Source organism: Streptomyces sp. NPDC088400 (assembly GCF_044753355.1).
GTDB lineage: Bacteria > Actinomycetota > Actinomycetes > Streptomycetales > Streptomycetaceae > Streptomyces.
Genome location: NZ_JBIVMZ010000013.1, coordinates 57,672 through 115,342, shown reverse-complemented (window position 1 = coordinate 115,342; position 57,671 = coordinate 57,672). Strand labels below are relative to the sequence as shown.

Here is a 57,671-nt window from a genome sequence, read left to right as displayed (position 1 = left end):
CCACACCCAGGGCCGGTCGACGTCGGGCGGGCTCGACGGTGTCTCGACCACGCCCACCACCGGCAGTTCGGCGGGGACGGCCCGGAGCGCCTCCACCCCCGCCGGGTCGTATGCGATCACGACGAGCCCGCCGCCGGCGTCGGCCGCGCGCCGGACCTCCGCCCGCACGGCGGCCTCGTCGGCCGATTCCAGTACGCCGATGCCCAGGGCGTACGAGGCGCCTCGGGCCGCCTCCTCGATGCCCTGGAGGATCGCCGCGTAGCCGTAGTGCGTGGTGTTCGCGGTGAGCACGGTGACCGACCGGGCACGGCCGCTGGCCAGCGCGTGCGCGGTGGCGCTGCGCCGGAATCCCAGCTCCTCGATGGCGACGAGGACCCGCGCGCGGGTCGATGCCTTCACGCTCGGATGGCCGTTGATCACGCGGGAGACGGTCTGGTACGAGACGTCCGCCGCGGCGGCGACGTCCCTGATACTCGCGGTCTTCCTTGTGTGACCGGTCACATTCATGCCAGGATTGTGACCGGTCACAATGTGCACGTCAATAGACCGTAACGAAGGTTTCACGCGTCGGACGTATACCGCCGCTGGCGGCGGAGTCGGGAGGGGACACGTTGACCGGTCAGGCAGCGAACAGCACCCAGGGGAACTTCACTTGGGGCCACAGGGCGCTCGAAGCGGAGTTCGCCGCCGCCCCCGACGGAACGCTGCGGATGACCCGCCTGGCAGGACCGGACGGCGTCGCGGCCGTCGCATCCGAAGGCTCCGGAGCGGCCACGCCCCCGGAGACATCACTCCCTCTCGTCGAGATCACGGCCCTCGGTCATGGCACCGGCTGGTCGGGGCAACGGTTCACCGACAGCGCGCTCGGCTCACGGCTGCGGCACCGCTCCCACCATGCCGTACGCCAGGGCGACTGGCACCGCCTCCACATCGAACTGCACGACCCGGACAGCGGGTTGACGGCCGAGGTGCGCCTCTCCTCCCCCGACGGCGTGGCCGTACTGCGTGGTGAGGTACGCATACGGCACGAGGGGGAACACCCGCTGGTCGTCCAGTCCGTCAGCAGTCTCCTTCTCGGCGGCCTCCCCTCCCCCGATGTCCTGGACGTCCACCGGGCGCGCAACGACTGGCTCGCCGAATGCCGTTGGTACCGGGCTCCGGTACGGGACACCCTCGCCGGGCTGAACCGCGAGGCGCACGAGCACGACAGCCGTGCCGCCCTCGCCCTCGCCGGGCGCGGCAGCTGGCCGTCGGACGGCCACCTGCCGATGGGCGCGCTGACCGACCGTACGACCGGAGCGAGCTGGCTGTGGCAGATCGAGTCGGCGGCCGGCTGGCGCTGGGACACGGGTGAGCGCGCCGGTTCCTCGTATCTCTCCCTGAGCGGCCCCACCGATGCCGAGCACCAGTGGCGCGAACGCCTGCTGCCCGGCGCGGAGTTCACCACGGTCCCGGCCGCGCTCGCTCTCGGCACCGATTTCGAGGACGCGCTCGCGCATCTCACCGGCTACCGGCGTGCGGTCCGCCGTCCGCACCCGGATCACACCGGCCTGCCCGTGGTCTTCAACGACTACATGAACACCCTGATGGGCGACCCCACCACCGAGCGGCTGCTCCCGCTCATCGACGCGGCCGCCGAGGCGGGCGCGGAGTACTTCTGCATCGACTCGGGGTGGTACGACGACGCGCCGGGCTGGTGGGACGGCGTCGGCGAGTGGCAGCCCTCGGAGCGCCGCTTCCCGGGCGGGATCGAAGCGGTCCTCGGCCACATCCGCGCCCGCGGCATGGTCCCCGGGCTGTGGCTGGAGCCCGAGGTCGTCGGCGTACGCAGCCCGGTCGCCGCGGCCCTTCCCGCCGACGCCTTCTTCCAGCGCGACGGCATCCGTATCACCGAACACGGCCGCCACCAGCTCGATCTGCGCCACCCGGCGGCCCGCGCGCACCTCGACAAGACGATCGACCGAATCGTCGGCGACTGGGGTGTGGGCTATCTCAAGCTCGACTACAACATCAGCGTGGCGCCCGGCACGCAGGGGCCCGGGGACACCTCGCCCGGCGGCGGTCTTCTCGGCCATGTCCGCGCCTATCTGGACTGGCTGTCCGCCCTGCTCGACCGCTACCCGGACCTGGTCATCGAGAACTGCGCGTCCGGCGGGATGCGGATGGACGGGGCCTCGCTCGCCGTCGCCCAGCTCCAGTCCACCAGCGACCAGCAGGACCTGCTGCACTATCCGCCGATCGCGGCCTCGTCGCCCACCGTCGTACCACCGGAACAGGGCGCCGTGTGGGCCTACCCGCAGCCGGAGTTCAGCGACGACGAGATCGTCTTCACACTGGGCGGGGCGCTGCTCGGCCGGGTCCATCTGTCCGGGCACCTGGACCGTATGACACCGGCCCAACTCGCCCTCGTACAGGACGCGGTGACCACGTACAAGTCGATCCGCGACGACCTCCGGTCGGCCGTACCCTGCTGGCCGCTGGGGCTGCCGGAGTGGACCGACGCCTGGCTGGCACTGGGGCTGCGGTCCGGTGACACGACCTATGTGTCGCTCTGGCGCCGGGGCGGCGAGAGCGGCCGGACCCTGGCCCTGTCCGTACCGCGCCCGGCGGGCCGGGAGGTGCGTGCCGAGATCCTGTACCCCTCGGCACCGGGCGGTACGGCCCACTGGCGGGCGGACCGGGCGGAACTGGTCGTCGAGCTGCCCGCCACCCCGGGGTACCTGCTCGTACGTCTGTCCGCGACGGCTCCCGGGACGGGCTGAGGCCGACCGAGGCCGGTGGTCGGGGCGGGCAGGTCGGCACAGGTGTCCGGAGCAGGCCGGCCGCGGCCGGTGGCCGCGCCCGGGGAAGCCGAGACATTCGGCACGGCCGTTCCACGCACGACTGTTGACGCTGGGTCGCACAACTGGCAACACTCCTAGGCGGCCGTTCCAACAGGAACGCGCAATTTCCCACAGGGCAATTCCTCTTGAGAGGACCTCCATGCGTCCCCGCACCTCGCGAAGAGCCTTCGTTTCCCTGCTGGCCCTGCTCCTCGGACTGCTCGGCGTCCCCGGCGGCCCGGCCCATGCCGAGTCCGCCGGGGACGCCGACAAAGCCGCCACCGTCCTGGCCGCCGGCCAACTCGCCGTGCCCGGACTCGACGACGTACGCGGACATCTGACCCTGCCCACCACCGGAGTCGAGGGCACCACCGTCGCCTGGAGGTCCAGCGAACCGAAGGTGATCGGCACGACCGGTCTCGTCCACCGCCCCCGGCACGGCGACGGCGCTGAGACGGTACGGCTCACCGCGACGGTCAGCCGTGGCAAGGCCCGTACCACCCGGGCGTTCCCCGCCACGGTGGCCGAACTGCCGCGCAAGCAGAAGTACACCGGATACGCCTTCAGTTACTTCACCGGAGAGGGCACCGCGGACGGCGAGCAGGTCCGGATGGCGCTCAGTCGCGGCAACGACCCGCTGCACTGGCGGGAACTGGCCGGCGGCAAGCCCGTGCTCTCCTCCGACCTCGGCACCAAGGGGCTGCGCGACCCCTTCATCATCCGCTCGCCCGAGGGCGACAAGTTCTACCAGATCGCCACCGACCTGCGGATGTACGGCAACGGCAACTGGGACCAGGTACAGCGCACCGGCAGTAAGTCGATCATGGTGTGGGAGTCCACCGATCTGGTGCACTGGACCGACCAGCGGCTGGTGAAGGTGGCCCCGGACACGGCGGGCAACACCTGGGCCCCCGAGGCCTATTACGACGAGACGCTGAACGCGTACGTGGTCTTCTGGGCCTCGAAGATCTACGCGGAGAACGACCCGCAGCACACCGGATCCACCTACAACAAGATGATGTACGCCACCACCCGGGACTTCCGCACCTTCAGCGAGCCCCAGGTGTGGAACGACCCCGGCTACTCGGTCATCGACTCGACCGTGATCCGGCACGACGGTGACTACTACCGCTTCACCAAGGACGAGCGGGACCCCTCCTCCGGCACACCGTGCTCCAAGTTCATCACGGCGGAGAAGTCCGACGACCTGCGCTCCCCGTCGTACGACTTCGTAGCCGACTGCATCGGCCGGGGCGCGATCAACCAGGGAGAAGGCCCGACGGTCTTCAAGTCCAACACCGAGGAGAAGTGGTATCTGTTCATCGACGAGTTCGGTGGACGCGGCTACATCCCCTTCGAGACCACCGATCTGGACTCGGGCAAGTGGACCCCGTCGGAGAATGCCGAACTCCCGGCGAACCCCCGGCACGGCACCGTCCTTCCGGTGACCGCGGCGGAGTACCGGCGGCTGCTGGGCGCCTACACCCCGAAGGCCTCGATCGCCGATGCCACCGTCAACGGCCTCAAGGCGTACGCCCTGGTGGGCGAGGCGACGGCCAAGGTCACCCTGCCGATGAACCCTGGCACCCAACTACGGTCACTTGCACCGGAGTTCGGTCTGGCCGAGGGCGCCAGGATCAGCCCGCCCTCCGGCACCCGGCGGGACTTCCGCACCCCGCGGAAGTACACCGTCACGGCGGCGGACGGGACGCGCCGGACCTGGACCGTACAGGCGACGCATATGCGCAGTCCGCTGTTGCCAGGTCTCAACGCCGACCCCGACATCCAGTATTTCGAAGGCCGTTACTACCTCTATCCGACCACCGACGGCTACGAAGGCTGGAGCGGTACGCGGTTCAAGGCCTACTCGTCGGCCGACCTGGTGAACTGGACGGACCACGGGGTGATACTCGACCTGGGCCCCGATGTGAGCTGGGCGGACGGCAACGCCTGGGCGCCGGCCGCCGCGGAGCGCGACGGGAAGTACTACTTCTACTTCTGCGCGGAGCAGCAGATCGGCGTGGCCGTGGCGGACAGCCCCGCCGGCCCCTTCAAGGACGCGCTCGGTAAACCCCTCGTCCCGAAGGGGCAGTTGCGCGGGCAGATGATCGACCCCTCGGTGTTCACCGACGACGACGGGCAGTCGTACCTCTACTGGGGCAACGGCGAGGCGTATGTGGTGCCCCTGGGCGACGACATGGTGTCCTTCGACCCCGCGCAGGTGAAGACGATCACCCAGAGCGGCTACCGCGAGGGGTCGTTCGTCGTCAAGCGCGACGGCACGTACTACTTCATGTGGTCGGAGGACGACACCCGCAGCGAGGACTACCGGGTCGCGTATGCCACCGGCCCGTCCCCGTTCGGCCCGTGGACCAAGCGGGGCGTGATTCTCTCCAAGCGCCTGGACCAGGGCATCAAGGCGACCGGCCATCACTCGGTGGTGCGGGTGCCCGGCACGGACGAGTGGTACATCGCGTACCACCGGTTCGCGGTCTCCGGTCCCGGCAAGCCGCGCGGGGACGGGATGCACCGTGAAACCACCCTGGACCGCATGACGTTCGCGGCGGACGGGAGCATCGAGCCGGTGACCCCGACCCTGGAGTCGGTCTCGCCACGGAAACCGGCCCCGGCACACTGAACCGCGCGCCCGCCCATAGCTCCGGCCGGTGACCGGTGACCGCCGACCGGGGCTACGGGGCTACGGGGCTACGGGGCTACGGGGCTACGGGGCTACGGGAAGGGTGTTACGGCGTCGGCACGTTGTACGACATCAGCGAGACCTGCCCGGCCGACACCCTCAACTCGGTGACCGCGCAGTTGCGGAGCCCCGGGAACACACGCCGGTACTCGCTCTCGGGGATACCCAGCAGGCGGCACAGCACCAGCCGGAACAGGGTGTTGTGCGCGACCACCAGGACGCGGCGGCCCGGGTTGAGGTCCGCCAGGCGCAGCAGGGCGGCGGCGCCCCTGCCCGCCGCCGCCTTCGGGTCCTCCCCGCCCGGCAGCGGGTGGGCGGCCGGATCACGGCGGAACGCCGCGACCTCCTCGGGATGCGAGACGTCGAGTTCGCCGATGGTCCGGCCCTCGATGATCCCGAAGTCCAGTTCGAGCAGCTCCGGTTCGACCACGGCGTCCAGCCCCGTCGAGGCGACCGAGGGGGCGGCCGTGCGCCGGGCGCGCGAGAGCGGCGAGGTCACGATCGCGTCGAGCCGGGCGTTGGCGGCCCACGCGCCGAGTCCGTCCGCCTGCTCGATGCCTCGCGGTGTCAGGTCGATGTCGCTGACTCCGGCGTAGCGGTTCTCCGCGTGCCAGACGGTCTCACCGTGCCGCGCGAGGAACAGGGTCGTGGGTGCGGGCGTCATCCGTGCTCCCGTGCGTAGGCGGCCGTGTCCGACGGCAGCCAGCCGCGTCGTTCGAGTTCGTCGACGAGAACGACGAACGGCTCGTCGAATCGCCGGCTGACCTGTGGCCGTGGCTCCAGCACCGTACGGACGCGCACCATATCGCGGACGGCCGACAGCGGCGCGTGAGCCGTCTCGCCACCGACCCCGCCTCGCGCCGCACTGTCACCGCTCGTCACCACTCCATAGGCGGCGAGCACCGCCATGCCGAGGGCGGAGTCGGTGTGTTCGGGGACCGTGGCGGTCAGGCCCAGTACGTCGGCCCGGAGCTGATTCCAGTAAGCGCTGCGGGTGGCACCGCCGGTGAAGGCGACGGGCGCGGCGATCGGAGCGCCCAGGAGGCGGATGTACGCCAGGCACAGCCGTTCGGCGAGCGCGACGCCCTGGAGCAGTGCGGCATGGTGATCGGCGTCGTCGGCCGGCCGGCCGAGCATGAACGCCTCGGCGTCGGCGGCCAGGAACGGGAAGCGTTCGCCGCGCGAGACCAGGGGGTACGCGACCGCACCGGCCGGCTCCCGGCCGGCGGCGAGTGCGTCGAGGCGCGGGAGGTCCGCCCCGGGGAAAGCCCGGGACAAGGCGCCCGCGCCGACGCTGGAGGCGCCGCCGGGGAGCCAGTTGCCGTCCGGGGAGCGGTGGTTGTAGAGCACACCGGCCGGGTCGTGGAGCGGGCTCGCGGTCACCCCCTTGAGGACGAGGGTGGTGCCGAGGACGGTGTTCCACTGGCCGACGTCCCAGGCTCCTGAGCCGAGTTGGGCGGCGCATCCGTCGGTCATGCCCGCGACGACCGGGGTGCCTTCGACGAGTCCGGTGGAGGCCGCCGCCTCGGAACACACCGTACCGAGCACGGTGCCCGGGGGAACCACGTCGGGGAAGTCGAGGCCGGACAGCCCGAGTCGGTCGTGGACCTCGGCGGGCCACGCCCGGCGGTTCAGGTCGTAGCCGGTCTTGAGGGCGTGGCTGGAGTCCGTCGGTACGGGCCGTCCGACGAGCCGGGTGGTGATGAAGTCCGCCTGGTGGCATACCCGGGCGCCCTTGAGAGAGGCCGGAGCGCCCGCGTGAGTTCCGTTGAGCCACAGGAGTTTGGCGAGGGCCCAGGTCGGCTGGATGCGGTGTCCGAGCGACCGCCACACCTCGGCGCCGGTCTCCTGGGCGTACCCCGCCTCGGCTCCCGCACGGCCGTCGTCGTACATCAACGCGGGTGTCACGGGAGCCCCGTGGGAATCGGTCAGCAGGACGGTGCCCGAGGTGGCGCACACCGCGACGCCCCGCACCCGCGCGGCGGACAGCGTACGGAGAGCCTGGCGCATCGCGCCCACGACGCCTTCCCACCAGTCCGAGGGGAGTTGCTCATGGCGGTCCCCCTCACGGTGACCGGCGAGGGGGACGGAACCGCGGCCGAGCACCCGCCCGTCGTCGGTGACGGCCAGCACCCGGACGCTCTGCGTCCCCAGGTCGACTCCCATCCACACGTCCCGGTGGCGACTGTCCGTCACAGGCTCCCGCTCTCTGGTGGTCGTTTGGTGAACTGTCTCCAGGAGATACCGCAAAGGGTGATCTCACGACGCTTTTCACACACTCACTACGACTTCGACCGGATACACCGACCAGGTTCCACAGCGTTCGAAATCCCGTGTATCACCTGGTGGGGAACGCTGCTGGAGCAGTCGGTCCACGGGTTGACCCGGTCGTGCCCGTGGTGAACACTGCCGAACGGTACCTCAATATCTATGTTATATCCTCAGAGCTTCATGTTACTGATGAGGTGTCTCGGGCGGAGGAGCGCACACGTCCTCACCTGTCCGCGGACGACGGAGCGGAACAGGACCGAGCAATGTCACAGGACCGAACCCACCGAGGCCCCGTACAACGTCGCCGGGAGATCTCCGACCACGTGCTGACCACCGGGTCTGCATCGGCGTCGGATCTGGCGGAGCGTTTCGGTGTGAGTCCGATGACGATCTACCGCGACATCGACGAACTCGAACGCGAGGGCGTCCTGCGCAAGTTCCGGGGTGGCGTCACCGCACAACCCTCTGGGGTGTTCGAGAGCAATGTCGCCTACCGCAAGAAGACCATGCGGAAGGAGAAGGAGGCCCTCGCCGCCAAGGCCGCGACCCTCATCGAGCCGGGCATGTCCGTGATGATCGACGACTCGACCACCGTGCTGGAACTGGCCCGGCTTCTCCCGCAGATCGAGCCGCTGACCGTCGCCACCAACTTCCGTGAGGCGCTGAACCTGCTCGCGGACGAGCGCGGGCTGCACCTGATGGCCCTGGGCGGCGACTACGACCGGCTGCACGACTCCTTCCTCGGAGTGCCCTGTGTGGAGGCCGTCGAGGCGCTCCGGGTCGACCTGTGCTTCGTGTCCACGTCGTCCGTGTACGGCGGCTTCGCCTTCCACCAGGAACAGCGCATCGTCGCCGTCAAGCGCGCGATGCTCAAGGCCGCCGGCCGCAGTGTGCTGATGATCGACCATTCCAAGCTGGGCCGCACCGCGCTGCACAGGCTGACCCCGCTCACCACGTTCGACCTGATATTGGTCGACGACCGCACACCGCCGGACGTCCTGCGCGGCCTCGACGAGAGCGGCGTCCGCTACGAGGTGGCCCCGACCTGACCCGGCCCGATCCCGACCGACCCGCACCCCGACCTACCCGACCGGCCCGGCACGACCCGCGTCCCGGACCGAGTAAGGAGACCGCGTTGACGAGAATCCTCGCCGCGGGCGACCACTTCGTCGCCCCCGAACTGCTCACCCGGGAACTGACGGCCGAGATCGGCACCGGTCATACGATCGACGAACTGCACCTTCCCTGGCCGCTGACGCCTTTCGGGCAGGTCTCCGAGGTGGACGAGGCGTCCGGCGACGAGGACACCATCCTCGCCGCGCTGGACGGGGCACGGGTGTGCGTCACCCAGATGGCGCCGGTGACACGGAAGGTTCTGGAAGGATCGCCCGAGCTGCGTCTGGTGGTCGTCGGCCGGGGCGGCCCCGTCAACGTCAACCTGGAGGCGGCGAAGGAGCGCGGCGTCCAGGTGTGCAACACCCCCGGCCGTAACGCGGCGGCCACGGCCGAGTACACGGTCGGGCTGCTCCTCTCCACGATGCGCCGGATCCCGGAGACCTCGGCCGCGCTCGCCGCGGGCCGCTGGGCGGGCGAGTTCTACACGTACGACAACTGCGGCCCCGGCCTGGACGGCGCGACCGTCGGGCTGATCGGCTGCGGAGCGGTCGGCAGCCGGGTGGCCCGAGCCCTCACCGCTCTCGGCGCCCAGGTCTGCCTCTACGACCCCTACGCGGCCCCGGAGACACTGCGCGAGGTGGGCACGCCCGTCGCCGATCTCGACGACCTGCTGCGGCGCTCCGACGTGGTATCGCTGCACGCGCGCCTCACTCCCGAGACGCGGGGTCTGCTCGGCGCACGCGAGCTGGCGCTGCTGCCCGAGGGAGCGGTCGTCGTCAACTGCGCGCGTGGCGCGCTCCTGGACGAGGACGCGCTGTGCGACGCCCTGGAATCGGGCCGGCTAGCCGCGGCCGGGCTCGATGTGTTCGCCGTGGAGCCCCCGCCGCCGGACTCCCGTCTGCGCTCCGCTCCCCGGCTGGTCATGACGCCCCATCTGGCGGGCGCGAACACCTCCGTCGCGCACAACGCGGCGCGTATCGCGGCCGCCGAGGTCGGCAGGTTCCTGCGCGGCGAACCGCTCGCCCATCGCGTCGTCTGACGGACCGTCCGACGGTTCGCGACGGACGTTCACACCCATCGAGTTCACCTATCGACAAAGGAGTCACGGTGTTCGTCGGACTGGACATGGGAACCTCGATCGCCAAGGCGGCGGCCTTCGCCGAGGACGGCACCGCACTGCGCGTGGAGTCGAAACCGATCTCGCTCGGCGGTCAGGGCGATCACGTCGAACAGGACATCGAAGAGGTGGTACGGGCCGCCACCGACGTCCTGGCCGCGGCGACGGACGGCACCACCCCGGCGCTGGTCGCGGTGACCGGTCAGGGCGACGGCCTGTGGCTGGTCGACGCCGAGGGGAAGGCCGTTCGCCCCGCGCTGTCCTGGATGGACGGCCGGGCGGGCGGCCTGGTCGCGGGGTGGATGGGCGACGGCACCGCGGAGAAGATGTACCGGCACACGGGCAATGTGCTGTTCCCCGGCTCCCCCGGCCCGCTCCTGGCCTGGCTGGACCGCAACGAGCCCGAGTCCCTGGACGCGGCCACAACAGCCGCGGCCTGCAAGGACATTCTCCACCTGCGTCTCACGGGCGAACGCGGCACCGATCTCTCCGACGCGTCGGTCCCCTTCCTCGACCCGCGCACCCGCGCCTACTCCCCCCAGGCGCTCGCGGCACTCGGCGTCGAACACCGTGCGGGTCTGCTTCCCCCCATCGCCAAGACCCTGCCGCACGGGGAGGCGCACGGACACACCTCGGGCCTCGCCGCCGGGACGCCGGTCGTCTCCGGGCCGTACGACCTTCCCGCGTGCGCGATCGGCGCGGGCGTGACCGAGCCCGGTGACGGGCTCCTCATCGTCGGTACGACTCTGGCGTGCGAAGTCGTGGTCGAGCGGGTCGCGTTCGAGGACGACCCGGTCGGCTTCCATCTCGCCCTGGCCCGGCCCGACCGCTGTCTGCGGGCGCTTCCGGCGATGACCGGCACGGTCGCTCTCGAATGGGTGCTCGGCCTCACCGGCAGCTCCCACGACCAGGTGTCCGGCATGCTGGAGGAGACTCCGCGCGGCGCCCGGGGTGTTCGCGCGCTGCCTTACCTCTCCCCCTCGGGCGAACGCGCGCCGTTCGTCGACCACACCGCGCGCGCGGAGTTCACCGGCCTCGATCTGCGGGCCTCACGCGCCGATCTCGTACGGGGCATGTGCGAGGCGATCGCCTTCGCGGCCAGGCACTGTCTGGAGGCCGCGGGCCTCACCGGAGAGCTGGCCGTGTGCGGCGGTGGCGCGCGCAGTCTGCCGTGGCTGCGGTTGTTCGCCGATGTCCTCGGACGCCCCCTGCGCGTGGCCCGAGGACCCGAACCGGGCGCGCGCGGAGCCGTACTGGCCGCGGTCGCGGCCCGGGGCCCGGAGCTCGGACACGAACTGGACGTCGCCGCGTGGACCGCGCCCGACGCCGTGGTGGACCCGGATCCGGCGGGCGTCGAATTCTACGAACAGGCCTACGCCGACTACCTGTTCCGGGTCGAGAGCGCCCGGACACGGTGGCGGGGGCCCGGCCGAGCCTGAGGCCGCGAAAGCGGTGCCGTTCGCGCTCGGGGCGAACGGCACCGCCAACCGCGCTACTTCCGTAAGGCGTCCTGGAGAATGTGCAGCCGCACCGGTCCCATCAGTCCGGTGACGCGCTGCCCCGGGAAGATGAAGTGCGTCGGGCTCACCGCGTCCAAGTGGGGTGCGAGTGTCCCGAACACGGTGATCTCGACCGTGTTGGCCCCGGCCCCGGCCAGGCCCGTCACATCGAACACGTACGGAGAGCACACCCGCACCCCGGCGCTGACGCCGCCGACCGACACTTCCGCCGTGCCGCGCACCCGCCCGAGGTCGAGAGACACCCGCCCGGTGGCCGCTTCGGCGGGCAGGGTCACCTGGCGCCGGTAGCGGACACCACCGCTGTACTCGGCGAGTCCGTGTGTCTCCCAGTCCCCGGTGCGGATCAGCCCCGGGCCGACGGCGCACCGTACGGGACCGGCCAGCGCGGCTCCGCCCTCGTGGCCGGGACGGGTCTCCACTCGCAGGGCGGCGGTGCGCGGCCCCGCGGGGCCGTCCGCCGACAGGTCGACCGTCACGCTGTGGGCGCCTCCGCTACCGGGGGCCGTTGTCGCGCGGCGCTCATGGCCGTCGATGAACACGGTGGTGTGCCCATGGACATCCACCGTCAACTGGTATGCGCCTGGCGGGAGTTCACACCACAGCCACTCCACCGGTGTCCGCTCCCCCGGGACCGCGAACCCGACCGGTACCACCGTGCCGTCGTCGGCTTCCGGGTCCAGCCAGGCGGCGCCGGGCAGCGGATGCGGTCTGCGGCGCAGGTACAGCGCGGCCGGGTCCCCCACCTGCTCGCGGCGCACCACGACCGGCACCCGCTCGCCGGAGCGCTCGGCCCACCAGGTGCCGTCGCTGTGGACGGTCACGGTACGACCGTCGCGCTCGCCGTCCGCACCGGAGAAGACGGCGTCCACCTGGACGACGGAATCGGCCGCGTCCGCCGTCTCCACGGTGATGTCGTTGTCCCCGACGCGCAGGGCCACCACGATGTCGTGCCGTCGCACACGGGACACCACATGTTCGGCGTACGGTTCGAACCCGCCCTGCCTGCCGACGACTTGACCGTTCACCCGCACGACACAGAGCCCGGGTGCGGCGACCTGGACCACCGCCCGCGCCGGGATCGCCGTCAGCGGCAGAGTCGTACCGACGGTGACGCGGCCACCGTCCTCGCGAGGACCGGCCGGGAGAATCCACTCCGGGCGCCGGTAGCTCTCCGGGTCGTGGACGAGTGCCACATGCGCGCGCAGATCGAGGTCCTGACCAGGCGTCAGGTCCAGTTCGAGGAGATGGCGGCCCGCGTCCAGCCGGACCGGTCCCATGGCGAGGTGTCCGCCGTCGTCCCACTCGACCGGCGCGCCGCCGAGCCGCGCCGTCTTCGCCGCGGGCGCCCCGACGGCGAGGTACCCGTCGAAGGCCACGTCGAGCAGCAGGTCGACACGTACGCGCGCGACTGTCCCGCCGTCCGTCGGGCCGATGTGTACGAACTCCTCCGGCACATGGCCCTTGGGGCCCAGCACGTCACGGTGGATGGGGTCCTTGTGGATGCCCCGGCTGTCGGACCACTCGGGGGCCGACCGGACCTCGCCGTCGGCGTCGAGGACGATCGCGCGCGGCCCGAAGGTCGCGTGGACCGGCGGACCGGTCCGGTCGTCGACACGGCCAGGAACGGCCCAGCCGTCCCGTACGCCGTCCTCGCCCGGACCTTCCACCCGGTGCCGGAACGTACGGAGTTCGGTGACGGCGGGGCCGGTGGGCGGGCCGGTCGCGGGGCGCCCGAAGTCGCCCCAGGTGTCGTCCAGGGTGGGGATCAGTGTCATGTCCCAGTCCGCGTCCGGAGGGATCTCGACCGTGACACCGGCCGGGTCCGTCCCGGTCGCCCCACCTGTACACACCGCGGGAGTCCCGCTCGCCGCGGACGGTGCCCGTTCGGGAAAGACCAGCACCGCCGCCGGTCCCGCGTCGAACGGTACGTCGACCTCCACGGCCCGGACGTCGTCCTCGGCCCGCCAGGACGGCAGGGTGCGGAGGGCGCCGCCGAAGGGGTCGAGCAGGAGCGCCGGGCCCGCCACGTCCCGTACCCGCACGCGGGCCGTGCGCGCGTAACGGCCGGGGTCGAAGTCGTACCGGGCATCGATCCAGCCCTGCGCGGCTCCTCGCTCCTCGGGCGCGGTCACGGCCGCCCGGGTCGCGCGCGGTGTGGCCGCCGTCAGGAACACCACCGTCGCCTCGTCCACCCGGCGCGCCAGTGCGGGGACCGGCGCGCGAACGACCGGGTGGGGCTCGTCCAGCACCGTGTCCAGGCCGTCCGTCAGGTCCGTCAGGTCGTCCGCCGTGGGAACGAAGACGGCCCGTCCGTCGGTGAAGCACGCCCTCAACTCGTCCAGGGCGGCGCCCGCGCCGGGGCCGATGACATGGTCCGGGAGGGCGCCGATCGCGATCAGGCGCCCCCCGGCCGAGGCGAACTCGACCAGCCGGAGCGCGGTGTCCTCTTCGAGGACCGTGCACGCGGGCAGCACGACCGTCCGGTAGCTCTCCTCGGCGACACGCAGGCGTACCTCGCTGTCCGCGACCCGTAGCTCCGCGCGTACGAGGGACGCGTCGTCGATCACGTCGGCGTCGTGGCCGAGGCGGTCGACCGCACCCGCCCGGGTGCGGAACCAGGTCATGTCACCGACCAGTTCAAGGTAGGTCGCCTGGGCCCGCTCCGCCTGGGCGGAGACACCGTCGAGAGCGGTGCCGGCCTGGGCGGTGGTGGTGGGCAGCAGGATCGCGATGTCGCACAGATGGCAGCCGAGACTGAGGATCGCGCACAGCCGGGCCACCGCGTCGGCGAAGACCCGGTGGTGCCGCCAGTACGGCTGGCGCCAGTCGGTGCCGGGCGGCGCCCATTCCCACCAGCCGCCCTTGGTCGTGTAGTAGACGGCGTGCGGGTTGTAGAGGGTGGCGCCCGCGCGCAGCCACGGCAGGAGCCAGTCGAAGGTCTCCTCCAGCGTGCCGCCCCAGCCGGTGGAGTGGAAGGCCTCGATCCAGGTGCGGGGCCGGCCGTAGAGATGGGCGAGCGAGGAGTGGATACGGGCATCGCCGTGGTGGTCGGAGCCGGGCGCCGAGAACCAGCGGTGGGTACGGGCGTAGTCCGCGTACAACTCGACCCCGGCGACGGGGTGTCCGGCGCGCGCGGGGTCCTGCTGATCGCAGCCGACGAGCAGCCCGTGACGGTCGTGCCACGCGGCCAGCGGCCGGAAGAAGGCCTCCTCGGCGAGCTCCGCGCGAGTCAGGTGGTAGTCACGCCGGATCCGCTGGGTGTCCGGGTGCGCGCTGTCGTCGTACAGGGCGTCGAGGCATCCGGTGAGGTCGTAGCCACGCGAGCGCAGGAAGGCGTCGGCGAACCCCGTCGACCAGCTGGGCAGGGCCGGCAGTTCGTCCTGGAACGAACCGACCACGACCTTCCCGAGCCTGCCGCCCAGACGTCGCTCGAACTCGCCGTGCACCCGGTCGAGGAGCGCCGCACACGCGTCCGCGCCGAGGTAGTCGAAGCCGCGGGCCACATGGTGATGGAGCGTCAGCCACCAGCGTCCTGGCCCGGGCGCCCGGACAACTCCCGCCGGGCGTACGGAATCGCCGTCCACGTCGAGCGGTACGGCGGGACCGGTGGGCCGGTCGTCCTGGTCGACCGGTTCGGCGTGGGCCGCGACGGGCAGCCCGTAGGCGGGCCATCGCGAACCGTCTTCACCCTCACCGGCATCGCTGTCGACCACCACACGCACACGTTCGAGCCAGCGCCCGGCGTAAGCGGGTTGTTCGTCCACCAGACATGCCTGGATGTCCGCGCCCGAGAATCCGAGCTGGTCGTAGAACCAGAGACTGACGCCGAGTTCGTGCGCGTCCTCGCAGACTCCGTCGAGCAGCGTCCACCACTCCTCGGACAGGAACGGCGGGTCGTCGGCATCGGATCCGTACAGCGGTCCCGACGGCGCCAGGTTGAGCAGGACGAGATTGAAGACCCCGCCGTCCGCGAAGCGTTCGAGCTGGTCGCGCAGCCGGGCGCGGTCGAGGCGTTCCCCGCTCCACCACCAGATGGCGGTGGGCGAGAAGGTGCGCGGCGGCTCGGCCATGACGGCCTCGATCCCCGCCGGGAGTGGTACGTACGTCATCGAGTTGCTTTCAGCCCTTCAGCCCGCCCGCGAAGCCCTTGATCACATAACGCTGGAGAAGCAGGAACACCACCAGGATGGGCAGGGCCGCGAGGACCAGGCCCGCGAAGACGAGACCGTAGTCGGAGACGTACTGGCCCACGAACGAGAACACGCCCACCGGGACGGTTTCCTTGCCCGATCCGCCCAGGTAGAGCAGTGGGGTGAAGAAATCGTTCCAGATGAAGACCGCGTTCAGGATGATGACCGTGCCGGTGATCGGCCGTAGCAGGGGGAAGACGATCCGGGTGAACGCCTGCCGGTGGTTGCAGCCGTCGATGAGCGCGGCCTGCGCGTAGTCCTGCGGCAGTGCGCGGATGAATCCGGTGTACAGGAAGACGGTGAACGGGAGTTGGATGCCCGTGTAGAAGAAGACCATGCCCTGGTACGTGCCGAGCCAGCCGAGGTCGTCGACCAGCTTGTACAGCGGGATCATCCCGAGCTGGAACGGCAGCACGATCCCCAGCAGGAACAGGACGTACAGCCCGTAGCCGAGTCCGCGGGCGCACCGGGCGAGGTAGTACGCGCCCGTGGAGCCGAGGACGATCAGCGTCAGCAGGCTGGTGACCGTGATGACCGTGCTGTTGAGCAGGGCGGGCCCGAGGGACGCGGAGGTCCAGGCGTCACCGAAGTTGGCCAGGGTGGGCGGGACCGGTGGTGACAGGGGCGATTCGGAGATCTGCCGCGGGTCCTTCATCGCGAGCGTGATCAGCGCGTACACCGGGAACAGGAACACGACCGCGGCGGCGATCATGACCAGTTCGAGGCCGTAGCGTCCGTAGTTCGGCCGCCGCCCGCGCCGGGCCGGTGGCGCGGGGGCGAGGGGCGTGGTGGTGGTGCTCACGCGGTGACCTCCCGGGCGCGCAGGTAACGGAGTTGGACCAGGGAGACAGCGGCGACGAACAGCGCGAGGACGAGCGCGACGGCGGTGCTGTAGCCGAACTTGCCGTAGACGAAGGCCTCCTTGTACAGCACGGTCGACAGCGTCTCGCTGGAGGTGCCGGGTCCGCCGTTGGTGGCGGCGTAGACCTGGTCGAAGAGCTTGAGGCCGCCGATGGTCGACAGCATCAGGTTGATGGTCAGGGCCGGGGCCAGCAGCGGCCAGGTGACATAGCGGAAGCGCTGGAGGTTTCCCGCGCCGTCGATTCTGGCCGCCTCGTGGAGTTCGGCGGGCACGCCCTGGAGTCCGGCGAGGAAGATGACCATCGAATATCCGGCGTACTGCCACACGACCATCGCGGCGATGGACCAGAGCGCGAGCGAGGGGTTGCCGAGCCAGTCCTGGCGCAGTCCGCCGAGGCCGACGGCACCGAGGACGGCGTTGAGACCGGCGCCGTTGTCGGGGTTGTAGACGTACTTCCAGAGGAAGGCGACCATCACGGGGCTGACGACGGCGGGGGCGAAGAAGATCACCCGCAGCAGCGAACGGGACCTGATGTTCGCGTGGACGCCCAGCGCGAGCAGCAGGCCGATGCCGTTCTGGACGACGACCACGGCGATGGTGAGCAGGAGTGTGTTGCTGACGGATTCCAGGGCGCGCTTGTCGTCCAGCAGGGTACGGAAGTTGTCCACGCCGACGAAGGAGAAGCCGCCGACGCCGGACCAGTCGGTGAAGGCGTAGACCACCCCGGCAAGACTCGGGTAGAGGACGACGACGGCGTACACGACGAGCGCCGGGACGACGAAGATCCAGGGCGGCACGGTGGGATCGTCGCGCTGTCGCAGCCGGGTCCGCAGGGACCACGCCGCCCTCCCGCCCCCGGCGGACGCCCCGGACGTACGCGTACCGGATTCGGGAGTGCCGGAAGTGGTCGTTTTGGGCAGGGAGTTCACGACTTCTTCCCGTAGGCCTGGTCCATCTGCCCCAGCGCTCCCTTGACGTCCGTCTTGCCCGCGAGCAGGTCCTGTACGGCCGCGAAGTGGGCCGGCTGCACCTCGGCGTTGGGCCAGCGCTGGTCCATGAAGGGGACGGCGCGGTTGCCGTCGATGATGGGCAGGAACTCGGCCAGGACGGGGTCGATCTTGGTGGACGCACCGCGTTTGAACGGGATCGCCGAGACGGCCGTGGCCCAGCGGTCGATGTTCTCCTGCTTGCCGAGGAAGGCGATGAACTCCTTGGCCTTCGCCACGTTCTTGGCCCGTGCGGCGACGCCGAGGCCCACCACGATGCCCGCCGGAATCCACTGTTTCCCGGCGTCGTCACCGCCAGGGAAGGGGAACATGCCCAGGTTGTCGGGGGTCGCGGTGGCGACGCGGAAGTTGGCGAGAACGGCGGAGACCTGGATCGCCATGGCCGCCTTGCCGCTCGCGACCATGGCGGTCTGCTGTTCGTACGTGGTGCCGTTGGGGTTGTCGTTGAAGAAGCCCTTGCGCTGCAACTCCTGGTATTTGCCCAGGGCGTCGGCCCAGCCCGAGTCGGCGAAGGTGGCGCGCCCGGCGGCCATCTCGTCGTCGAACTTCGGGTTCGCCGCGTAGACGGCGTTGGGCACCAGCGCGTAGGTGATCAGCTGGGTGACCCAGGGGGTCTGCGCGCCGAGCGCGATCGGCACCACGCCTTTGGCCTTCAACTTGGCGCAGACGTCGAGCAGTTCGCTCCATGTCCTGGGCGGCTGGACGCCGGCCTTGGCAAAGGCCTTCTTGTTGTAGATGGCGCCGATGACGCTGCTGCCCGCCGAGTACAGGTAGGTCTTGCCCTCCCTGCGGTACGCGGCGTCGAAGTTCGCCGGGATGCCCTTGGTCCACTCCTGGTCGCCGAGGTCCGCGAGGAGTCCGGCCTTGGCCAGTTCGACCATGGACATCGCGCTGCCGCTTCCCGGGTACAGCACGTGCACATCGGGGGCGTTGCCGCCGGCGAGCTGGGTCCGTACGACGGTCTGCACCTGGTCGGTGGGGGCGAAGGAGGTGGTGAACGTGGAGTCGCGGTGGCTTTTGCGGTACAGGGGCAGAAGTTCCTCTATCGGCTTCTGCTGGTCGGCGACGCCGACGATACGGACCTTGTCGGAACCGCTCGAACCGGAGCACGCCGCGAGGGCGGGGGGAAGCGCGGCGGCGGCCGTGACCGCGCCGCCGATACGGAGGAGCCCTCGGCGGCTGACCGTGGCCCGGCCGGGCAGGCTGGGGGATCCCGTGGTCATGGTGTGTCCTCCTCATGGGGGCCGGCGAACGATGGTGCCGCCGTGCTGAGTGTGCGTCGGCTCGGGGCGAGTGACGGAGCGGACCGCTCCGCCGACGGCGGGTCTGCCTGCGCGCTCGCCGGGGGGAAGTCCGCGGTGAAGCGGTAGACCCCTGAGGCCACCCGGTAGACGGCGTGGTCGGGGGTGGTCGCGAGCAGGACGAGGTGTTCGGCGTCGGCCGGTGCCAGGCCCGATTCACGGATCGATCCCGGGTCCGTGGTGGGCACGCGGACATCGGCGGTGGCCCCGGGAGGTACCCGCAGGCGCAGGGCGAGGGTGTCGCCGTGACGCTCCCAGCGCACCGTGACCGTGCCGCGCGCGGATTCGTACCGGGCGTCGGCGTGGCTGAGGTCGCCGGGCCGCGGACGGACGTCCAGGTGCCGGTATCCGGTGGAGTCCGCGCGCTGGTCGAGACCGGCGACGCCCCGGTAGAGCCACTCTCCGATCGAGCCGAGCGCGTAGTGGTTGAAGGAGTTCATCGACGGGGCGCGGAATCCGGACTCGGGGGTCCAGCCGTCCCAGCGTTCCCAGATGGTGGTGGCTCCGTGCCGCAGTGGAAACAGCCACGACGGCACTTCGGTACGGCGCAGCAGCGCGTGCGCGAGGTCGGCCCGCCCGTGCGCGTCGAGGACGGGCGCGGCGAGGGCGACACCGAGGAAGCCGGTCTGGAGGGCGGGACCGGCCGCCTCGATCAGTTCGGCGAGCCGCCGGGCGGCGGCGTCGGTACGGTCCTCGGGCAGCAGGCCGAAGGCGAGCGCGACGAGGTAGCCGGTCTGGGTGTCGCCCTCGATGCGCAGGGTGGGCTTTCCGGCGCGAGTCGTCTCGTCTTCGTCCGCCGTCTCTCCGTCGCCCCCACCGACGGTGCCCCCGCCGACGGTCACGAACCGTTCGTTGAACACGGCTCTGATCCCGGCGGCCAACTCGTGGTACTCCCGGGCGACTTCGCGGTGTCCCAGGACATCGGCGGCGCAAGCCGTGAGGCGGGCGCTGTGCGCGAAGTACGCGGTGGCGATGACGTCGCGCGGGGTCGGGATGCCGGGGGCGAGCCAGTCGGAGAAGTGCGGTCCCACGAGCTTGCGCCAGATCAGGCCGGGATTGTGGCGGTGGATCAGATCGACCCAGGCGCGCATGCCGGGCAGCGCGCGGGAGAGGAAGCGCGGGTCGTCGTACGTACGGTACAGATGCCACGGGACGATCACGCCCGCGTCGCCCCAGCCGGGGGCCCCTTCGTCGGCGACGCCGACGAGGCGCGGGGCGACATTGGTGAAACCTCCCTCCGGGGTGCGGGCATCGTCCACGTCGCGCAGCCACTTGGTGAAGAACGCGGCGACGTCGGCGTTGAGCGCGGCAGTCGGGAGGAAGACCTGTGCGTCGGCGAGCCAGCCGAGCCGCTCGTCACGCTGCGGGCAGTCCGTGGGCACGCTGACGAAGTTGGAGCGCTGGCCCCACTCGACGCAGTCGTAGAGCCGTCGGATGTCGGGGTCCGAGCAGTCGAACGCGCCGCTCCACGGGGTGTCGCTGTGCAGGGCCACCGCGACGATGCCCGAGCGGGACAGCCACGGGACTCCGCTGACCTCCGCGTAGCGGAACCCGTGGTAGGTGAAGCGCGGCTCGAACACGGCCTGTTCGCGTCCGTCGCCGATCAGTACGTCGGTCGCGGCCGCGGTGCGCAGATTGGCCGTGTAGAGGCCCTGCTCGCCGTCCAGGGTCTCGGCGTGGCGGACGACCACCCGCGCGCCGGAGGCCAGTCCGGGGATACGGAGGCGTACGCGGCCCGCCAGGTTCTGGCCGAAGTCGACGACATGGACGCCGTCGCCGACCCGGGTGATCGAGCGGGGGCGCAGTTCGGTCGTCGCCCGTACCGGCTCGTCCACGGACGCGACGAGCAGGTGGTGGTCGGCGTCCGTGACCAGGGCGGGCGACCAGTCGGTGTCGTCGAAGCCGGGCAGCCGCCAGCCGTCCGCCTCGCGCCGCAGGTCGTGGCATTCGCCCATGAGCAGGTCCGCGTGGCGGACGGCTCCGGTGCTCGTGCGCCAGGTGCCGTCGGTGACGATCGTGGTGGTGGTGCCGTCGGTACGGGTGAGGTGGAGTTCGGCCAGGAGTTGCGGGAATTCGCCGTAATGGGCTCCGGCCCTGCGCGGTTCGAAGCCGACGAAGCCACTCCACCAGCCGTCGGCGACGGTCGCCGCGAGGACGTTCTCACCGTCCCGGATCAGGTCGGTCACGTCGTACGTCTGGTACTGGACGCGGCGGGTGTAATCGGTCCAGCCGGGCGCGAGTTCGGCGTCGCCGACCCGGATGCCGTTGAGGTGGATCTCGTACAGGCCGCGCGCGCTCACGTACAGGCGGGCCCGTGCGGGGACGGGGGCGGTGAAGGTGCGGCGCAGGACGGGGCAGGGGGCGAGCCCGTGGTCGTCCAGGGCGCGCTCGCCCTCGGTCGGCGCGTCCAGGACGTCGATCGGACGTGGATCGTGCGTGATCCACGAGGCGCGCCACGCGTCGGCGGAAGCGCCGGAACCGGTTCCGTTCCCGCCGCCCGTGGTGTCCGGTGCGGGGAACGCGGTCTCGAACCAGGACGTGACCTCGCTGGGGGCCGCCGCCTCGCCCGGCCACACGCCGACCCGCCAGTGGTAGCGGGTACGGGCCCGGAGCGCGGGCCCTTCGTAGACCGCGCCGATCGCGTCGGGGTCCTCGACCCGGCCGGTGTCCCAGAGGGGTTGGCCGCCCTCGTCCAGATCCTCGGGCCGTTCGGCGACGCGGATCCGGTACGCGGTGGGGTCGTCGCCACGGCGGTCGGACGCCAGGCGCCAGGAGAGCAGCGGCGCCGGTTCGTCGATGCCCAGCGGGGTGACGCGGTGGTCGCAGCGCGGGGCGTAGGGCCGCAGGGTCCGCGTTCCGGTGGGGGATTCCGGTTGCCCTTCGGCGGGATCGGAGTCGGGTACATCCGCTGCCGAGGGACCGGACACAGGCACGTCCTTCCTTCGCGCCGGGCACGGCGCGGCACCGTCGCTGACCCGTCGTCACCGGCCCGGTACGCAACCGGCGCGAAGACGGCCTTTCCTCCATGTGAAATCTAACCCCAAATCTGTGGCGTGGACACTATGAGCGCCTCACAAGGAGTGTCAAGAGTGTTACCGAGGTGGTCAATCACCGGCCTCGTGGCGTGGCCGGTCTGCTCATACAAGCGCCCTACAGTCGGTTGATACATGGGTTGTCTCCCGGCGGCGGGAGCCCTTGTGGCGCGTGATTCTTTTGTGATATTCACCGTGTGATTACCACATGAACGGACGTTAAATCACGCGTCGGTCCCTCTCCGACCAGGAGGGGATCACGCACGACCGACCGACGAGGATTCATGCGTATGAACAGTGGTATCGACGGCACCAGGCGGCTGGGGAGACGCGCGATGCTCGGCGCGTCCGGCACGGCCGCTCTGGCACTCGCGGCGAGCGGCCTCACCGCCGCGAAGGCCGGGGCCGCCGAGCGTTTCCGTGAGGATCCCTTCACGCTGGGCGTCGCGTCCGGCGATCCCTGGCCGGACGGATTCGTCCTCTGGACCCGGCTCGCGCCGCACCCGCTCGCCCCCGACGGCGCCGGCGGCATGGCGCCCCGCGCCGTCGACGTCGACTGGGAGGTCGCGGGCGACGAGCGCTTCAAGCAGGTCGTGCGCCGGGGCGTGACCCGCGCGGTCGCCGAACTGGCCCACTCGGTCCACGTCGAGGTGTCGGGACTGGAGCCCGGCCGGCAGTACTACTACCGCTTCCGCGCCGGCGGTGTGCTCAGCGCGGTCGGCCGTACCCGCACCGCGCCCTCGCCGGCCAGCAGCCCCAAGTCCCTCAACTTCGGCTTCGTGTCCTGCCAGGCGTGGTTCGAGGGTTTCTACACGGCCTACCGCCACCTCGCGGCGGAGGACATCGACCTCGTCCTGCACCTCGGCGACTACATCTACGAGAACCCCATCGACGCGATGGGCGGCGTACGCAACGTCCCCGTGGCCGCCGAGCTGCGCCCCGAACCGATGACCCTCACGCAGTACCGCAACCGGCACGCCCTGCACCACTTCGACGCCGACCTCATCGCCGCCCACCAGGCCCACCCGTTCGCCGTGGTGTGGGACGACCACGAGGTCGAGGACAACTGGGCGGGCGACATCTCCAAGCTCGACAACGAAGCGGACCAGGACCCGGCGGTCTTCCGGGCACGCGCCGCCGCGGGGTTCCAGGCGTACTACGAACATCTCCCGCTGCGCCTGCCGAACAAGCCGAGGGGTTTCAACTCCCGGATGTACCGCAGGCTGCGCTACGGGCGGATGGCCACGTTCCATATGCTCGACACCCGGCTGTTCCGGGACGACCAGCCCTGTGGCGACGGCACGAAGAGCGGCTGCGACGAACGGCTGAGCCCCGCCCGCAGCATCCTCGGCGCGAAGCAGGAACGCTGGCTGTACAACGGCCTCGGGAGCTCCGACGCGACCTGGAATCTCATCCCCCAGCAGATTCCGGTGTCCCAGGTCGACACCGACACCGGAACGGGGCAGTCCTTCGTCATGGACTTCTGGGACGGTTATGTGGCCTCACGCCAACGGCTGTTCAAGGAGATCGCCGACCGGGACGTGAGCAACCCCGTCGTGCTGACCGGCGACATGCACCGCCACCTGGCGTCCAACCTCAAGAAGAACTTCGATGACCCGGATTCGGCCACGATCGGCGTCGAAATCGTCGGCACCTCCATCTCCTCCAAGATGGACGGCATGGACCTCGATCCCTCCGGGGCGAGCCTGCTCGCGGCCAACCCGCACATCAAGTTCACCAACTACCAGCGCGGATACGTCCGTTGCTCCCTCACTCAAGGGACCTGCCGGGCCGACTTCCGGGTACTCCCGTATGTCACCAGGCCCGGCGCGCCCGTCTCGACCCGCGCGTCCTATGTGACGCAGGCGGGACGCCCCGGACTGCAGACCGCCTGATCCGGGCGGCTGTGGCCAGGTGCCGGGCGTCCTACCGCCGTCCGCCGTTCGACGCCCGGCAGCCACAGCCACAGTCGTGGGAAGGAGTTCACCTCCGCGTCCCCGCGTTCACAGCACCCGCCTGCGCAGGGACCACGCGCCGAGACCGAGCAGCCCGGCCGACAGGGCGAGGAAGACGGCGCTCTCGACGGCCTGGAAGCCCCAGAACTGCGAGGCCGGGTGGAAGTCGGCGGACTGCTTGGCCACTCCCTGCTTGCCCAGGCAGCTCTGGATGGTCTCGGTGCCGTCGCAGCCCGACGGGTTGAAGGAGATCTTCCGCCCGTCCTTGTCGTAGTACGCGGACCCCACCCGCCAGGCGTCGTCGGGAATCCAGCTGTGCCCGCCCCGCTCGCTCTCGCCCGTGCTCTCGGCCACGGTCCCGGTGATCCGTTCGGCGGCGAGGTAGTGCGGACGCGCCACCCCGCCGACGCCGATCAGCACGACGAGATAGACGCCGAGGGTGATCGCCATGGAGGCGAGGGTGTTGCGGAACATCAGCCCGGCGGCCACCCCGACGGCGAAGGCGAGCACGGTGTACGCACCGAGCACCAGCCCCTGCGTCTCGAAACCGGGGGTCATCATCGCGCCACGGGTCACATGGTTGAGCGGCCTCAGCGTCCAGACCCCGATCAGGCCGAGCGCGAAGGTCAGCACGGCCACCGGGCCGCCGCCCACCAGGATCTTCGTCGCCCACCAGCGACGCCGGCTGACGGACTGGGTGAGCCCGAAGACATGCGTCCCCTGCTCGAACTCGCGGGCGAAGAGCGGCGCTCCGGCGAACATGCCCAGCAGTACCGGCAGGCAGAGCAGCACCATGGGGATGACGGACACGTACGTCTTGTACCGGTCGCTCAATGCGCCCATGGCGCTCTGCGTGCAGGAGGGCTCCTCCCCGATCCGCAGACAGCCCGCGATACCGCGGTCCTGCATGTACGAGACCGCGTCGGCCCGGTAGAAAAGCATCACCGCGCCCACCGCCACGACGAGGAGGGTGGTGACGAGCAGTTGCAGGCGCTGTTGGCGCCAGGCGACCCAGATCACGCCGCCACCCCCGTCGTGGTCGTCGTGGAACCGCTCGTCGCCGCGCTCTGCCGTGAGGCCCGCAGATGCGCCAACGCCAGCTCCTCCAGGGTGGGTTCATGTGCTTCCCAGCCGGGCGGTCCGGCCGGTCCCGAGCCGCGTACGAGCACGGTCGCCTGGCGCTGGGTGGTGCGCGCCTCGACGACGATGTCGGCGGGGAAGCGGCCCTCGCTGTCCTGGCTGGGTCCGATCATCAGCCGGTGGCCCGCGACCAGTTCCTCCACATCCCCGGCGAGCCGCACCCGGCCGCCGGCCAGCAGCAGCAGGTGGTCGCAGATGCCCTCCAGGTCGGCCAGCACATGGGACGAGAGCAGGACCGTCATCCCGGTCTCGGCGACCTCCTGCATCAGGGCCTGCATCACCTCCTCGCGGGCGAGCGGGTCGAGATCGGCCAACGGCTCGTCCAGCACGATCAGTTCGGGCCGCCGGCCGAGCGCCATCGCGAGGGCGACCCGGGTGCGCTGGCCTCCGGAGAGCGTGGAGATCCTGGCCTTCACCGGGACTCCGGCCGCGTCGACCAGGCTCCGGGCGTAGGCCTGGTCCCATTCGTCGTTGAGGGCGCGGCCCGCGTGGAGCATGTCCTCGACCGTGAACCGCCGGTAGAGCGGCTTGTCCTGGGCCAGGAAGGCCAGCCTCGGATGGGTGCCGCCACCTCCCGGCGTCCCGCCGAGCACCTGGATCGATCCGGTGGTGGGCGAGAGTAAACCGGTGGCCAGCGCCATCAGCGTGCTCTTCCCCGCCCCGTTGGGTCCGACCAGCGCGGAGACCCGGCCGCGCGGCAGCTCGAAGGTGCAGTCCTCCAGCGCCCAGCCCCGCTTGTAACGTTTGCCCAGGCCCTCCGCCGCCAGTGCGGCCTTCCCGTCGGTGGTACTCAACGGCCTCGCTCCTTCGGTGTGTTCAGTAGTGCGTGTCGATGACGGCCTTGACCAGTGCTTCCACGTCCTCACGCTCCAGACCCGCGGCCCGTGCGGCCGCCATCCATGTCTCGAGCTCGCCGCGCAGTGGAGCGTTCAGCGCCGCCGCCGGACTCCCCAGGGAGCGCTGGACGAACGTCCCCAGGCCCGGCCGCGGCTCGACCAGCCCCTCGCGCTCCAGCTCCCGGTATGCCTTGAGCACCGTGTTCGGGTTGATCGCCGTGGCCGCGACCACCTCCTTGGCCGTGGGCAGCCGGTCACCCGGCCCCAGCAGTCCGAGGCGCAGCGCGTGCTTGACCTGCTGCACCAGCTGCACGTACGTGGTCACGCCGGAGCGGCGGTCGATCCGGAACTCGATCACTCGACACCATTCCACTAATCAAGTAGTGAAAGGATGATGGAACAGGGCGCGGGACGTGTCAAGCGGTACGCGTCGGACGGATCGCGCCAGACGCCCGTCCGGGGGCTACGCGTCCTGGTACGCCTCGGCCTGGAGGCGGAACAGCCGGGCGTAGGTGCCGTCCTGGGCCAGCAGCGCCTCGTGATCGCCCTGCTCGATGACCCGGCCCGCGTCCATGACATAGATCCGGTCCGCCGAGCGGACATTGGCGAAGCGGTGCGTGATGAGCAGCACCGTGCGGCCCGCGAACAGCTCCCGGATCCGGCCGAAGAGGTCGGCCTCCGCCTGTGGGTCGAGCGAGGCGGTCGGCTCGTCGAGGATCACGAACGGCGAATCCCGGTAGAAGGCGCGGGCCAGCGCGAGGCGTTGCCACTGCCCCAGCGAGAGGTCTGCGCCACCGCTGAACTCCTTGCTCAGTACGGTGTCGTAGCCCCGTGGGAGCCGGCCGACGAAGTCCTCGGCGCCGGCCCGTCCGGCGGCCCTGGCAGCGGCGTCCGGGTCGGGCGGCGCCTGGGGTCTGCCGAACATGATGTTGTCGGCGGCCGTCAGCCGGTAGCGGATGAAGTCCTGGAAGACCACCGCGCTCGCGGACCGCAGCTGTTCCGGCTCCGGGTCGGGGACGCCTCCGTACACCAGGTGCCCGCTGTCCGGACGGTAGAGCCCGGCGAGGATCTTGGCGAGAGTCGTCTTGCCGGAGCCGTTGGCGCCGACCAGGGCGACGATCTCCCCGGCGCCCAGGCCGACCGTGACGTCCTGGAGGGCGCGGGACGGTGAACCGGGGTAGCCGAAGGAGATCGACTCGGCTCTCAGGGGCCGGAACTCCCCTGTGGGTAACGGCACTTGCTCCGCCGCCGGGCGCTGGTCCGACGGCTTGCCGCGAGCCGCTGTACCGTCCGATGCCGTGCCGTGGGCCGATGCCTTGTGGTGCTCCATCGCCGTGTCCTCGTCGGCCGCTTCGGCGAAGCCGCGCAGATCCTTCAGATAGAGCACGGACTCACCGAGCCCGTTCAGGAGAGCGCCGATCATCTGCATCCGCAGGGACAGCTGCCAGAGCCCGGCGAGCGCGGTGAGCGCCGTGGGCAGTCCGATCCGACCGGTGGAAGCCAGCCACCACATCGCGGCGATCACCACGGCCGTCGTCAGGTCTCCCGCCAGCCGCGCCGTGATCTTGCGCCGTACATGGACCCGGTGCATGGACTCGACCTGGGTGATCTCCTGCCCGTACCGACCGTTCCAGCGGTCGCGGAGGGTAGGGCCGAGGCCGAGGGCCCGGATCTCCTTGGCCTCGTCGCGGCCGGTGAGCAGCCGCTCCAGATACTGCCGCGACCGGCGGTTCTCGGACAGGTCGTGGTGCAGGTCGTATCCAGCACCGCGTTCGTCACGGGCCGCCTTGAGTGTGGGCAGCACGGCGAGCAGCGCGAACGGCAGCAGCCACCAGACCAGCGCCGCGAACACCGCCGTCACCGCGACCACGGTCAGTACCGCCTGGAGCCCTGCCGCGAGTGCCGTCACCACCATCGCGGGCTGGGCCCGCGAGGCGAACACCGCGCGCTGCAACCGGTTGTGGAAGTCCGGGTCCTCGAACTCGGGCAGCTCGGCGCGGGCCGCCGTCCGCAGCACGCTCGCGACCGCGTACCGGTCGACCTTGGCCGCCAGCACCCGCTGTCTGCCGCCCGCGACCGCGCGCAGGATCCCGGCCCCCGTGCCGAGGGCGACCAGGCCGGCCATCACGGCGATCAGCCACCGCGACTCCGGGCCCGCCGTCGCGCCACCTCCGCCCCCGCCTCCCGGCACCATCGCGCCGCCGATGGCGTACCGCACCACCACCAGGACCGTCACCAGCCCCAGCGCCGAGGCCAGTTGCGCCAGCAGTACGTGCAGGAGGCTCCGGCGGTCGGCCCGCCAGGCGAGGCGTACCGCGAAGAACGCCGAGCCCACGAGTTCCCGTACGGACACGGAGGTGCGCCGGTCACCGGCCATTCAGCTCGTCTCCAGTTTCCCCAGCCAGGCACGGTGTTCGTCCGTCACGGCGCCCAGTGCCTCCCTGGAGTGGAAGGTGTGGCCCTCCTGCGGCAGCAGGACCAGTCGGGCGTGGCCACCGGTCGCGACGATGCCCCGGTACAGCTCGACGGCCTGGTCGGGCGTGGTGGCCGGATTCATGTCCTCCGCGCCGTGCACGAGGAGCACCGGACGGTCGAGCCGGTCGGCGAAGTGCAGGGCGCTGAAGGCCTGATAGACCTCGGGCGCGTGCCACAGCGAGCGCCGTTCGTAGTGGAATCCGGTGGGGGTGAGGGTCCGGTTGTAGCAGCCGCTGTGCGCGATCCCCGCGGCGATCCCGGGCAACTGGGCCAGGGCGTAGAGGGCGAGGGTCGCGCCGAAGCTGTGGCCGCCGACGGCGACGGTGTCCGCGTGTTCGCCGACCATTTCCAGGGCGCCGCGCACCGCATCGGTGATCTGACCGTGCAGCAGCGCGAGGGACGCGTCGTCGGGCCAGTGCAGCGGCAGATCGAGTACGGCGGCGCGGTGACCGGCGGCGGTGAGGAACGTGGGCACGCTACCGGAGGGCGCCTCGCCCCGGCGCAGCGCCCGTATCCACAACAGCAGGGGGCCGGTTCCGCCGGGGAGGAGCGTGAGCCCGGCGTCCGCGTGACCGGTGGTGAGCGTACGGGTGGTACGGCGGGCCGCCTCGGGAGCGGGCGTACGGGACGCCGCCCGGCGGGGCGCGGCGGGCGGAGCGGCCGGGGCCGCCTGGGGCATCGGGCGGAGGCGGCCCGGCTGCCGCGGGTGCAGGAGTGAGGTGGCCCAGTACAGACCGTGTTCGTCCGGGCCCGTGCCGGACGGGTGGACGTGGCCGAGCAGCAGACCGCCGTCCTCGTCGGTGGTCAGGCAGCGGACGAGCATCGGTGGTCCGAGCACCGTCACCTCGGCGGCCGGGTCCTGTACGGCTTCGGCCGGGTCGGCGGTCGGCGCTTCGGCCGGGATGAGTACGGCGGGGCAGGCGCCCGCCGTACTCAGCAGTTCCTCCTGGCCGGGCTCGAAGGTGATGAAGTGCGGGCCCACCGCCTCGAAGACCGCGGCCCGCCATGGTGGGGGCTCCTCCGTGCCGGCGCCGGTGACGGCGGGGCCCGGAACCAGCAGGGCGAGGCGGTCGTCCCCGAGCCAGGCGAGGGGCGCTCCGCCCTGGCCGGTGAGGCTGGTGGCAGCACGGGCCTCCTCGTACAGACGTACCGTACGGCTGCCGTAGTCGGCGATCCACGGGTACGCGCGCCGGTCGCGTACGGCGAGGCCCGCGACCTTGGGGAGGCGCGGGTGCCAGGCGAGCGGGGTCGGCAGGACATCGGCGACCGGAAGCCGCCAGCCGGCGTCGGGCCGGTCCGCGCTGACGAGGACGACGGTGCGGGGGCGGGCCCGGCCCTGAACCGGCCCGGCCAGCTCCGGGTCGAGTACAAGCGAGCGCCAGTGGACGGGGGACGGATGGCGCTCGGTGACGGACGGCAGGGCGGGGACGGTCAGTTCGGCCCAGGCGCGCTCGTCCGGGGCGGTGTCCCGGCGCTGCCAGGTCCGGCCGAAACTGTCGGCTCCGGTGTCGATGCCGGTGCTGTCGCTATCGCTGGTGTTGGTGTTGGTGTTGGTGTTGATGCCGGCGTTGGCGTTGGTGTCAGTGGGCACGGGCGTCCGCCGTGGTGGTGGACAGGGTGATGCTGTCGACAAGTCCCTTGACGGCGCCGATCCCCGAGACCGGGGTACAGACCGGCTCGCCCGCGGCGTCGAGACCCACCGCGCACGGCACCCCCAACCCGTGCAGCACGCCGGGGAGTTCTGCCTCTCTCGCCACCGTGACCAGGGTGGTCGCGGCCAGCCGTTCCGGTTCGCCGGCGGCCAGAAGATGCTTGAGGGAGCGGCAGGACGGGCAGTCGTCCGCGACGTACAGCCGTACCGCGCTGACCTGTTCCGCGCAGACGGGAACGGCTTCCTGGGCCGCCGCGCGCCGCCGGTCCACCGCGAGCAGGACGACCAGCGTGGTCACGGCGACAGCCGCGGTGGCCGCCCCGCGTGGCAGGGGACGCGCGCCCGCGGAGGAGACCGCGAGCACGATCGCGGCGAGCACCGCGGCCGCGACGTTCGCGCCGATGTGCAGCCGGCCCACGGCCGCGAGCCGGGCGAGCCCGAAACAGGCACACTTCCGGCCTCTTGAGCGGACGGCCACGAGCGTGAGCGCCGCGTAGGCGAGGAGGGCGACGGCTGCCGCCCAGCGTACGGGCAGCAGTACGACGGCGGCCGTGGCGGCCAGTTCGCCCGCCCCCACCAGGCGTGGGCCGAACGGTGGTGCCAACAGACCGGAGCGGATGGGCCAGGAGAGCTTCTCCGGAGGCGTGATCAGTTTCGCCGCGCCGGCGACGGCGAGCGGCCCCGCCGTGACGGCGAGGGCGAGTTGGGGCAGCAGGTCGCCCAGGACGGACATGGTCAGGCACTCCGATCCGCTACGAGCCAGCCGGCTTCGAGCATCTGGGCGGTGAAGCGGGCCACGCCCGCTCCGGCTTCGGGAGGCGGGGTGCCGACGCCGAGCAGCCGGCCGATGACGGCGGCGTCGCCCTCCCCGCATTCGGCCACGGCGAGCGTGCGCCCGCTGGCCAGGACCGCGCCGCCGAACGGCAGCGGGGTCAGGGTGACCGCCGGTCCGAGCCGCAGCCGCGTGCCGACGGGCGGCAGGGCCGGCGGAGTGCTCGGGCGGGCCGAAGCACACGAAACTCCGGAAGGCACCGGGGACTTGGCGGGACTCGACGACACCGGCGGTTCCTGTCCCTTCCTCGGCAACGGCGGTTCCTGCGCATCGGGCGACATCTTCGGTTCCTGCTCCTCCGGGAGTTCCGGGGCTCCGAAGGTCTCCGGAGCACCGGAGGAATCCGGGCGTACGGCGGTCATGGGCGCTCCCTGAGCCAGCGGTCCAGCCAGACGAGACGCAGCAACGGCAGCGCGTGGGTGGAGATGCCTCTGCCCTCGCGCAGACTGGCGGCCACGAGGCGGGGTTCCACCAGCCCCAGGTCGCCCAGTGCGCAGTCCCGTTCGAGCTCGGCCACGATCTTCTTGCGCTCCCGGTGCAGATAGGCGGCGGCGCCCAGCCGCAGCCAGTGCCCGGGGGACGTCTGCCGTACTCCGCCGACGCCCGCGGCCGCCACCGCCCGGTGCAGAGGCAGATGGTTCTCGAAGCCGCCGTGCCGGATCCTGCCCAGCTTCCGGGCCGGGAGGGCGGCCGCGGCGGCCAGTACACCGGGATCCGTCGCGGGCAGGACGGCGCCGTCCGTACCGCGTTCCTCCAGGCCGCCGACGAGCCGCCCGATCACCGGTTCCTGGGCGTCCAACTGGTCCTGCCACACGGCCATGGAGCCGCGGTGGGCGGTCTCGTAGGCGAGCTTTCCCTCGTCCGTGAGCCACGGAAGCCTGCTGCCCCCGGTCGGCGAGGGAGGCGGCGGCGCGCCCACGCGCTGGGCGTCGGGGCCGCCACCTCCTTCGGTGCCCGCGGCGCTGTCGGGGCCGCGACGGCCCGGGGTGTGGACGACCCGGTTGTCGAGGAGCTCCCGCGCGTCGGCGAGGGTGCTCAGCGTCCCGGAGATGTGGAACGGTTCACAGCCGAGCAGCCGCCAGGCCCTCGGTCCGCGCGGTACGTCGGGCAGCTTCACGGAGACGAGGGATTCCAGTAGCGCCCCGGTGACCAGGGGCAGCCCGGAGTTCCCGGCGAGGGCGGTGTGCAGCCTCCGCGGTACGACGAAGTCCGGCAGCGGGGGCAGGAGTTCGGCCCCGGTGACCATGTGGTGGTCGAGGAACTCGTGGAGATCCACCTCCAGCCGGCGGGGAGCCGGGCCCGGGAGGGCGGCCAGGGGCGGCCGGGTGCCGGGCAGCCCGAAGTCCGCGTGGATCGGCTGGGCACGGTGGCCCGCCGCCAGCGCCGTCACGGCGAGGTAGGCGGAGGCCAGGCCACCGCTGTAACCGATCAGGTACTCGTCACCGGCGGAGGCCAGCGCCCGCGCGACCGCCCGCCCCAACCCGCCATGCACGGAAGGGAGTTCCGGCGCGGTACGGGAGACGGTGACGCCGGCCGCGTCGACCCGGATACGGGTACCGAGAGTGAGACGGCGTACTCCGGACAGCGGAGTCGAGTCGGGCGGGGCGGCCTGCCCGTGCACCAGAGCGAGGAGCGTGCCGGCACCGGGGTCGAGTCGGCCGCCCGGGGGCAGGAAGGCGGCGAGGTCACCGCTCCACTCCAGGCGTCCGTATCCGGCCCGGAAGTAGACGGGCCTGGTGTGTGGCACCGGGCGGCTCAACTCGAAGGAAACGGGGGTGAGTTCCGTGACGACGCCGAGCGCGTCGGCGGACTCCCCCGGGTCCGTGCAGCGCGGTGCGCCGTCGGACATCTCGGCCACGCCCGGCACGGCACTCATCCTTCCGCCGATCGGTGCACCTCGATGTATTCCTCGCGGACGGGCAGCGAGGTGCTCACCACCCGCCCACCGCACTCCACCCAGGCGTAGAAGCCGGCGGGCGGGGAGGCCGGGACCAGTTCACGGCCGAGGTGGAAGGTGGCGGGCAGGCCGAGTCCGCGCAGGCCGGCCACCAGATAGAGCGCGTCCTCGACGGGGTCGAGGAATCCGGTCGTCAGCCGCTGGGCGATCCGCAGGCGCCCGACCGCCCGGCCCACGGCCTTCGGGGTCGGACGCCGGCGGCCTCGCACGGCGGGCCACCGGTCCAGTTCGTAGATGCCGCCCCCGGCGCGGGCCGCCACCAGGAAGGCTGCCGCTCGCCGCGCGGACGCGGGCAGTGCGAGCAACGCTCCAGCCATCGGTCCCCACCTCCTCAGGTCGAAGAGGGAATCCGCCGGACGCCGTCACGGGCGTCCGGTCCGCCGCCCGGCGGATTCCGTTCAATCATTTCGGCAACCTCCGACGGTTACCGAAGGCCGCTTTACGCGTAGCGGCAGGTCCACCACTCGCAAATGAGGGCCACGGACTCGTTGCAGCAGTCCGAGTCGAACCAGCAGCTGTAGCCGGCCATGCGGCATTCCTCGGCCACCGCGGTGGGCTCCGAGTAGAGGTGCTGCTGAAGACCGTTGCTGGACAGTTGCGAGGCAATCGATGTCATCGGCACAGGGTTCCCCTTCCTGATGAGAATGGCGCCACGCGCCGAATGCTCGTGGTACGCCGTTTCCGACCTGTCGAACGCTAACCACAGCCGCACCGCCACGGAATGCCGTGGGACCCGGAATCCTGTCCGGGACAGACCGGGACGGCAAACACTCCCGATGCCCTGCCGGCGGGCCGCCACGCGGACTTCCGCGCCAACTCGTTGACTGGATCACCCGCGCCGGGTTACTGTCCACGACGCATTTACGGAGGCGGATTCTCAGCCTTCTCGTACACATTGGGGGGTGTGTCGAACCTATGCGGCGCAACACGGGCGATCAGCTCGGGATCATCGGCCGACGGCGGGACTCCGCACTGGAGTTGCTTCTCGTGCCCGGCCCCGACGGCTGGTCGCTTCCGCACCACCCGTACCCGGCCCCGCCCGCCATGCGCGCCGCGATCGCGGACCGGTTCGGCCTCTCCGTGACGACACGCGACCGCATCGAACACCGCGCCGAGCACCGCACCGGGGAGCCCGCGGCCGTCTCCCTGTACTACGTGCACGAGGTTCACACCCCACCCCAGCAGGCCGACGCTCCCCGGGAGGGCCGGTGGTTCAGGTCCGCCGAGCTGGCGGCGACAACGCTGTCCTCCGCGGATCAACGGGCCGTGCTGGAGCGCTGGTTCGCCGATTCCGGAGAGGCCGCCGCGGACACGCCGGGCCGACGGGACGCGGACACGCCGGGCCGGCCGGCCTGGACCCGGGAGGGCTGGTACGCGACGGCGGCGGCCTGGGCCACCGAAGAGCTGCGGCGTTCGGGAAACCCTCCGGTCGGCGCCCCTGAGCAGCCGTTCCTGCGGGCCTGGTCCTTCCAGTTACGGATACCGACGGCGGCCGGTGGTGTCTACTTCAAGGCATCCCCGCCGGCCTTCGGCCACGAGGCGGCGGTCAGTCAACTGCTGTCGCGATACTTCCCGGTTACCGTGCCCCGGGTCCTGGCCATCGACGCCGACCGGCACTGGATGCTCACCGAGGATTTCGGCGAAATGCGGCGGGACAGAGATGCCCCGACTTCCGGAATTGTCGATTCCTTCGTCCGGATGGTTCCCCGTCTCGCCGTGATCCAGCACCGCACGGAGAAACACACGGAGGCGTTACGGAAGACCGGCTGCCCCGATCACCGGCCGGCCCGGCTGGCGGAAATATACGAGGAACTCGTCGCCGGCACACCGGATCTCGACGACGGCGAAAGACGCCGGCTCACCGCGTACTCGCACGCCTTCCGGGGAATCTGCGCCGAGCTGGAATCGTACGGCGTCCCGGAAACCCTGGTCCATCTCGACATCTGGCGCGGGAACTTCACATTCCGCGAAGAAGAACCGCTAATTTTCGACTGGGCCGAGAGCGTTCTGGGCCATCCATTCGTCTCGCTCGATGTGGCCCTGCGCGACCTCCGGTCCGCCGTTCCCGATGATCTCCCGTCCGTACGACGGACCCGGGATTCCTATCTGCGCCTCTGGCGTGACCACGCGCCGCCCGAGCGGCTCGCCGAGGCGGCTGAACTCGCCGCCACGGTCGGCGTCGTCAGCCGCGCCGCGCTGTGGCGGGACGCGCTCGCCGGACTCGACGAGGCGCGGGCCCGCCCCTACGCCGGCACGGTCGCGGCCCAGCTCCGTGAACTCCTCGCCGCGGCGGCCGTCTGACCAGGCGTATCCGCCGTATCAGCCCTACCGACCGCCCGAATCCGTCCCGATGACCACCCCCGTCCCGTTCGGCTTCTTCTGCTTCCGTTTCCCCACAAGGAGATGTGATGGCCCACAAGGCCCGACCATCGCTGCGCCGTCTGCTGGTGAGCGCCACGACCGCTCTCACCGTCGCGGCGCTGCTTCCGCCCAGCGCGTCGGCGACACCCACCTCCGCGACCACCGCCACCGCGACAGCCGGCACGGTGACGACAGGCAGAGCGACGACCGGCAGAGTGACGACCGGCGACATGACGACCAGCACCGCCGACGCCCCGGGTCCGGGACCGCGGTGGCAGGACTGCGCGGCCCTGACCGGCGCCCCGGTCGACCCCGCGGTCGCCGACTGCGCCGTGCTCCCGGTCCCCCTGGACTACGCCCGCCCCGACGACGGATCCGTCGACCTGGTGATGCTGCGGCGCAGGGCGACCGACCAGGAGCACCGGGCCGGCACGCTGTTCGTCAACCCCGGTGGCCCCGGAGCCTCCGGTCTGCACACCGCGTACCGGGCCGAACGCTTCCTCGATCCCGAGGTGCTGGCCCGTCATGACGTCATCGGTTTCGATCCGCGCGGGGTCAACACGAGCGACGCGCTGAAGTGTTTCGTCAGCCAGGAGGAGCACGACGCGACCATGGCCGGCCGTACGGCCGTACCGGTCGGCGTGGACGAGACCGCGGAAACGATCCGCTCGACCGCCGCGTACACCGCCGCCTGCGCCCGTAACGCCGGGCCGCTGCTGGCGCACACCACCACCCTCGACGCCGCCCGCGACCTGGACGAACTGCGCCGAGCGACCGGCGACGACCGGCTGAGCTATGTCGGCTTCTCCTACGGCACGCTGCTCGGCGCGACCTACGCCAACCTCTACCCGCACCGCGTCCGGGCGATGATCCTGGACGGCAATGTGGATCCCCGGCTGCGGTCGGTGAACGGGGTGGAGTACGACCGGCAGCGGGCCGCCGGGATGGAGATCGCGCTCACCGAGTTTCTGCGTCGGTGTGCGGCGGCGGGCGACGGCTGCGCGTTCGGCGCCGGGGACAACCGGCGGCGGTTCGACCACATACGCACCCGGCTGCGCGGCGGACCACTGGTCCTGCCCGACGGCACCTCGATGACCCTGAGCCGCTTCACCACACTGGTGTCCGACTCGCTCGCGACCCCTTCCCGACTGCCCGGCCTGGCCCGTACGCTCGCCGGCCTGGAGAGCGCGAAACCACCGGCTACGGCCGCGCGGCCGACCACCGCGCCACCGAAGTCCGCTCCCCGGCCATCCGCGCACCAGGCGCCCGTACCGGTGACCACCCCCTACCGTGCCGACGACTCCGAGACCGCCTACAACTGCCTGGACAAGCCCTACCCGTCGGCTCCCGCGCTCTGGCCCGCTCTCGCCGCCCGTGCGGAGAGGGAATCCCCCACCTTCGGCCGGATGACCACCTTCGAGTCGCTCCCGTGCGCCACCTGGCCGGCCCGCCGGTGGGAGACCGACCGCTACACGGGGCCCTGGAACAGGCCCACCGACCGCGCCGTACTGGTGATCGGAAACCGGTACGACCCGACCACCCGGTACCGCTTCGCCCAGCGCATGGCCGACCGACTCGGACGGTCACGGCTGGTCACGGTGGACATGATCGGGCACACCGCTCTCGGACTGAGCCGGTGTGCCGACGACATCACCGCGGCACATCTGCTCGGCCGCCCCGACCAGCGGCCGAGCGGCGACTGCCGTCCCGACGCCGAGCCGTTCTCGGCAAGACCATGAGCACCATCTCGATCCACCGTGTCACTAGGGGGAAGACCGTGTCATCCGATCGTTCACCAGCGCCCGTCTGTCCAGTGCCGGAGCCTGCCGAAGCCCACGCACCCTGGGAATTCATGGCCATGCTCCGGCTGCTCAAGGATCTGACCGGGCTGACGTACCGTCAGCTGGAGAGCCGCGCGCGGCGCTGCGGCGACCGGCTTCCGCGCTCGACCATCGCGTCGGTACTCGCCAGAACCACCCTGCCGCGCGAAGAGTTCACCAGCGCGCTCGTCCGGGCCTGCGGTCTCGATCCGGCGCCCTGGCTCACGGTCCACCGCGGCCTCGCCCGCCAGGAGGAGGGACAGCCCGTCGCACGGGCGAGTGTCCCGCCGCACCAACTCCCGCACTGCCCCTCCGGTCTGACCGGCCACGACCGGGAACTCGCCGCGCTGTCCGAACTGCTCAGCGCCGCCGACACCCCCTCGCCCCTCGCCGTGATCAGTGGGCCGCCCGGAGTGGGGAAGTCGGTCCTCGCGATGCGCGCGGCCCGGCGGGTCGCCGCGCACTACCCGGACGGTCAGCTGTACGTCCAGCTGCGCGGCACCACACCCGACGTCGAACCGCTCTACCCGGGCGAGGCCGCCACCCGGCTGCTGCGAAGCCTGTCCGCCCCCGTCCCGCATCTCCTGTCGGACGCCTCGGAGACCGCCACCATGCTGCGGACGGTCCTCGCGGGACGCCGGATGCTGATCCTGCTGGACGACGCGGCCTCGGCGGCGCAGGTACGGCCGCTGCTCCCGGCCGGCAACCGCTGCGCCGTGCTCGTCACCTCCCGCTCGAACCTCACCTCGCTCGACGGTGCCCGGTCCGTGCAGCTGCGCCCCCTGCCACCGGCCGAGGCCCGTACGGTGCTCGCCCAATTACTCGGACCCGAGCGGGTGGCGCTCGACCCGGAGGCGGTGACCCGGCTGGCCGAGCTGTGCGGACGGCTGCCGCTCTGCCTGCGCGTGGTGGCCGCGCGGCTGGCCGCACGCCCCTGCTGGCCGGTCGCGGCGCTCGTGGAGAGGCTGGCCGACGAGCGCCACCGGCTCGACGAACTGTCAGTGGACGATCTCCAGATACGGGCCAGCCTGGCCGTCAGTTACCGGGCCCTCCCCCGCACCGACGAGGTGGCCCGTACGGCGGTCCGGGCGTTCCTTCTCTTCGGCGCCCTGCGCCTGCCGGAGACCGGCACCACACTCCTGGCGGACCTGCTGAAAGTCTCCCCGCGACAAGCCGAGTCGGCCGTCGAGCGGCTGGTGGACAGCCATCTGCTGGAGAGCACCGGCCCCGGCCGGTACCGGATGCTGGACCTCGTCCGCATCTTCGCGGGCGAGCGGGCCGAACTGGAGATGGCGGACGAGGTCGCTGCCGCGTGCCTGGCCGAACACGACCCGGCTCCGGAACGTACGCGGGTCGGCTGACCGTTCAGGTCCCGCTGCGGCGGACGGTCACAGCAGGCCGACGGCGGACGGGCCAACAGATCGACTGGCGAGGCGAAAAAGGGGTGGGGGCGCGCGGACACGTGTAACTGAGGTACGGTGCGACCCATGGGACCGTACTCGAACCACCTTGCAGGGGAGCTTCGCCACAGCGCCTCCCCCGGTGTGTGCGCGCCCCGCGGCTACGGGTTCCTCCGTCGCCGCGGCCGGGTGGGATCTCCCCCGGCCCTTTCCTGTCACTGTCGTTGATCACCGCCGCGCTCGTGTAGCGCCGGGGCCCGTCGTCGGGCCTGTCCGATCCGTCAGCTCCCTCAAGCGTCCTCCCTCCCCGCGTTCCGCACGTTCTCGCGTTGTGTCCGCCGCCGCTCACCCCGAGTCGGCCCGCCCTCGCGCCGGCCCGTTTCCCAGAGGAGACCTCTTGACCATCGCCGTCGATCCCACGACCGTCACCACGTCCGAATCCACCACGCCCGCCGCCTCCTCCGGCGCGGCCTCCGTACTGCGCGAGCACCACATCCCCGCCGATGGCCTGTACGAAGGCCCCCGCGAGCTGCGGCGCGTCCCGGAGGACTGGGTGACCCGCCCGTACGAGCACTTCGAGGTCGTCCCGCAGGGGCGCGTCATCGGCGCCGAGATCCGCGGGCTGGACCTGTCCCGGCAGCAGGACCCCGCCGTGCGCGAGGAGATCAACCGCGCCCTGCTGGAGTGGAAGGTGCTCTTCTTCCGCGGGCAGCACCTGTCCTCCGAGGAGCAGCGCGCGTTCGCGCGCAACTGGGGTGAGCTGGAGACCAATCCGCTGCTCGCCACCGGTGACGCCCCGGACGTGGTCCGCTTCGACCGCAGCGCGGTGCCCACCTTCGAGAACGTATGGCACACCGATGTGACGTTCCGGGAGCGGCCGGCTCTGGGCGCGGTGCTGCAACTCCGTGAGGTACCGCCGGTCGGCGGCGACACCATGTGGGCCGACATGGCGGCGGCGTACGACAACCTGTCCCAGGACGTGAAGGACCGTATCGACGACGCCCGGGCCGTCCATGACTTCATCCCGGGCTTCTCCCGGTTCTCTCCCGCTTCCCAACTGGCGCCGTTCCAGGACCTGTTCCCGCCGGTCGAGCACCCGGTGGTCCGGCGTCATCCGGAGACGGGCCGACGAATGCTGTTCGTCAACGCCTCGTTCACCACCCGGATCGTGGGGCTGGCGCGGGAGGAGAGCGACCGGCTGCTGCGGCTGCTGTTCCAGCAGGCCCATGTGCCCGAGTTCCAGGTGCGGTTCCGCTGGGAGGCGGGCGACATCGCGTTCTGGGACAACCGGGCCACCCAGCACTACGCGGTCAACGACTACGCGCCGCACCGCCGGGTGGCCGAGCGGGTCGCCATCGCGGGCGACCGGCCTTTCTGAGACGACCGGCCTTTCTGAGACCGGTAGTTCCGGCACCGGCCGTTCCGTTCAGTTCTGTTTCCGTTCAGTTCTGCTCTGACACCGAACATTTCCCCCGGGCCCGTCGATCGCGGGCTGCCGGGGAAACCGGCCACCGCGGTCGGCCCGCCCCCGAGCGGACCGACCGCTCCGGTCACACCTTTCGGCCGCTCCTCATCGCCACGGCCGCGCACAACAGGCCGAGCAGGCAGGTGATCCCGCCGGCGACGGCATTGGTCCAGATGATGCCGGCGTCAGGATTGGTGCCGACGATCCACGGAGCGATGATCAACCACACTCCCATGGCGCACAGGGCCCGGGTCAGGAGGCTCATCCTCCCCGGATTGAGGGTGAAACCGACCGCCATGACGACGATCGCGGCACCCATGATGAGGTTGTGCGCCGCGAGGGCCGGCTGGTTGGCGGTGAAGTGCAGGATCCAGGGCGACAGAGCACAGAACAGACCGACCAGGAACATCGGTCCGTCCAGGCGTGCCACATCACGTCCGCCGAGCATGCGGGCATAACGCTCCCGCATCTCCGGGACATCGGGGTGACCGGACAGGTCACTCCTCGAATGTGAGACGTCGGCCATACGACTCGCCTCCTTCGTTCGCGCAAGTCTGACCGTGATGCACGGCATCGAGCCGCATCACGACCCAGTTTGCGCGCTTTGGCGGTTTTTGTGTAGAGCAATCAACGACGAGTATTCCCGGCAATCTTTTACTTGTAAAACACATGCTAATCTTTACGCATGGGGAAGCACAGCAGGAGCGCCACGAAGGAACGTGAGCCGCTCGACGCACCGAAGGACACGGCCTCCCGCCAGGTGCGCGTCCGCCCGCTCCCGGTCCGCAGCACCGTTCGGCTGCGGCGTCCGGTCGACATCTGGCACAAGCCCGCCCTGAGCGCGGCGGCGGCCCTCGCCGTGCCCGATCTGACCCTGCTGGCGCTGGGGCGCCTGGATCTCATCCTGTACACCTCGGCCGGTGCGATGTGCGCCCTCTACGCGCACGGTCTGCCGTACGCGGCCCGTGCCCGCACCCTCGCGTGGGTGGTCCTGGGCATGGTCGCGAGCCTCGGTGTCGCGCTGACCGCCGCCTCGCTGGTCACCTCACCCGCGCTTCTGGTGCTGCTCGCCTCCCTGGTCGCCGCCGCGCACAAGACGGCCTGCGACGCGACCCGCATCGGGCCGCCCGGGAATCTGATCCTCACCTTCATCGCCACCACCGCGTTCTTCATGCCGCAGCGGCTGGGGAGCGTTCCCTCCCATCTGGGTCTGGCTCTCGGCGCCGGAGCAGTGGCCTGGCTCATCTGCATGGCCCCGCGCCTGATCAGGCCGTACGGCCCCGAACGTACGGCGGTGGCACGGGCGCTGGAGGCGTCGGCCGCGCTGTGGCGGGCGGACCGGGAGCATGCCCTGACCGCCCGGCAGGGCGCGGCCGGCGCCGTCAACGCCGCCTGGCACACGCTCTTCCTCGTCCCGTCCGGCGGCGAGTCCCGAGCCGGTCTGGAACGGCTGCTCGTACACGCGGAATCGGCGCTCGCCGCCCCGGACGACGGCCGTACTCCCGACCCGGCCCACGAAGCGGAACGGTGCGCCGAACTGGCCCGTACGCTGCGGCGCTGCCGGGCCCTGCCGGATGTCGCGCTGACCGCCGGTGAAGACCGCGAACTCGCCGGCGTCGCCGCCGAACACCGTCTCCGCACACCCGAACGCGCCCCCGGCCCGCGTCCGCCCGGACACACCGAACACACCGAACACACCGAAGGAAACGCGGCTGCGGACCCGCCGCGCCGACAGGCTCCGGGGATGGGTCAGGAGCGGTCGCGCCGTCCCGTGCCGGGCCGGTCCCGGGGCCTGCGTGCCGTACTGGCACGGCTGGGTCCCGGATCCCCGTTGCTGCCGATCGGCGCCAGGGTCGCCGTCGGCTGCGCGCTGGCGGGCTGGGTGTCACTGGCCGCCGGAGTCGGACATCCGTACTGGGCCGTGGTCACCGCGGCCTCCATCTACCAGGCCAACACCACCCTGTCCTGGCAGCGGGCCGTCCAGCGCACTCTCGGCAATGTCCTCGGACTCGCCGTATTCTTCGCGCTGTTGCCCCTGATCCACACGGGCCATCTCGCGATGGTGCTGCTGGCCCTGGGCTTCCAGGTCGGCGCGGAGGCCCTCATCACCCGTAACTACTGGCTGGGTTCGGTGTGCGTCACCCCCATGGCGTTGCTGCTCACGGAGTTCGGCAACCACCTGCCGGCCCGCACCCTGATCTCCGACCGGCTGGTGGACACACTCGTCGGCGCGGCCGTGGGTCTGGCCTGTTGCGTGCTGGTCACCAACCGCCGGGCCACCGACCGTATCGAGCAGGCGCTGGCACGCGTCACGGCGGCGGAGAACGCGGCGCGGCTCGCGCTGCGTACAGAGGCGGGCAGCGCTGGGACCGGCTGGGCCCGGGACCGGCTGGCGCTCTGCCTGGTCGAGTTGCGCGACGCCTTCGAGGTCGCCTCCGGTGAGTGGTGGCAACGGGCCCTGCCCGCCGAGCGCGTCGCCTCCGCCGAACGCGGTGGCCACCGCACACTGGCCCTCCTCGTCCGGCACGCCACGGTTAGGGCCCCTCAGGCCCGAGAGGGCAGAATCGGCCCGGACCGAACAGAGGAGAGTGCGCGTGGCCGAGGACATCGTCGCAGGGGTGATGCGGCAATGGCAGCAGGTACTGCCCGGACTGGACACCGCTCCGATGGCGGTGATCGGGCGGCTCAACCGCTGTTCCGCGCTGCTCCAGCAGGCCGCCGACGCCCCCCTTCGGCGTGAAGGTCTGAGCCGCCCGGAGTTCGATATCCTGGGGACCCTGCGCCGTACGGACCGCGAGCTGACCCCGGGCCGGATCGCCCGCGAGACGTTCGCGTCCGGGGCCGCCGTGACCAAGCGGCTGCGGCAGTTGGAGAGCCGGGGGCTCATCGCCCGGCGGCTGGACGAGCGGGACCGGCGGGTGACCCATCTGTCCCTGACCGACGAGGGGCTCGCGCTGCTCGACCGTCTACTGCCCGAGCAGTTGGGGTACGAGGCCGCCCTGCTGGACGGCCTCGGCGCCGAGAACCAGGATCAACTCGCCCGGTCTCTGGGCGAGTTGCTGGTCCTGCTGGAAGGGCGGCTGGGCAGCCTGCTCGACTGACCCGCGGCCTGCTCGACCGGCCCGAGGGGCCGTGTTGCCGCGCGCCCCGCCCCGTCGGGCGACCCGACGGGGCGTGACGGGGTCAGCCCGCGTAGACGTCCTCGACGTACCGTCCCCGTGCCATGAGTTCCTGGAGCCAGCTCTCCGCCGCGGCCTCGTCGGCGCCAGGGGTGTTCCGTACGTAGAGCTCCCGGAAGGCGTCACGGACACCGGGGGCCATGCGGGCGCCGTCGCCGCAGACATGGACCCGGGCGCCGGCGTTCAGCAGCTCCCACACTTCGGCGGACTCCGCGGCGATACGGTGCTGGACGAACCGCAGGCCGTCGACCGGGGCGTGGCTGAAGACGGGGCGCATGCCGACCGCTCCGGACCGTTCGGCCTCGCGGAGTTCGTCGGCGTGCAGATAGTCGGCGTCCGGCGCGTCGCAGCCGAAGTAGCAGAGTGCCGTGGGCAGTTGGGTACCGCTCGCGGTGAGCGCGCGGCGGTCCGCGATGGCGCCCCGGAAGGGGGCGAGGCCGGTGCCCGCCGCGATCATGATGACCGGGGTGCCGGGGGCATGGGTGATACGGAACGCCTCACGGCACGGCTGCACGCGCGCGAGCACGGTGTCCCCGGGCCGTACGGAGTTGAGATGAGCGGAGCCGGTGCCGCGGAAGTCGCCGCGGCCAGAACGGGCGGGCGCGGACAGCAGGGAGACCATGAGGTCGGCGTGGTGCGGGCTGGTCACCGGGGACGAGGAGACGGAGTAGTGCCGGGGCCGCAGCGGCGGCAGCAGGTCCAGCAGGACGGGCCAGGTGAGGGCCTCGCGCAGGGCGGGGTGGTCCTCGACGAGGTCGAGCAGGGTGCGGTGGTCGGCGGCGTACGCGTCCGGGTCGTCGGCGAGCGCGCGCAACGCGGCCCGCTCGGGCGGGCAGGGGTTGAGTCCGGCCAGCACGGTCAGCTGGGCGGCGGTCGGGCGATCCTGCAACTCGACGTACCTCGTGAGGAGTTCGCGTACGGTCAGGGGCCGGTCGACGGCGAGAGCGTTCCGCCGGGGTCGGTCCGCGACGATGTTCAGGACGGTGTCGAGGTCGGCGCCCAGCAGGCGGGCGGCGCGGGCGACGAGGCCGGGCGCGTTGGCGGGGAGCACGGTGAGGTGGTCCGCGGTGCGGTATGTCGTTCCGTCGGGCAGCGCGAGACGTACGAGGCGCTTGGACCTCGGGTGGGCCGGGTCGGTGAGACCGGACGTCTCCGTCACGGTCATCGGGACCATGCCGTGGCGGGCGGCCAGCGTGTCGAGCGGCTTTCCCGTGATCTCGGTGACGGTGTAGGCGGGTCCGGAGTCGGCCGTCGCGGCGGCCCCGGGGTCGGCGGTGGCGTCGGGGTCGCCGTACCGCTCCAGGAGGGCGGTGCGCAGGGAGGCGGTGAAGGCGCTGACGGTGGCGGCGAGGTCACCGGAGGCGTCGGCCGCGGCGCGCTCCACGAGACGCGTCGCGCCGAGCGCGGCGAGCCGGTCGTCGATCAGGGTGGGGACGCGCTGGTAGGTGGCGGCCCAGTTGCGGTCGCCGACGCCGAGCACGGCGTAGGTGACGCCCTCGGCGGAGCCGGGTGCGGCGTTCTCCAGCCAGTCGACGAAGGCCGCCGCGTCATCGGTGGGGCGGCCGTTGTAGGAGGCGGCGACGATGACGACGGGCCGGTCGGTGGGCAGCGCGGCGGCGTACGCGTCGAGGGGCGCGACGCCGGTGTCACAGCCGAGGTCCGCGCCGAGGTCGGCGAGCTGTCCGGCGAAGTCGCGGCAGGTGCCGTAGTTGGAACCGTGCAGGAGCAGCAGTCCGGTGTCCTGCCGGACCCGGGCGGGCAGCCGCGCGTCGCCCGCGCGGGCCGTGCCGTCGTCGGTGGTCGCCGTGGTGCCGACGGGCAGGGCGGCCCGGTTCGCGGCGCGGTCGGCGGCGGTGCGGAGCACCGGGGTGAGGGTGAAGCCCTCGGGCTTGATGGTGAGGGTTTGCTTCACCTTCAGCCGGTAGTCGTCCTGGTCGATCAGCCGGTACCGGTGGGCGAGCATGCCGAGCAGCATGGTGGCCTCGTGGAGAGCGAACTGCCGTCCGATACAGGCGCGTTCGCCGGTGCCGAACGGCTTGTACGCGTGCGGGGAACGGGCCGCCTCGGCCTCGGGGGCGAAGCGGGAGGGGTCGAACAGCTCCGGATTGTCGCCCCAGGCCGGATCGCGGTGCAGGCTGGGGGTGACGACGAGGACACCCTGTCCGGCGCGGAGCGGGAAGCGCCCGCCCAGGAGGGTGTCCTGGCGCGCCTGCCGCTGAAATCCCGGGGCTGTCGGCCACAGCCGCAGCGCCTCGTTGAGCACCTGCCGGGTGTAGGTCAGCCGGCCGACGTCCTCGTACGTGGGCTCGACATCGGCGGTGTCACCCCACAGTTCGTCCACCTCGCGCTGGACCAGGCGCAGTACGGCCGGGTTCTTGGCCAGGTAGTAGAGGGCGAAGGACAGTGCGCCGGACGTCGTCTCGTGGCCGGCGATCAGGAAGGTGATGACCTGGTTGCGGATGTTCTCCAGGTCCAGCGTGGAGCCGTCGGACGGGTGCTTCGCGGTGAGCATGAGCCCCAGGAGGTCCGTGGCGCACTGTGCGTCCCGCACATCCGCTCCGCCCCGCGCGTCCATCGTGTCCTGCGTGTCCCGGCTGTCCCGCGTGTCCCGGCTGTCCCGCATCGAGAGGCCGTCGGCGGCGGTGCGCGCGGCGATGACCTCGTCGACCACCGACGCGAGGTAGTCGGCGTCGACGCGGAACGCCTCGTCCCGCTCGGCGTCGTCCGCCCCGGGCGGACGGACGACCCGGGTCATGGACCAGTTCAGGCAGCGCACCATGGCGGCGACGAAGGGATGTGTCCCGTCCTGTTCGAACGAGCCGAAGTCGAAGCCGAACCCGGACAGTCCGATGGTGTCCAGCGTCATCCGTGTCATGTCGTCGGCCACGTCGACAGGGCGGAACCGGGCGGCGTCGCGGTCCCAGGAATCGATCACCCGGCGGGCGACCTTCAGCATCACCGGGTGGTAGGTGCGCATCGAGCCGAGGGAGAACGCGGGCATGAGGATGTCGTGCGCCTTGGCCCAGTTGGGCTCGTCGTTGTACGCCGTGAACAGGCCGTCGGCGACGAACTCCCGTACGTTCTCCAGCGCGGGACCGACGAACTTGCTGAACCGCCGCTCGTCGGCCAGTTCCGTGACCAGATCGAGGCCGCCCACCAGCACGAGGTCGCGGCCGTGCCTGCGCTGCACGACGAGCGGACCGTGTCGCCGGGTCAGTTCCATGTGCTGGAGGATGGGTGCGCCGGCCGGACCGGTGTCCGAGATGTCGACGACGGGCACGGCGCCGTCGCCGGTTTCCGCGTGCGGGCCGTCGGTTCCGGGCTGCGCCGGGAGCAGGGTCTCGGTCATGTGCGGGATCACCTTCCGCTGTGCTGGGGTGGTGGGAGGCGTGGGGGCAAGCGTGGTGGGCCGGGTCGGCCGACCGGTCGGTCGGCGCCGGGGAGGCGTCGGTGGCTGCTTCAACCCTCGCCCCGCGGAGGGTGTGCGGATCGCACTGTTCCTACATAATGATGTAGTCCTCGCCCATGTGTCGCCCTTGCCCCGAAGGCCCCGGTGTGCGAGGGGCGGGCGGAGCACGCTGCGGACAGGAGCACCCCATGGATCCCCGGACGCCGCGGGCGGGCGGGCACGCGGAGACAGGCGGATACCCGGAGACCGGGGGCTGCCCGGAGACGGGGGGCTGCCCGGAGACGAGCGGGCACTCGGTACTGGGTGGGCTCCCGGTGCCGGAGCACTGGCACGGCGACGCGGTCGCCTGGCGCAACCGGGCCTTCCTGCTGTTCGACCGCCTTCCGGTGCCGATCGCGCTCTGCGACAAGGACGGGCTCATCCTGATGGCCAATCCGGCACTGGCCGCGGAATGGGGCGAGCTCCCCGCGCACCTCAGGGGACGGAACGCGCTGGACCTCCTCCGCCCATCGGGGGTCACCCAGCTCCACTCCATCGCCGAAGCCGTCCGGCACGGCCGCAGGTCCCGGTACCCGGTCGCGGTGTCCTGGTCCGCCGCCGGAGGCGTCGAGCGGTACGGCGAGGCGACGATCGACCTGCTCGGTGAGGGTCCGGAGGCCGTCCCCGTACTGCTGCTGCTCCTGCGTGTACGCGGGGAACACGGCGGGCACCGAACGCCTCCCGTCCGTACGGAGGAGGTGAGCGGCATGGAGCTGCGGATACTCACCCTGGTGGCGGGCGGCTCCACGACGGCGCGGACCGCCAAGGCGGTCGGGCTGACCGTGGACGGGGTCAACTACCACGTGGGACGGCTGTGCCGGCGCTGGGACGTTCCCAACAGGGCGGCGCTGGTGGCGTACGCCTATGCGACGGGCGTACTGACCCCGGGGACCTGGCCCCCGGCACCGGCCGAGGGCCCGCGGGCGTACCAGGAGGGCCGGACGGACCAGGACCTGGACCTGGACCTCGACTGCTGACGCGCACGCAACGCGGTCACAGCCGTACCTCTCCCGCTCCGGCTCCGCCTCGCGTACGGGATTCCCGCCGAGCCCGACGACGGCTGAGGAACACCGGAAACGAGGAACACCGGATACGAACACCGGAAACAGCGAGGAACACCGGCCGTCCGGACGGACGTCTGAGCCCTGGACGTACCATCTGCTTCTCCGATTCCGATCCGATTCCGATCCGAGAGAGAAGCGAGTCCGGCGTGAGCGACCAGTCCCCGGCACGGATGTCCGACGCGACCCCGGACTTCCTCGATCTGTGTACGGACACGCCTGGGGACAGTCCGCGTACGGACACGGCCCCCGCCGGCCACCGGCTCCTCCTCGGCATCAGGCGGTTCGGCGAGCCCTTCCTCCTCACGGCCGCCCTGTCGCACGGAGCGGGCTCCAGCGCTCTCGGGCTCGACCGGGGCAAGGCGGGCAAGGTCAAGGTCGCCGAGTTCCGGCAGATCGCGGGACGGGTCCTGCTGGTTCTGCGCAACAAGCACCACCTGGCCACCGGCGACGCCGCGGCCGTCCGCGCGGGCGCGGAGTCGTTCGCCGTGTCGGTGGTGTGGAGCGCCCCGGTGCTGGACGAACGGGACGGCGCTGTGACCGTCGATGCGACCGGCCTGGCCCTCACCGACTTCCACGGCGTGGCGGAGGACCTGCGGCAACGGGAAGAGGGCGCGTACGAGATCGACCCGGCCGCGAGTTTCCCGCTCGTGGAGGAGGCCCGGACCGGCCCCCGCGGCACCCGGCTGCCCGCGCTGCTCACCCTCAGCGGGGTCTCCCCCGGCCCGGCGCTCCGGCCCGTGGTGCCCGCACCGCACGCGCTCACCGTGGTCCAGCAGCTCCATCTCGTCCCGCTGCCCGACCCGCCACTGCCCGCGCGCCGCTACCACCCTGCCTCCGGCGGATACGGCATCGGCCACGACGACCACGGCAACGGGACGAGCACCGGCACCCAGGTGAAGTTCCAGCCCCGCTTCCGCCTCGACCCCGTCGATCCCACCGCCCCGGCCGGACCTGTACGCGAACCGGTCGTCTTCTACGTCGACCCCGCCGTCCCCGAACCCGTGCGCACCGCCGTCGTCGAGGGCGGCAACTGGTGGCGGGACGCCTTCGAACGGGCCGGATTCCCCGACGCCTACCGCGTCGAGGTGGCACCCGAGGGTCTCGACGACAACGACCTCGGCGTCAACTCCGTACGGTGGGTGCACCGCGACGGCCGGGGCTGGTCGTACGGCCAGGGGCTCACCGATCCCCGCACCGGGGAGATCATCTGCGGACGGGTACGGCTCGGCTCGCAGCGCGTCGAACAGATCACCGCGCTCGCCGAGGCGCTGCACGCCCCCTACGGCAGGGCGGACGAGCGGGAGCGCCTGGCCGCCGTCGAGCACCTGGTACTGGGCAGGATGCGGCAGTTGGCGGCCCACGAGATCGGTCACGCGCTCGGTTTCATGCACAACTTCGCCAGTACGCACCATCCGCATCCCTCGGTGATGGACTATCCGCATCCCCGCGTCCGCGTCACACCGGACGGCGGCCTCGACTCCTCGGACGCCTATGCCCAAGGGCTCGGCCCCTGGGACCACTTCCTGGTCGCCCACGCCTACGGCCGCTTCCCGGGCGAGGACGAGGGGACCGCGCTGGCGCGCCTGCGGAGCGAGGCCGCCGGACAGGGGCTCCATTACGTCACCGACGAGGACGCGCGCGACCCCGGGGCGGCGCACGCCGACGCGGTCGTCTGGGTCTCGCCCGTGCCGGACGCGTTCGCGGCGCTGGACGAGGCGCTGGCCGTCCGGCGTACGGCGCTGAAGGGCTTCTCGCGCGCGGTGCTCCCGCCCGGCCGGCAGACCGGGGAGCTGGAGGAGCGCGCGGTGCTGCTCCAGCTGTACCACCGCTCCCAACTGACGGCCGTCGCCCGGCTGATCGGCGGGGCACGGTACGCGTACGGGCTCGCCGGCGAGGACGGCACCGGCACGGTGCCCGTCGAGGCGGCGGCGCAACACCGGGCGCTGGCCCGCCTGTCGGAGCTGCTGCGCGCCGAACACCTCGCCCTGCCCGCGCACGTCCTGGACGCACTCACGCCACCGGCCATCCGCTACGGGCGGACCTCCGAGTACTTCGACACACGGGCCGGGCACGTCTTCGATCCCTTCGCCGCGGTGGAGGCGACGGCGGCGCTCGTCACGCGGGAGCTGCTCGATCCGGCCCGGCTCAACCGGCTCGGCTGGCAGCACGCGGTGGATCCCGCCGTACCGGCTCCCGGAGCCGTGGTGGGCACGCTGCTGACCACGGTCTGGCGCCGGACCGATCCCGTACCGGCCGATGTCGTCGCCGGAGCGGCCGTACAGGAGACGGCGGGCTGGGTGGTACTGCGCGCCACACTGGACGTGCTCAGGAGCGATCTTCTGCACGGCACCGTACGGGCGGCGATCGGCGGGCGGCTCGGGCGGCTGGCCGCAGAACTGTGCGAGGGTGGCGTCCCGGAGCGTGAGGCGGCCCGGAACATCAGCGCGTTCCTGGCCGGTGACGACACGGCGGGGCGCCTCGGCCCCGAGCCGCGTATCCCGCCGGGCGCTCCCATCTGAGCCATCCGAGCGAGGAGCGGTGCCGCTCGGCCGCGCCGGCCTCAGCCGAGCAGCGCCGCCACCGCCACCAGGCCCGGTACGCACAACATGGTGGACAGCAGGATCGACTCCCGCGCGAGGCGCTCGGCGACCCGGTAACGCGAGGCGTACGTATAGAGGTTCTGGGCGGCGGGCAGGGCCGAGGTGACGACGACGTCGAGCAGCGCCGAGCCCTGGAGACCGAAGACCCAGACGCCCAGCATCCAGGCCACGGCGGGCTGGCCCACCGACTTCAGGGCGGCGGAGAGCAGAACGGGATGACGGTCGGGGCCGCGGCCCGGCAGGGGGCTGCCGTGCAGGGATATGCCGAAGGCCAGCAGCACGGCGGGGACCGACATGTTCCCGATCAGGACCAGCGGCTCCAGGACGGGCCCCGGCACCGTCCATCCCGTGGCCGCCACCGCGACGCCGCACAGGGAGCTGACCGCGACCGGGTTGCGCAGGGGTGTGACGAGGCGCTGCCACACGGGACGCTTCTCGCCCGGCCCCGACAGGTCGAGCACGGTCAGGGCGACGGGAGTGACCACTATCTGCTGGAACAGCAGGACCGGAGCCACGAGTGACGCGTCGCCGAGGACGTACACGGCGATCGGGATCCCGAGATTCCCGGAGTTGACGTAGCTGGAGCACAACGCCCCGATCGTGGTGGTCCCCACGCTCCAGCGGCGGACCACGGCGACCGCCACGAACACCCCGGCGGCGGCCGCCGTGCTGAGCGCCGTGATCAGCAGCCGGCTGGAGAGGACCACCGACAGATCGGCCTGCGCGAGTGTGGTGAACAGCAGCGCCGGGGTGGCCACATGGAAGGCGAGTTTGGTGAGTACCTCACGCCCGTTGTCGCCGAGATAGCGGCGCCGGCCGATCAGATAGCCGACACCGATGACGACCGCGATGACGGCGAATCCGGTCAGTACCCCCCGCACCGCACGCTCCGGTCACTCGGTCGGACCGGCCTGGGCCGTGCGGTGAGAGTCCCGGCCGCGCTCCGGCGGACGGCGCGTCTCTCACCGCACGGCCCAGGAGCGCACGGCCATGGGAACGGCGGGGATGCATGGGTCATGCATCCAACCATTCCCAAGAGGATTACTTGGAGTCAATATGATCTCGCGTGCCGAGACCGGCGGCCGAGGCCTCGGCGCGGACCCGGCCGCGCACCGCGTACCAGCCCGCGACCAGCGCGGCGGCGATGAGCGGGATGAGCATGACCGTACGGCGGCCGATGTCTCCGTCGGCCCACATCAGCACGACGACACCGGCCAGGAAGGCGAGGGTGATCAGTTCGACGAACGGCGATCCCGGCAGCTGGTAGGAGGGACGCTCCAGGCGGCCCTCGCGTGCCCGCCGGACGAAGACCAGGTGACAGAGCATGATGATCGCCCAGGTGCTGAGCACCCCGAGCGCGGCGATGTTCAGGACGATCTCGAACGCCTTGCCCGGCACGACGTAGTTCAGGCCGACGCCGAGCACACAGACACCGGCGGTGAGGATGATCCCGCCGTACGGCACCTGGTGCCGGTTCATGAGCCCGGTCCACTTCGGCGCGGAGCCGGCCATCGCCATGGAGCGCAGGATGCGGCCGGTGGAGTAGAGCCCGGAGTTGAGGCTGGACATCGCCGCGGTGAGCACGACGAGGTTCATCACGTCACCGGCCGCCGGCACACCGATCTTGGACAGTACGGTGACGAAGGGGCTCTCCGAGGCCGTGTAGCCGTCGTACGGGATGAGAAGCGCGAGCAGGACGACGGAGCCGACGTAGAAGACCAGGACGCGCCACATGATGGAGTTCACCGCGCGCGGTACGACCTTGTGCGGCTCGGCGGTCTCGCCCGCGGTGACACCGATCAGCTCGACGGCCGCGTACGCGAAGACAACACCCTGGAGGACCACGACGACGGGCAGCAGACCGGCCGGGAAGAGGCCGCCGCTGTCGGAGATGACGTGGAGGCCCGGGGTCTGCCCGTCCACCGGGTGCTGGGTGACCAGCAGGAACACTCCGATCGCCATGAAGGCGATGAGCGCGGCGACCTTGACGATCGAGAACCAGAACTCCATCTCGCCGAAGATCTTCACGGAGATCAGGTTCACGCCGAGCACCACGGCCAGCGCGATCAGGGCCAGCAGCCACTGCGGGATGTCGGTGAAGAGGCTCCAGTAGTGGACGTAGAGCGCGACGGCCGTGATGTCGGCAATGCCGGTGGTCGTCCAGTTCACGACGTACATCCAGCCTGCGGTGTACGCGCCCTTCTCGCCCAGGAACTCACGGGCGTACGAGACGAAGGAGCCCGAGGACGGACGGTGCAGGACCAGCTCGCCGAGGGCCCGTACGACGAAGAAGGCGAAGAGGCCGCAGACCGCGTAGGCCAGCGCCAGGGCGGGACCGGCCGAGGCGAGCCGGCCGCCCGCGCCGAGGAAGAGGCCGGTGCCGATCGCGCCGCCGATGGCGATCATGTTGATGTGCCGGGACTTGAGATCCTTGCTGTAGCCGGCGTCCCCCGCGTCCGCTGACGATGTGCCGACCACATCTTCCGAAGTGGGCGGAGGCATGTCCTGGACGGCTTCTTCACGCACAGTTCTTCATCTCGTTTCGTTCGTGAGGGGAAGCCGCCCACGATAATTCACGTCCAGTAGTGATCTCCCCAGTGTTCCAACGATCAGGACTCGGGCCGCCCCTCGCCACCGCCCCGCCCGCCTGCGCACATCCGCACGGATCCCGGCGGCGGACGATCGCTATGCTGCGCGCGAAGCGCTCATACGAAACATTCGAACGAACACCACGCGGGCGGCTCGACGAGCCGCCCGGCACAGCGGCACAGCGGCACAGCGGCACAGCAAGGGGGCCAACAACATGCGGGAACCGGTCGAACTCAGGCGCCGGCGGATCCTCGCGGTCGTGGAGTCGCGCGGCCCGGTCAAGGTGAGTTCGCTCGCCGCCGAGCTGGAGGTCTCGGTGGTCACCGTCCGGCGGGACGTCGAGGAGCTGACCAGGGCCGGGAGACTGCGACGCGGGCACGGCGTGGCCCGTCCGGTGCGGCCCGTCGAGCAGGCGGCGGACGCTCCGGACGCGCGGCCCGACGAGCGGGCCGCCGACGGCGTCACGGTCGCCGTGGTGGTACCGGAGCGGCATTCGTACCTGTACGAGACGCTGCACGGAGCCCGAACCGTATTGGAGGAGGCCGGGGTACGGATCGCCCTGCAGATCGCACCGCAGACCATCGGCGCCGAACGGCCCCTGGTGGAAGCGGCGTTGGCGGCCGGGGCGCGCGGGCTGCTGATCGCGCCGAGGTGGCGCAGCACCCTCTGGGAGCAGGCGGACCACCCCTGGCTGGCGGAGACGGGCGTACCGACCGTGCTGATGGAGCGGCGGCCCCGGCCCGGCAGCGCGCTGCACGCCCTGGACTCGGTGTGTTCCGATCACTGGTACGGGACGCATCTCGCCGTCGATCATCTGATCGCCCTCGGCCACCGCCGGATCGTGCTGGCCGCCCGCGACGACAGCCCCACGGCGCGTGCCGTGCGGGCGGCCTTCACCGAGATCGCCGCCGCCCGGCCGGAGGTGACGGACTGGTCGGTGGTCCTCAGCTCCCCGGAGGCGATACCGGGGCCCGGCCCCGACGACGCCGTCTCGCTGGGGGACGCCCCGTACGACCGCACCCCTCTCGACCTCGCGGCGCTCCTGCGGGAACGCGGGGCCACGGCCGCCCTGCTGCACGGGGACGTGGACGCGCTGATGCTGGTGCAGCGGCTCGCGGAGCAGGGCGTACAGGTGCCGCGGGACTGTTCGGTGGTGGCGTACGACGATGTGGTCGCCGCCCTGGGCGGCACCCCGCTGACCGCGGTGTCCCCGCCGAAGGCGGAGATCGGACGGGCGGCGGCCGAACTGCTCCTGTACCGGCTGGCCCGGCCGCTCGGCTCCGGTCCGGCGCGCAGGACGGAGTTGCTGCCGTCGCTGAAGATACGCGGATCGACGCAGCGGCCGCTGCCCGGGTCAACCCCCTCTCCCTAATGAGCGTTTGACCGCTTTCATTTTCTCCTGAGCGATCTATTGACCAGTTCCGATCAGCCGATCAGGATTCCCGTGTCTCGAACCGGAGCCGCGGGAGGCGCCCATGCCTGGTCGACAGAGCCGTCGATCCGTGCTCGCCACGATTGCCGCGCTGCCCCTGACAGGTGCGCTCAGCGCCTGCAGCGGTGGCGGGGACACACGATCGAGCAGCACGAGCAAGATCAGCACCAGCAGCAAGCACGCCACACCTATCACCTTCTGGTCCGCGCTGCGGGGCAGCCAGGAGGTGGTGGACGCGTTCAACAAGACCCACGACCACATCCGGGTCGACTTCCAGCAGATCCCCGGCGGGGACTCGGGCGGCTACGCGAAACTCAGCAACGCCGCCCGTGCGGGCAACGCCCCGGACATCGCCACCCTCGAATATCCCCAGGTCCCCGGCTACGCCATCGACGGCGTGGCCCGCGACATCACCGGGATGGTCAGTGCCGGGCTGCGCGCCAAGCTGCTGCCGCAGGCACTGGGCCTGACCACCTTCGAGAAGCGTGTCTTCAGCGTTCCGCTGGACATAGAGCCGATGGTCATGCACTACCGCACCGACCTCTTCGAGCGGTACGGACTCGAAGTGCCGCGCACCTGGGAGGAGTTCGAGGACGTCGCGAAGAAGGTGCGCCGCAAGGCCCCCGAGCGACGCATCGCGCTCTTTCCCACCGACGGTGACACGCATTTCGCCGCGTGGTCGTGGCAGGCCGGCGCGCAGTGGTTCGACACCTTCGACGGCGTCTGGAACGTCTCGCTCGCCGACGAGCCGACCCGCCGCGTCGCGGCGTACTGGCAACGGCTGGTCGACCAGGACCTGGTCTTCATGAACGCCGTGAACAGCCGTCAGAGCGACGCCCAGATCAGCAACGGTCTCGTCGTCACCCGGCTCAGCGGTGCCTGGGACGCCGGGGCGCAGATGAACGCGCGCCCCGAGCAGAAGGGCCGGTGGGCGATCGCGCCACTGCCCCAGTGGGACGTGTCCAGACCCTTCGTCGGCACCCATGGCGGCTCCACCTTCGCGGTCACCAGGGACAGCAGACACCCGGAGGCCGCCATGGAGTTCATCGAATGGCAGGTCTCCCACCCCGACGCGCTGCGTGCCCGGCTCTCCAGCGGCACCAGCAGCCAGTACCCGGCGGCGCCCGGTCTCGTCGCCGTCGGCCGCGAGGCGTTCGACCGTGACTACTACGGCGGCCAGGACATCTACAGCGTGTTCGAGGAGGCGGCACACACCATCCGCGCGGGCTGGGTCTGGGGTCCCCGGATGACCGCCACCGGCAGGGTCATGCGGGACGGTTTCGCGCGGGCGAGCGGAGGCCAGGGCTCGCTGATCGAGGCGGTGCGCCACGCGCAGGAGGGCACCATGCCCGACCTCAAGGCGCTGGGTCTCGCGACCAGCGAGCGCAGCAGTTGAGCGGCGCCGGTCCACGTATCCCGTCCCCGCAGCAGAGAGGCAGGTGACACCCCATGACCAACCCCGTGAGCAAGCCCCTGGCCGGCCCCCTCACCAGCCCGGCGGACACGGCGCCGCCAGGCACCAGGAGCCGCGTCCCCGTACGCGCCGCCGCGCCCGCGCACGGCACCCGCACGTCCGCCCGGCGCCGCGAACTCGGCGCGTGCGGCGTCCTGATGACCCCGTTCTTCGTCCTTCTGGTGACCGTCTTCCTGATCCCCGTCGGCACAGCCGTGTGGCTGAGCTTCTTCAGCGACGACCAGCCGGGGCTCGGCTTCGGCCCGGAGCGCACGGTCTTCGTCGGGCTGCGCAGTTACGCCGCCGTCCTGACCGACCCGACCTTCCTCGGCGGGCTCGGCACCGTCGTCCTGTACTGCCTGATCTACATTCCGCTGATGGTGACCGGCGCCCTCGCGCTGGCGCTGCTGCTCGACTCCGGTGTGGTGCGCCTGCGGTCGTGGGCCCAGCTCGGCCTGTTCCTGCCGCACGCCGTGCCCGGCATCATCGCGGCCCTCATCTGGCTGTACCTGTACACCCCCGGCATCAGTCCGGTGATCGCGCTGTTCGCCCAGGCGGACATCACGATCGACTTCCTCGGGGTCCACACCGTGCTGCCGTCCATCGTGAACATCGCGTTGTGGAGCAACCTCGGTTACAACATGGTCGTCTTCTACGCCGCGCTCCAGGCCGTACCGCGCGAGGTCATCGAGGCATCGGTCGTCGACGGCGCGGGACCGGTCCGTACCGCCCTTCAGGTCAAGACGCCGCTGGTGCGCTCATCGATCGTGATGGTGGCCATGTTCACCCTGATCTTCGCGCTCCAGCTCTTCACCGAGCCGATGCTGCTCAGCCAGTCCACCCAGATGATCAACACTCGGTTCTCGCCCAGCATGTACATCTACGACGCGGCGTTCACCCGTAACAACTACGGCCTCGCCGCTGCCGCCTCCGTGGTCCTGCTGGCCTGCACGGTCGCCCTCTCCTACATCGTCACCCGCTGGACCAACCGCGCCAACGCCCCTGAGGAGGACGCCCGATGAGCGCGACCAGCACCACCGGCGGCACTCGCACCACCAGCGCCACCGGCACCGCCGGGCCGCTGCGGCCGCGCCTGCTGGGCCGCTCGGTCGTCAATCTCGTCGTGGGCATCTCGGTGCTCTACACCCTGCTGCCGGTGATGTGGCTGGTGCTGGCCTCGGCCAAGAACCGCGACGCCCTGTTCAGCAGCGATCTGCTGTCGCTGAGCGACTTCTCCTTCGTACGGAACCTCAAGGACCTGTTCGCCATGGACGGCGGGCTGTACAGCCGGTGGTACGGCAACAGCCTGCTGTACGCCGTCCTCGGCGCCGCGATCGGCGCCCTGGTGAGCATCGCCTGCGGCTACGCCTTCGACAAGTACCGCTTCCCTCACAAGGAGAAGCTGTTCGGCCTCGTCCTCGCGGCCGTGATGGTGCCCCAGACCGTCCTGGCGCTGCCCCTCTACCTGATGGCATCCGGCGCGGGTGTCGTCAACACCTTCTGGGCGGTCTTCATCCCCGTGCTCTTCAACCCTTTCGGGGTCTATCTGGGCCGGATCTTCAGCCAGGGGTACGTACCGGACGAGGTACTCGAAGCGGCTCGGGTGGACGGCGCCGGCGAACTGACCGCCTACGCGCGGATCGCCCTGCGGATGCTCGGCCCCGGGCTCGTCACGGTCTTCCTCTTCCAGCTCACGGCGATCTGGAACAACTTCTTCCTGCCCATGGTGATGCTCTCCGACCAGGACCTGTATCCGGTGAGTCTCGGTCTCTACACCTGGAACAGCTCCGCGACCGTCTCCCCCGAGTACTACCCCGTGGTGATCATGGGCTCGCTGCTCGCGGTCCTGCCGCTGATTCTCGCCTTCGCGCTGCTCCAGCGTTTCTGGCGGTCCGGCCTGACCGCGGGCGCCGTCAAGTAGGTCCTGTCCGGCCGACCGGCCGGACAGGACTCAGCCGCACCGGTCCCCGTACGCAGGAGAGAGATGCCCACCGCACCGACCGTACGTCCCCGCCCTCGCGCCGCCCTCGCCATGGCCCCGGATGCCGCCGCGGCGGTCCTCGGCCCCGAGTCCCTGG

General features: G+C 71.3%; 41 protein-coding genes (2 of these 41 cut by a window edge). 19 read left to right on the top strand and 22 right to left on the bottom strand.

Features of this window, described 5'->3' with window-relative positions; genetic code table 11:
* Positions 1–507, bottom strand: the 5' end (the start) of a protein-coding gene (locus ACIQD6_RS28585; RefSeq protein WP_401887725.1) for a LacI family DNA-binding transcriptional regulator. Its footprint begins 540 nt before the window's first position; the window shows 507 of its 1,047 coding nt (coding positions 1–507); it begins with the start codon at positions 505–507; the stop codon falls past the left edge of the window.
* Between the two features lie 104 nt (positions 508–611).
* On the opposite strand from ACIQD6_RS28585, the gene ACIQD6_RS28580 reads away from it, so the two are divergent.
* Positions 612–2,762, top strand: coding sequence for a glycoside hydrolase family 36 protein (locus tag ACIQD6_RS28580; protein WP_401887722.1), 2,151 nt, complete (start codon positions 612–614; stop codon positions 2,760–2,762).
* A 220-nt stretch (positions 2,763–2,982) separates the two neighbouring features.
* The gene (locus ACIQD6_RS28575) at positions 2,983–5,460 is read left to right on the top strand and encodes a family 43 glycosylhydrolase (protein ID WP_401887719.1); all 2,478 of its coding nucleotides are present in this window, start codon (positions 2,983–2,985) and stop codon (positions 5,458–5,460) included.
* Between the two features lie 106 nt (positions 5,461–5,566).
* Here the strand turns inward: ACIQD6_RS28575 and ACIQD6_RS28570 are convergent, their stop codons facing one another.
* Both ACIQD6_RS28570 and ACIQD6_RS28565 read right to left on the bottom strand, forming a co-directional pair.
* Complete coding sequence (locus ACIQD6_RS28570) at positions 5,567–6,184, bottom strand: histidine phosphatase family protein (RefSeq protein WP_401887716.1); 618 nt, start codon at positions 6,182–6,184, stop codon at positions 5,567–5,569.
* The gene (locus ACIQD6_RS28565; protein WP_401887713.1) at positions 6,181–7,686 is read right to left on the bottom strand and encodes an FGGY-family carbohydrate kinase; all 1,506 of its coding nucleotides are present in this window, start codon (positions 7,684–7,686) and stop codon (positions 6,181–6,183) included. Before ACIQD6_RS28565 ends, ACIQD6_RS28570 begins: the two co-directional genes overlap by 4 nt.
* A gap of 368 nt (positions 7,687–8,054) precedes the next feature.
* On the opposite strand from ACIQD6_RS28565, the gene ACIQD6_RS28560 reads away from it, so the two are divergent.
* From ACIQD6_RS28560 to ACIQD6_RS28550, 3 genes are all read left to right on the top strand, one after another.
* Positions 8,055–8,840, top strand: coding sequence for a DeoR/GlpR family DNA-binding transcription regulator (locus ACIQD6_RS28560; protein WP_401887710.1), 786 nt, complete (start codon positions 8,055–8,057; stop codon positions 8,838–8,840).
* An 86-nt stretch (positions 8,841–8,926) separates the two neighbouring features.
* The gene (locus tag ACIQD6_RS28555) at positions 8,927–9,946 is read left to right on the top strand and encodes a 2-hydroxyacid dehydrogenase (RefSeq protein WP_401887708.1); all 1,020 of its coding nucleotides are present in this window, start codon (positions 8,927–8,929) and stop codon (positions 9,944–9,946) included.
* 68 nt (positions 9,947–10,014) lie between these two features.
* The gene (locus tag ACIQD6_RS28550) at positions 10,015–11,463 is read left to right on the top strand and encodes an FGGY family carbohydrate kinase (protein WP_401887706.1); all 1,449 of its coding nucleotides are present in this window, start codon (positions 10,015–10,017) and stop codon (positions 11,461–11,463) included.
* Between the two features lie 53 nt (positions 11,464–11,516).
* On the opposite strand, the gene ACIQD6_RS28545 is transcribed toward ACIQD6_RS28550, so the two are convergent.
* From ACIQD6_RS28545 to ACIQD6_RS28525, 5 genes are read right to left on the bottom strand one after another with little or no spacing between them, the layout of a single operon-like run.
* Positions 11,517–15,653, bottom strand: a complete 4,137-nt coding sequence (locus ACIQD6_RS28545) for a hypothetical protein (protein ID WP_401887703.1) — start codon at positions 15,651–15,653, stop codon at positions 11,517–11,519.
* A 10-nt stretch (positions 15,654–15,663) separates the two neighbouring features.
* A complete protein-coding gene (locus ACIQD6_RS28540; RefSeq protein WP_401887701.1) occupies positions 15,664–16,536 on the bottom strand; it encodes a carbohydrate ABC transporter permease in 873 nt (290 codons plus the stop codon).
* A complete protein-coding gene (locus ACIQD6_RS28535; protein ID WP_401887698.1) occupies positions 16,533–17,525 on the bottom strand; it encodes a carbohydrate ABC transporter permease in 993 nt (330 codons plus the stop codon). Before ACIQD6_RS28535 ends, ACIQD6_RS28540 begins: the two co-directional genes overlap by 4 nt.
* Positions 17,522–18,826, bottom strand: coding sequence for an extracellular solute-binding protein (locus tag ACIQD6_RS28530; protein WP_401887695.1), 1,305 nt, complete (start codon positions 18,824–18,826; stop codon positions 17,522–17,524). The genes ACIQD6_RS28535 and ACIQD6_RS28530 overlap by 4 nt, the downstream gene beginning before the upstream one ends.
* The gene (locus tag ACIQD6_RS28525) at positions 18,823–21,837 is read right to left on the bottom strand and encodes a family 78 glycoside hydrolase catalytic domain (protein ID WP_401887693.1); all 3,015 of its coding nucleotides are present in this window, start codon (positions 21,835–21,837) and stop codon (positions 18,823–18,825) included. The genes ACIQD6_RS28530 and ACIQD6_RS28525 overlap by 4 nt, the downstream gene beginning before the upstream one ends.
* 389 nt (positions 21,838–22,226) lie before the next feature.
* Here ACIQD6_RS28525 and ACIQD6_RS28520 point away from each other — a divergent pair, with 389 nt between their 5' ends.
* The gene (locus ACIQD6_RS28520) at positions 22,227–23,831 is read left to right on the top strand and encodes an alkaline phosphatase D family protein (RefSeq protein ID WP_401887690.1); all 1,605 of its coding nucleotides are present in this window, start codon (positions 22,227–22,229) and stop codon (positions 23,829–23,831) included.
* 108 nt (positions 23,832–23,939) lie between these two features.
* Here ACIQD6_RS28520 and ACIQD6_RS28515 read toward each other — a convergent pair whose 3' ends face one another.
* From ACIQD6_RS28515 to ACIQD6_RS28470, 10 genes are all read right to left on the bottom strand, one after another.
* Complete coding sequence (locus ACIQD6_RS28515) at positions 23,940–24,911, bottom strand: ABC transporter permease subunit (RefSeq protein WP_401887688.1); 972 nt, start codon at positions 24,909–24,911, stop codon at positions 23,940–23,942.
* Positions 24,908–25,825 carry an ABC transporter ATP-binding protein gene (locus tag ACIQD6_RS28510; RefSeq protein WP_401887685.1) on the bottom strand — a complete coding sequence of 306 codons (918 nt, stop codon included), beginning with the start codon at positions 25,823–25,825 and terminating at the stop codon, positions 24,908–24,910. The genes ACIQD6_RS28515 and ACIQD6_RS28510 overlap by 4 nt, the downstream gene beginning before the upstream one ends.
* Before the next feature lie 22 nt (positions 25,826–25,847).
* Positions 25,848–26,225, bottom strand: coding sequence for a GntR family transcriptional regulator (locus ACIQD6_RS28505; RefSeq protein ID WP_401887682.1), 378 nt, complete (start codon positions 26,223–26,225; stop codon positions 25,848–25,850).
* Positions 26,226–26,330: 105 nt separating this feature from the next.
* Complete coding sequence (locus ACIQD6_RS28500; RefSeq protein WP_401887679.1) at positions 26,331–28,244, bottom strand: ABC transporter ATP-binding protein; 1,914 nt, start codon at positions 28,242–28,244, stop codon at positions 26,331–26,333.
* Entirely contained in the window at positions 28,245–29,933 is a 1,689-nt protein-coding gene (locus ACIQD6_RS28495; RefSeq protein WP_401887677.1) for an alpha/beta hydrolase family protein, read from the bottom strand. It abuts the gene before it with no gap.
* Complete coding sequence (locus ACIQD6_RS28490) at positions 29,923–30,726, bottom strand: hypothetical protein (protein ID WP_401887674.1); 804 nt, start codon at positions 30,724–30,726, stop codon at positions 29,923–29,925. The genes ACIQD6_RS28495 and ACIQD6_RS28490 overlap by 11 nt, the downstream gene beginning before the upstream one ends.
* Before the next feature lie 2 nt (positions 30,727–30,728).
* Positions 30,729–31,187 (bottom strand): actinodefensin-associated protein B, encoded by a 459-nt coding sequence (gene adfB, locus ACIQD6_RS28485; RefSeq protein WP_401887673.1) that lies wholly within the window; start codon positions 31,185–31,187, stop codon positions 30,729–30,731.
* On the bottom strand, positions 31,184–32,683 hold the full coding sequence (locus ACIQD6_RS28480) for a hypothetical protein (RefSeq protein ID WP_401887670.1): 1,500 nt from the start codon (positions 32,681–32,683) through the stop codon (positions 31,184–31,186). Before ACIQD6_RS28480 ends, adfB begins: the two co-directional genes overlap by 4 nt.
* Positions 32,684–32,697: 14 nt before the next feature.
* A complete protein-coding gene (locus tag ACIQD6_RS28475; protein WP_401887668.1) occupies positions 32,698–33,099 on the bottom strand; it encodes a lasso peptide biosynthesis protein in 402 nt (133 codons plus the stop codon).
* Between the two features lie 122 nt (positions 33,100–33,221).
* Positions 33,222–33,398, bottom strand: a complete 177-nt coding sequence (locus tag ACIQD6_RS28470; RefSeq protein WP_401887666.1) for a hypothetical protein — start codon at positions 33,396–33,398, stop codon at positions 33,222–33,224.
* Positions 33,399–33,697: 299 nt separating this feature from the next.
* On the opposite strand from ACIQD6_RS28470, the gene ACIQD6_RS28465 reads away from it, so the two are divergent.
* From ACIQD6_RS28465 to ACIQD6_RS28450, 4 genes are all read left to right on the top strand, one after another.
* Positions 33,698–35,083: a hypothetical protein gene (locus tag ACIQD6_RS28465; RefSeq protein ID WP_401887664.1), complete on the top strand. Its 1,386-nt coding sequence runs from the start codon at positions 33,698–33,700 to the stop codon at positions 35,081–35,083.
* A 107-nt stretch (positions 35,084–35,190) separates the two neighbouring features.
* Positions 35,191–36,882, top strand: a complete 1,692-nt coding sequence (locus ACIQD6_RS28460; protein ID WP_401887662.1) for an alpha/beta hydrolase — start codon at positions 35,191–35,193, stop codon at positions 36,880–36,882.
* Between the two features lie 113 nt (positions 36,883–36,995).
* A complete protein-coding gene (locus ACIQD6_RS28455; RefSeq protein ID WP_401887659.1) occupies positions 36,996–38,324 on the top strand; it encodes an NB-ARC domain-containing protein in 1,329 nt (442 codons plus the stop codon).
* Between the two features lie 517 nt (positions 38,325–38,841).
* Complete coding sequence (locus ACIQD6_RS28450) at positions 38,842–39,741, top strand: TauD/TfdA dioxygenase family protein (protein ID WP_401887906.1); 900 nt, start codon at positions 38,842–38,844, stop codon at positions 39,739–39,741.
* A 172-nt stretch (positions 39,742–39,913) separates the two neighbouring features.
* On the opposite strand, the gene ACIQD6_RS28445 is transcribed toward ACIQD6_RS28450, so the two are convergent.
* A complete protein-coding gene (locus ACIQD6_RS28445; RefSeq protein ID WP_401887657.1) occupies positions 39,914–40,354 on the bottom strand; it encodes an SPW repeat protein in 441 nt (146 codons plus the stop codon).
* Positions 40,355–40,513: 159 nt separating this feature from the next.
* On the opposite strand from ACIQD6_RS28445, the gene ACIQD6_RS28440 reads away from it, so the two are divergent.
* Both ACIQD6_RS28440 and ACIQD6_RS28435 read left to right on the top strand, forming a co-directional pair.
* Positions 40,514–42,568 carry an FUSC family protein gene (locus ACIQD6_RS28440; protein ID WP_401887655.1) on the top strand — a complete coding sequence of 685 codons (2,055 nt, stop codon included), beginning with the start codon at positions 40,514–40,516 and terminating at the stop codon, positions 42,566–42,568.
* The gene (locus ACIQD6_RS28435) at positions 42,450–42,929 is read left to right on the top strand and encodes a MarR family winged helix-turn-helix transcriptional regulator (protein ID WP_401887905.1); all 480 of its coding nucleotides are present in this window, start codon (positions 42,450–42,452) and stop codon (positions 42,927–42,929) included. The genes ACIQD6_RS28440 and ACIQD6_RS28435 overlap by 119 nt, the downstream gene beginning before the upstream one ends.
* An 82-nt stretch (positions 42,930–43,011) precedes the next feature.
* On the opposite strand, the gene ACIQD6_RS28430 is transcribed toward ACIQD6_RS28435, so the two are convergent.
* On the bottom strand, positions 43,012–46,356 hold the full coding sequence (locus ACIQD6_RS28430; RefSeq protein WP_401887652.1) for a cytochrome P450: 3,345 nt from the start codon (positions 46,354–46,356) through the stop codon (positions 43,012–43,014).
* 248 nt (positions 46,357–46,604) lie between these two features.
* On the opposite strand from ACIQD6_RS28430, the gene ACIQD6_RS28425 reads away from it, so the two are divergent.
* The gene (locus tag ACIQD6_RS28425; protein ID WP_401887649.1) at positions 46,605–47,432 is read left to right on the top strand and encodes a helix-turn-helix transcriptional regulator; all 828 of its coding nucleotides are present in this window, start codon (positions 46,605–46,607) and stop codon (positions 47,430–47,432) included.
* Positions 47,433–47,665: 233 nt separating this feature from the next.
* Positions 47,666–50,038, top strand: a complete 2,373-nt coding sequence (locus ACIQD6_RS28420; protein WP_401887647.1) for a zinc-dependent metalloprotease — start codon at positions 47,666–47,668, stop codon at positions 50,036–50,038.
* 41 nt (positions 50,039–50,079) lie between these two features.
* Here the strand turns inward: ACIQD6_RS28420 and ACIQD6_RS28415 are convergent, their stop codons facing one another.
* A complete protein-coding gene (locus ACIQD6_RS28415; protein ID WP_401887644.1) occupies positions 50,080–51,000 on the bottom strand; it encodes an AEC family transporter in 921 nt (306 codons plus the stop codon).
* Positions 51,001–51,160: 160 nt separating this feature from the next.
* Positions 51,161–52,621, bottom strand: coding sequence for an amino acid permease (locus ACIQD6_RS28410; protein ID WP_401887641.1), 1,461 nt, complete (start codon positions 52,619–52,621; stop codon positions 51,161–51,163).
* Positions 52,622–52,922: 301 nt separating this feature from the next.
* Between ACIQD6_RS28410 and ACIQD6_RS28405 the strand changes: the two genes are divergently transcribed.
* The 5 genes from ACIQD6_RS28405 to ACIQD6_RS28385 form a co-directional block, all read left to right on the top strand.
* Positions 52,923–54,080, top strand: coding sequence for a substrate-binding domain-containing protein (locus ACIQD6_RS28405; protein WP_401887639.1), 1,158 nt, complete (start codon positions 52,923–52,925; stop codon positions 54,078–54,080).
* A 103-nt stretch (positions 54,081–54,183) separates the two neighbouring features.
* Positions 54,184–55,536: an ABC transporter substrate-binding protein gene (locus ACIQD6_RS28400; protein WP_401887636.1), complete on the top strand. Its 1,353-nt coding sequence runs from the start codon at positions 54,184–54,186 to the stop codon at positions 55,534–55,536.
* A gap of 53 nt (positions 55,537–55,589) precedes the next feature.
* Positions 55,590–56,615, top strand: a complete 1,026-nt coding sequence (locus ACIQD6_RS28395; protein WP_401887633.1) for a carbohydrate ABC transporter permease — start codon at positions 55,590–55,592, stop codon at positions 56,613–56,615.
* The gene (locus tag ACIQD6_RS28390; RefSeq protein WP_401887630.1) at positions 56,612–57,514 is read left to right on the top strand and encodes a carbohydrate ABC transporter permease; all 903 of its coding nucleotides are present in this window, start codon (positions 56,612–56,614) and stop codon (positions 57,512–57,514) included. Before ACIQD6_RS28395 ends, ACIQD6_RS28390 begins: the two co-directional genes overlap by 4 nt.
* 63 nt (positions 57,515–57,577) lie before the next feature.
* Positions 57,578–57,671, top strand: the beginning of a protein-coding gene (locus ACIQD6_RS28385; RefSeq protein ID WP_401887627.1) for a hydroxyacid dehydrogenase. Its footprint extends 935 nt past the window's final position; only the first 94 of its 1,029 coding nucleotides appear in the window; its start codon is at positions 57,578–57,580; its stop codon lies beyond the right edge, outside the window.

Bases quoted from the DNA above. Each gene is read 5' to 3' on its own strand.
- ACIQD6_RS28575 (WP_401887719.1), top strand. From the start codon at position 2,983: ATGCGTCCCCGCACCTCGCGAAGAGCCTTCGTTTCCCTGCTGGCCCTG.
- ACIQD6_RS28570 (WP_401887716.1), bottom strand. From the start codon at position 6,184: ATGACGCCCGCACCCACGACCCTGTTCCTCGCGCGGCACGGTGAGACC.
- ACIQD6_RS28565 (WP_401887713.1), bottom strand. From the start codon at position 7,686: ATGGGAGTCGACCTGGGGACGCAGAGCGTCCGGGTGCTGGCCGTCACC.
- ACIQD6_RS28560 (WP_401887710.1), top strand. From the start codon at position 8,055: ATGTCACAGGACCGAACCCACCGAGGCCCCGTACAACGTCGCCGGGAG.
- ACIQD6_RS28545 (WP_401887703.1), bottom strand. From the start codon at position 15,653: ATGACGTACGTACCACTCCCGGCGGGGATCGAGGCCGTCATGGCCGAG.
- ACIQD6_RS28530 (WP_401887695.1), bottom strand. From the start codon at position 18,826: ATGACCACGGGATCCCCCAGCCTGCCCGGCCGGGCCACGGTCAGCCGC.
- ACIQD6_RS28520 (WP_401887690.1), top strand. From the start codon at position 22,227: ATGAACAGTGGTATCGACGGCACCAGGCGGCTGGGGAGACGCGCGATG.
- ACIQD6_RS28500 (WP_401887679.1), bottom strand. From the start codon at position 28,244: ATGGCCGGTGACCGGCGCACCTCCGTGTCCGTACGGGAACTCGTGGGC.
- ACIQD6_RS28490 (WP_401887674.1), bottom strand. From the start codon at position 30,726: ATGTCCGTCCTGGGCGACCTGCTGCCCCAACTCGCCCTCGCCGTCACG.
- adfB (WP_401887673.1), bottom strand. From the start codon at position 31,187: ATGACCGCCGTACGCCCGGATTCCTCCGGTGCTCCGGAGACCTTCGGA.
- ACIQD6_RS28475 (WP_401887668.1), bottom strand. From the start codon at position 33,099: ATGGCTGGAGCGTTGCTCGCACTGCCCGCGTCCGCGCGGCGAGCGGCA.
- ACIQD6_RS28470 (WP_401887666.1), bottom strand. From the start codon at position 33,398: ATGACATCGATTGCCTCGCAACTGTCCAGCAACGGTCTTCAGCAGCAC.
- ACIQD6_RS28465 (WP_401887664.1), top strand. From the start codon at position 33,698: ATGCGGCGCAACACGGGCGATCAGCTCGGGATCATCGGCCGACGGCGG.
- ACIQD6_RS28460 (WP_401887662.1), top strand. From the start codon at position 35,191: ATGGCCCACAAGGCCCGACCATCGCTGCGCCGTCTGCTGGTGAGCGCC.
- ACIQD6_RS28455 (WP_401887659.1), top strand. From the start codon at position 36,996: ATGGCCATGCTCCGGCTGCTCAAGGATCTGACCGGGCTGACGTACCGT.
- ACIQD6_RS28445 (WP_401887657.1), bottom strand. From the start codon at position 40,354: ATGGCCGACGTCTCACATTCGAGGAGTGACCTGTCCGGTCACCCCGAT.
- ACIQD6_RS28440 (WP_401887655.1), top strand. From the start codon at position 40,514: ATGGGGAAGCACAGCAGGAGCGCCACGAAGGAACGTGAGCCGCTCGAC.
- ACIQD6_RS28435 (WP_401887905.1), top strand. From the start codon at position 42,450: ATGCGGCAATGGCAGCAGGTACTGCCCGGACTGGACACCGCTCCGATG.
- ACIQD6_RS28430 (WP_401887652.1), bottom strand. From the start codon at position 46,356: ATGACCGAGACCCTGCTCCCGGCGCAGCCCGGAACCGACGGCCCGCAC.
- ACIQD6_RS28425 (WP_401887649.1), top strand. From the start codon at position 46,605: ATGGATCCCCGGACGCCGCGGGCGGGCGGGCACGCGGAGACAGGCGGA.
- ACIQD6_RS28410 (WP_401887641.1), bottom strand. From the start codon at position 52,621: ATGCCTCCGCCCACTTCGGAAGATGTGGTCGGCACATCGTCAGCGGAC.
- ACIQD6_RS28405 (WP_401887639.1), top strand. From the start codon at position 52,923: ATGCGGGAACCGGTCGAACTCAGGCGCCGGCGGATCCTCGCGGTCGTG.
- ACIQD6_RS28400 (WP_401887636.1), top strand. From the start codon at position 54,184: ATGCCTGGTCGACAGAGCCGTCGATCCGTGCTCGCCACGATTGCCGCG.
- ACIQD6_RS28395 (WP_401887633.1), top strand. From the start codon at position 55,590: ATGACCAACCCCGTGAGCAAGCCCCTGGCCGGCCCCCTCACCAGCCCG.
- ACIQD6_RS28390 (WP_401887630.1), top strand. From the start codon at position 56,612: ATGAGCGCGACCAGCACCACCGGCGGCACTCGCACCACCAGCGCCACC.